We start from the raw sequence: 54,642 nt of genomic DNA on the forward strand, positions 1-54,642 counted from the left end.
CCGGACGCGCGCGCCTCGAGCGTCGCGCCAGCAAAAGTCAAAGGCATCCCGTTCATGATGTGTTCTTTGCGCTTCGTGCGCCGGATTGCAAGCCTCACATCTTGAGCCCGGCCGCCGCCATCAGCCGCTCGGCCTCCGCAGCGACGAGCCGCTCGCGGCCCTCGCCGAGAACCGGCACCTTGCCGACCTCGAGCAGCAGCGGCGCGGCGAAAGGAGAGACGCGGTCGAGCCGGACATGGTCGATCCGCCCGCTGACCCGGTCGAGCATTTCCTCGATGCGGCCGAAATCGACAAGCCCGCGCAACGCCTCCTCTCGGGTGATCTCCATGAGCAGGTGGTCAGGGTCGTATTTCAGCAGCGTGTCGTACAGGATGTCGGAGGAAAATGTTGCCTGCCGCCCGTTTTTGCGTGCGCCGATAGTGTTGCGCTCGATCAGCCCGGCGATCGTGGCCGAGGCGCGGAAGGTGCGTTTCATCACCGCGTTGGATGCCAGCCAGCCCGCGAGCCCGTCGCGAAGGCCGCCGCGGTCGAAGAGCGGCGTGGCGTCCCGGAGCGGTTCGAGGCCCCAGATCAGCGTCGCATAGTCGGTCGAGACAAAGCCGAGCGGTGCAAGGCCGGCCGTCTCCATGCGGCGGGTGAGCAGCAGGCCGAGAGTCTGCTGGGCGTTGCGGCCGGCGAAGCCGTAGACGCAGACATGTGCGCGCCCGTCGAAAGGAAAGCTCTCGACCAGCAGCCGGTCGCGTTCCGGGAGGCGGGAAACGTCGCGCTGAAGGCGCAGCCAGTCGCGCGTGTGATCGGGCAGGTCTGGCCAGTCCTCCTGCCGGAGCATCTCCAGGATGCGGTCCATGAGCTTGGTCGTGGCGGCGAACTTCGTGCCGTTGAAAACGGCGACCTTCGGGCGATCGGCGGCGTGGCGGGTGACTTCGACGGTCATCTCGCGCAACCCCTCGTAACGGACGATCTGGCCGCCGATAAGGAAACTGTCGCCGGGCGTGAGCGAGGCGGCAAAGCCCTCCTCGACCTCGCCGAGCGGTTTGCCGCCGCGGCCCTTCATGCGGACCTTGAGCGTGTCCGTGTCCTGGATCGTGCCGATGTTCATGCGGATCCGCTGCGCCGCCCGCGGATCGCGGAGCTGCCAGAGGCCGTCGGGGCGTTGCTTCAGGCGCTGCCAGCGGTCGTAGGCCCGGAACGCATATCCGCCCGTGGCGCAAAACTCGAGACATGCGTCGAAATCCGCGCGGGCGAGATCGGCGAAAGCGCCGGCGCTTGTCATCTCGGCGAAGAGGGAGTCGGCGGAGAAGGGGCCGGCGCAGGCGGCGATCAGGATATGCTGGCAAAGCACGTCGCGCGGGCCGGGGCCGCGGGGAGCACCGTCGAGGTCGCGCGCGCGCACCGCGTCGAGCGCGGCCTGGCATTCGATGATCTCGAAGCGGTTGGCCGGCACCAGCAGCGCCTTGGACGGCGCGTTGTAGCGGTGGTTGGCCCGCCCGATCCGCTGGACCAGACGCTTGACGTTCTTCGGCCCGCCGACCTGGATGACGAGATCCACGTCGCCCCAGTCGATGCCGAGATCGAGCGAACCGGTGCAGACGATGGCACGCAACTCGCCCGCAACCATCGCCGCCTCGACCCGCTCGCGCTGCTCGCGGGAGAGCGAGCCGTGGTGGATGCCAATCGGCAGCCCCTCGTCATTGGCCAGCCACAGGTGGTGGAAGAAGATTTCGGCCTGGGCGCGGGTGTTATGGAAAATGAGCGTCGTGCGGTGCTTTCGGACCTCGCAGAGCACCGCCGGGATCGCGTATCGGCCACCGCCGCCGGACCAGGGCGGCGGTTCCTCCGTCTCGAGCATCCGGATATCCGGGGCGGGGCCGGGATCGGCCTCGAGGATCTCGACCGGGTCGGGGTGGCGGGCCATGAGACGGCCGATGGCGGGCGGGTCGTCGACGGTGGCCGAAAGGCCGACGCGGCGGAGGCCGGGGGCGAGGGTCTCGAGCCGGGCGAGGGCGAGCATGAGCTGGTCGCCCCGCTTGCTCTCGGCCAGCGCGTGGATCTCGTCGATGATGACGCGGGAAAGGCCGGCAAAGATGCGAGGGGCGTCTTCATAGGAGGTAAGAAGAGCGAGGGATTCCGGCGTGGTCAGCAGGATCTGCGGCGGATCGGCGCGCTGACGGCGCTTGGAGGTGTAGGACGTGTCGCCGGTGCGGTCCTCGATGCGGATCGGCAGGGCCATCTCGGCGACGGGGGTGGCGAGGTTGCGACGGATGTCTGCGGCCAGCGCCTTGAGAGGGGAGATGTAGAGTGTGTGGAGGCCCGTCCGCGTGCCATCGGCGAGCTCGACGAGGCTGGGAAGGAAGCCCGCGAGAGTCTTGCCGCCGCCGGTGGGCGCGGTGAGCAGCAGCGCGGGCGCGGCGGCGCGGTCGAGCATCGCCTGCTGATGCGGATGGAGGTCCCAGCCACGGGTGGCGAACCAGTCTTGAAAAGCGGGAGGGAGGGGCGCAGACATGCGGCGAGTCTAGCGCTGGGCGGAGGGGGCAACCAGAGCGATGGGCGCCGCATGGACAACCGCGCTGCGCCATTCGGGTCGCGACATTGGGGGCCCGGGCGCAGGTGGAGGCGTGGGGCTATCTGAGAATGCCGCTGGCTGCGTTGCCGATGCCCTTGATGGCGCTTCCGGAGGATTTGGCATAGCTCTTGATGCCCCCGCCGCCCTTCGCGCCGAAACCGCTGCCGCCAAGATTTCCCGATATCCCGCCTGACATACCCAGGAAAAAGAGCCCCCCGATCACGATCATCCCACCGATCAGCAGTTTGTTCATATCCGATGTCCCGCCTGGTCGTTTTGGTTAACGTGACGGGGAAATGTGGCGATTCTCGGGGTGAAATCGGACTTTCCGGCCGATACGTGACGGCGCCGGCCCCGTCACGTGCGCGCGATCGGGCCCGCTCCGTGTGGCGTGAGCGGCGCGAGCAGCGGGCGCCGGACGGTGGCGCGGCCTGGCCGGACCTCCTGCACCTGCCTGGCTCTTTAGCTGGCTTGGCGCGGCTTCAAGCCTCGAATCACCCGGCGAACCTCTTCCGGAAGCGCCGTCTCCGATCCCTCTGGCGCGGCGTCGAGCGCGGCGCTCACGTCCTTGACGAGGATGCCGATGGAATTGTCTTCCGAGAACCCGTCGCGGGCGAATTCGATGCTGTCCATGCCGGAAGCGAGCCAGTTTTGGCCCGAGGAGGTCTCGATGAGGGCGAGCAGGCGGCGCTCGTCGAGGCCGGCCGCGTCTGCCCAGTCGAGAACGAGGCGGGTCATCGCGGTGTGGGAGGCTGCGAGCAGGTTGTTGAGGACCTTGGATTGCGACCCGGCACCGAACGGACCCATCCGGTGAAAATGCGCACCCATGGCGGAAAAGAGCGGCTGGAGGCGGTCGAGCTCTGCCGCCTCGCCGCCGAGCATGAAGCTGAGGCGGCGTTCCTGCGCGGCTATGCGGGCGCCGGACATCGGCGCGTCGCTGAGGCGGATATGGGACGGGAGGCGGTCGGCAAGGGCGCGAACGTAGCGCGGCGAGAGGGTCGAGGAGACGACGAGGCTGTGCAGATCGCGGGCACGCCGGGCGAGGTCGCCACGACCGAAGAGGACATCGTCGGTCTGGTCGGAATCCCGGACCACGGTGATGAGAACACGGAGCCCGTCAGCGAAGCGGACGGGATCGTCGGTGACCGGTACATCATCGGCGAGGTGGCCAGCCGCGATATCGTAGCCCTGAGCGTCGAATCCGGCCGCGACCAGCGCGGCCAGCATCGGGCCGCCCATGCGACCGCATCCTGCCACGCCAATCCTGCCGATGTCGCTCAATGCTCGATATGCTCCTCCTTCACGAACATATTCTCCCAGGCGCGATCGATCAATTCCGGTGTCATCTGGTTCGGGATGCCCTCGAAGCGGCAGATCGAGATCATCTGGTCGATCAGGAAGATCGGCTGGTAGTTGGCATAGACGTTGTCGATGGTCGGATATTTGTTCTTCAGCAGGTGGATCAGCGTGTCCTGGTCGAGCGGCATCTTTCGCTTCTTGGCGACCATGGCGAAGATCTTGAGGAAATCCTCCTGCTCGGGACCGTCGATCTTGATCTTGAAGAAGATCCGGCGGAGCGCGGCCTTGTCGAAGATCTCGTTGGGGTGGAAGTTGGTCGAGAAGATCACCAGCGTGTCGAATGGCACTTCGAATTTCTCGCCCGATTGCAGGGCGAGGATATCCTTGCCCTCCTCCAGCGGGAGGATCCAGCGGTTGATCAGCGCCTGCGGTGGATCGGCCTGACGGCCGAGGTCGTCGACGATGAAGATACCCCCGGTCGACTTGAGCTGCATGGAAGCCTGGTACGTGCGCGCGGTCGGGTTGTAGACGAGGTCCAGCATGGAGAGCGACAATTCGCCACCGGTCACCACGGTCGGCCGCTCGCAGCGGACATAGCGGGTGTCGAAGCGGTTTCCGGTGCGGCGCAGCGAATTGGGGTCGTCCACCTGTTCCTCGGCGGCGGAGTGGACGATCGGGTCATAGACGGTGATGACCTGGCCAGCATATTCGACGGCGCGCGGGACATAGATCTTGTCACCCATCGCGTCGCGGATGCCGTTGGAAATAGAGGATTTGCCGTTGCCCGGGGGACCATACATCAGGATCGATCGCCCGGCCGAGACCGCAGGGCCGAGCTGGTCCAGCAACGCCCTCGGCAGGACAAGATGGCCCATGGCGGCCGTGAGTTGATCGCGGGTGATCTGGATGTTGCGGATAGACTGGCGTTTGACCTGTTCGCCGTAGACTTCGAGCGGCACCGGCATGGCGCCGAAATATTCCGACTGGCTGAGCGCGTCGAGGGCGCGTGCCTTGCCGGCGTCGGTGAGCTGGTAGCCCATTTCGCCGCCGGAATTGGCCAGCAGCGTGCCGGTCGCCTCGAGGAGCTTCTGGCTCCGGGCGAGGTCGACCAGTTCCTGGGTCACCGGGACCGGCAGGCAGATCGCGCGGGACAGGTCGGACACCAGGTCGAGATTCTTGCGGAACATGGTCTTGAGCAGGATATCCCGCATCATCACCATCGGCAGCTGCATCTCCTCGAGCCGCCGCGGCGCCGGCGGTGCCATAACATTCCCGACTTCCATGTTCATCGCGTCACCCGCTCGTCGTTGCCATCCGAAGGTGCCGAAACTCTTGCTGTTTTCGTCAAGGATTCGACATGAATGCCTGCGACATCGCAGACAGTCGGGAAGGTGCCGCGCCATTGTGGCCAAAAATTGGAGAAACGAGAGCAGCTATGCAGCGACGGGGTCAAATCGCCTTTGGAGGCTTCCTAATCGTCGTCTGGGCGGGGCTGAGCTGGGTGCTTCTGGCCAAGGGCGGGCTCTATATCGCCAAGCACGAAGGCGACACGATGCACCTGATCGACATGGTGCTCCGACAGGCGGACGGCGAATGGGCGCATCTCGACTACATGTCGCCCATCGGGTTTCTCGCCACCGCGCCGATCGCGCTTTTCGTGGAGCTGGGATTCGGTGTCGGCATGGCGATCCTCGCCGCGCAGGCGCTGGTCGGCGGCCTGCTGCTGCTGCCGATCTTCTGGGTCGGGATCTCGCGCCTTAAGACAGCCTGGGCAATGGTCTTCGGCGCGCTCTGCCTAGTGCTCTGCATGGCGCTGGTGCACGGCGAGGCGCAGCCTTCGATCTCTGTCTCGATGCACTACAATCGCTGGGCCTGGGCGCTGGCCTTCCTCGCCATCAGCATCGCGATCCTGCCGCCAGTGCAGCGGGAGAACCGGACTCTCGACGGCTTGATCCTCGGGCTTGCCGTCGCCGGGATGGCTCTGATCAAGGTGACCTATGTCGCCGCCTTCCTGCCCGGCGTGTTGCTGGCGCTTGTGCTGCGCCGCCAATTCCGCGCAATGCGCGTTGCGGTGCTGGCAGGGCTTGCCGTTGCGGTGCTGGTCACGCTCTTCGCCGGTCCGGCGTTCTGGTTTGCCTATCTCGGCGATGTGCTGACCGTCACAGGTTCCGAGACGCGGCCACAGCCGGGGCTCAGCCTCAACGGCGTGATCGCTGCGCCGGCCTATCTCGGCGGCTCCATCGCCGCGCTCGTCGCCGTGGTGCTGTTGCGGCAGGCCGGGCGAGCGACCGAAGGGCTTATCCTGCTGGTCCTTGTGCCGGGCTTCTTCTTTGTCACCTACCAGAATTTCGGCAACGATCCGCAATGGCTCTACCTGCTGGGCGTCCTGCTCTTCGCGCTCCGCCCCGCGCCGGGAACAACCAACGCCCATGGCTGGGACATGCGGCAGGCGCTGGCTCTGGCGGGCTGTGCGATCTTCATGCTGGGCCTGCCATCGGCGATCAACCTCGCCTTCAGCCCGTTCCGGCACCTGGCGTCGTCGGAGGACGAGTTCGTACCGATGTTCGCCCGGTCCGAGCAGCATGGCGACATCTTCGCCATGCCCGCGCGCAACGCCACACCGACGGGAACGATCAAGCTGCCGGTGCTCGTCGAGGCCGCCCGCGCCGGCGAGAGCGAGGAAGATGACGGGCCGACGCTTCTCCTCGGCGAGGAGTTGCCCGAATGCGGCCTCGCGGGAGGGACGGTGACGGTCTATGACGGGATCGTGCGTGATCTGGAGACGAGCGGTTTCGCTGGAATCACGCCGCTCGGGGCCGACCTGCTGGCGAGCTACTGGCTCTTCGGGGATCTCGGTCGGCTCGAGGGCGGCGCGCCCTGGCGCTATGCCGGCCTGCCGGGGGTCGAGAGCGCGAGCCACCTCCTCGTGCCGCTCTGCCCGCTCGACCGCAAGGCACGTAAGAGCATGATCGAGGCGATGGCGGCGGGGGGATACGGGCTCAAGGAGGTCCACCGCAACGAGGTCTACGTGCTGCTGGAGATCGAGGCGCCCTGAACGGGAGAAATCGCCGCGGGGGAATTCAACCCTTTGGCGTCCGCAGGGGGCTGTAGGCCGATGTTCTGTCGTCGCGGCACGCCCTCCCGGACATCGTCACGACCCGTAAATCGCTCCGAGCAAAAGATAGGTGATAAGCAGCCAGCCAAGAACCGTGCCCTTCGGGAATGTGCTCTTCAGCCAGGACTCCGCACCCTCCTGCCGCTTCCAGCTCTCCCATTCGCCGGCGATCTTCCAACTCGCCGGGATCGCCAGCGCGATCCGGTGGACCGCCACCGCGGCCAGCGCCACGGCGATGTAGAGTCGCAGGAACAGCGGCGCGTCGGCGCGGGTGAAGAAGGGGGCCATCACGGCGATGAACTTGGCATCTCCCGCCCCCATTGCGCCGGCATACCAGAGCAGGAAACCCGCCAGTAGCAGGATGACGAAGTTCATCCATTGCGAGAGGTAGAGATCGAAGGGAAGCGCGATCGGCCCGACGAGCGCGTAGGTCGCGAAGAGCGCGGCGACCGCGGCGTTGGGGATCTTCATCCGGGTCAGGTCGGTCCAGATCACGTAGAGACAGATCGGCGCGGCGAAGGGGAGGAACCAGAGCGCCGCGCCGGCGGGGATTGCCAGAGTCATTCCCCGGTCACTTGCCTTCGAGAGCGTTCAGGCTGTGGACGGCCTCTTCGAAATGCTGCGGATGCGTGTCGATGGCATCCTCGAGCAGCGAGCGGCCCATGGCGACGTCGCCCTGCTTGATCGCGGCGAGGGCGGCGGTGTGCAGGAGCTGTGCCCGCTCGACCTGGTTCATCTCGACGATCGGCATCGCGTAATTGCGTTGCGCGCCGCGCGCGAGCACGAGGTTATTCTTGGCGGTAAATAGCTTCGGGTCGTATTGCAGCGCCTCGCCGAAGAGCCGCTCGGCCTCGCGATACTGGCCGCGGGTGAGCTTCGAATACCCCCAGTTGTTGAGCGTCGAGGCGGGCTTCGTCGTGAGCCCGACGGCGGTTTCGTAGAAACTGTCGGCCTTCTTCCACTCCTTGTTGCCGTCGGCCACCATCGCCTCGAGTTTGTAGCGTTTGAAGGTCTCGTGCGTCGGCGGGATGGTGTCGAGCACCTGCTCGGCAGCTGTCCATTCGTTGGCGCGGATCAGCGCGTCGGCATAGTCGACGCTGTCCGCGCTGGTCGCGCCCGGCATGCTCACGGTCTTCTTCCAGGCGGCAACCGCTTCGGTGTTATGATTGGCGCGGACCAGGGACTTGGCAAGGTTGCGCTGGAGGTCGACCCGGTCGGGAAACTCCGCCGTGGTGCGCTTGAAATAGGCCACCGCCTCGTTGGCATCGGCCACGGTCAGCATCAGGTCGGAGAGATTGTTGTCGTCGATCGCGTTCACGCTCTGGAGGGCCCGGTCGACTTCGCTTTCGCCAGATTTCTGACAGGCCGAAAGCGCCAAGGCTGCGCCCAGGCACAGCGTGACAAGGGTAGTGTGGCGCATTTTTGCGTCCTTTTCCTGCTCGTACTGCCTCAAGGTGTTGCAAGGATACGGTAGGTACCGCTGTCCCCGCGCACCAGTTCGAATTCGTATTGTTGCTCGGAAGTGTAGGCGGGATTTTCGATTTTTGCGAGCGCGAGCTGCAAGTTTTCCTTGATTTCGACAGATTCGCCACTGTCGAGGGCAAAGGCAATGCGGAAGGTGCGCGCCGCTTCGCCGACCTCGCCCTGCTCCATGAGCACCACGCCCAGGTTGTTCCAGGCGGCGGCGAATTCCTCGTCTTCCTCGGTGGCGCGGCGCAACATGGTTTCAGCCTGGCCGAGCCGGCCGAGCTTGAGATTGGCCGAGCCGATGGCGGTGAGGACATCGGCGGTCAGCCCGTGTTCGGCGGCGGCGCGATAATAAGCCTTGAGTGCCAGCTCGTATTCGCCGGCCTCCATCAGCCGGTGGCCGACGATGAGCCCGTCGACGGCCTCGCCGCTGGCCTCGACCCCCGGCGGCAGGGGCTCGCCCTTGTTGAGCGCCTTGAGCCGTCCGTCGCTGCCGCAGGCGGAGAGCGCCAGCATGAGGGCGAGGAGCAATGGGACAGGGCGGAGCATGGATCTCCTCAGAGAGAGCGCGGGATTCGGGGGCGAGGATATCGCAGGCCGGGGTTCGGCCAAGGGTGCGGATGCGGTCCGAACGGCGAAGGCGGGGAGGTGTGGCAAAAGCGACTCGCGTCCCGGGGAGTGCTGGTGGAATAGCAACTGTCGTGTCCGGTTCCGCCACTCGGAGCGCTGGTCCACCCATCCCCGATGTTTCGACCGGGCGCGTCGGGGGTTTTGAGATGAACCGATGTCCATGAGCCATGCCGTGCAGCCCGCTCAGGGGAGGGCGCGGCCCTTTGCGCTTCGTCCTAAGCGTGCTTTCGCTTCACTTACGGCGCTTGTGCTCTTCGAGCCGCGGAAACATCTCGACGAAGTTGCAGGGCGCGTGGCGATAGTCGAGCTGCGGCGCCAGAATCTCGTCCCAGCCGTCCTTGCAGGCGCCGGTCGAGCCGGGCAGGGCAAAGAGATAGGTGCCCTGGGCGACGCCGGCACAGGCGCGCGACTGCACCGCCGAGGTTCCGACCTTCTTCATCGAGACGATGGTGAAGATCGTGCCGAACGCGTCGATCTCCTTTTCGTAGACGTCGCGATGCGCCTCCACGGTCACGTCGCGCCCGGTGAGGCCGGTGCCGCCGGTCGAGATCACCACGTCGACCTCCGGGTCGGCGCACCATGTGCGGAGCTGTGCGGCGATCTCGGTCTGCTCGTCCTTGAGGATTTTCCGGTCGGCAAGGATATGGCCCGCAGCCTCGATCCGCGCGGCCAGCGTGTCGCCAGAGCGGTCATCGGCCAGCGTCCGCGTGTCGGAGACGGTCAGCACGGCGATGCGGACAGGGAGGAACGCGCGGGGCGTGTCGGGTGAATGGGCGTGCATGTCTCAGCTCCGTTGCATGAGGGCGAGCCGCGCCGCGAGCGCGGTGAAGACGCCGGCTGTGGCCCAGCCGAGCGCGCGGGCGACGCGGGGAGAATTGGCGAGCCTGCGCCCCAGCCCGCCGGCGAAGACGCCCACGAGGCCGTTCACCACCAGCCCGCCGGTCGCGAGGATCGCGCCGAAGACAAGGAATTGCGGCAGGATCGCGCCGTGGCCGGGATCGACGAATTGCGGCAAGAAGGCGAGAACGAAGAGGATCACCTTGGGGTTGGTGAGGTTGACGATCAGCGCCTGACGAAAGGCGCGGGCTGGGGAGAGCGCCGGCGCGCGGGTGTCGGGCACCGGACCGGACCTCATGGCATTCCAGGCCAACCAGAGCAGATAGGCGACGCCGACCCAGCGGATGACATCGAGCAGCAGCGGCTCGGCGGCGACGAGCGCGGAGAGGCCGATTCCGGCCGCCGCCGTATGCGCAAAGGCGCCGAGCGCGATGCCGGCATCAGCTGCGAGCGCGGCGCGCGGGCCGCCACGCAACCCCTGCGCGAGGCAGAACATCATGTCGGCCCCCGGCGTCAGGTTGAGCGCGAGGCCGGCGGGGATGAACGCAAGGAGCGTCAGCGGGTCGACGGGGATCATGGGCGTGCACTTTGCCGAAGCCGTGCCTTGAGCGAGAGCAGGTCGGCCCAGGCCTCGCGTTTGGCGGCGGGGTTGCGCAGGAGATAAGCGGGATGGAACATGGGCAAAGCCGGGCGGACAAGCGTCTCGGTCCAGGAACCGCGCAGCCTCGTGATGCCACGCCGGCCGAGCATCGCCTGGCAGGAGATGTTGCCCATGAGCACAAGGAGGTCGGGGCCGACAAGCTCGACATGGCGCTCCACGAAGGGTTTCATCATGGCGATCTCTTCGGGCTTCGGGTCGCGGTTCTGCGGCGGGCGCCAGGGCAGGATGTTGGTGATGTAGACGGCGCGCTCGGCGTCCGTCGCGCTCCGTCCGAGGTCGATCGCGCCCAGCATCCGGTCGAGCAGCTTGCCAGCGCGGCCGACGAAGGGACGCCCCTCGATATCCTCGTCACGGCCCGGCGCTTCGCCGATGATCATCACCCGCGCCTCGGGCCGGCCGTCGCAAAAGACGAGGCTGCGTGCGCCGCGCTTGAGGTCGCAATGCTCGAACGCGGCGAGCGCCGCCTCCAGTTCCTCGAGAGTCGTGGCCGCGCCGGAGAGCGCCCGCGCCGCGCCGATAGCGTCCTCGGCTGCGGTTTCCTCGGTGGGTCTCGGCACCGGGCCCGGCGCGACCCGTGGTGGGGCGGCTTTCTGCGCCACGAGTGCCGCACTCTGGGCGTAGCGGTTCACCGGGGTTTCGGAGATCGCCTCGTCCGCGCCCATCGCGACCTGATAGGCGAGGGCCTCGAGATCTCCCAAAGAGTGCATTCCGGCGGACATGGGATCGTTGCTAGCCGATCGTCGTGGCTTCGGGAAGAGCTGGCGCCGTCGGGGCGGTTTCCCGCGACGGAAATCGGCTGCCGACACGTAAAGGCGGTGTGACTTTGCGAATGCGGCAATTCGGTCTAGGTAGAGGAAGGATCCCGATCACGGGGTCGGATTTCGGAAAGGTCCGGTAGATGCGCTTTCTGCGCCGATCCCTCGTGGGATTGTTCCTGCTCTCGGTGACGATCGGCCTTCTCGGCTATGCCGGCATGATCTTCCGGGACGCCGTGGAGGTGCGGATGTCGCGCGAATCGGAGGCGCGGCCGGCGCGTGAGCGGATCATGGCGATCAATTCGGTCGACGTGAAAGCGCAATCCGCGGTGCCGGTGATTACCGCCTTCGGGCAAGTGCAGAGCCGCCGCACGCTGGAGCTCCGAGCGGGCGCGTCGGGGCGGATCGTGTGGCTTGCCGAGAGATTCGATGCGGGCGCCAGCGTCGCAGCAGGCGAGTTGCTGGTGCAGATTGACCCGACGGATGCGCAATCGGCGCTCGACGTGGCGCGGACCGATCTGGCCGATGCCGAGGTCGAACTGCGGGATGCCGAGCGCAACCTTGAGCTTGTCCGGGACGAACTGACCGCGTCCGAGGCCCAGGCGGAGCTGCGCCGGCAGGCGCTCCGACGGCAGCGCGACCTTGCCGCGCGCGGCGTTGGCACCGAGGCGGCGATCGAGACCGCGGCGCTGGCCGAGGCCTCTGCCAACCAGGCAGTGGTTGCCCAGCGGATGGCCGAGGCTGCGGCCGAAAACAGGGTCGACCAGGCGCGCAACACGCTGGCGCGGATGAAGATCGCGCTTGCGGATGCCGAGCGCGGGCTCGTTGATACCGAGGTGCGGGCGGCCTTCGCCGGCACGCTGGCCGATGTCGACGTGGTCGAGGGCGGGCTGGTGTCGCAGAACGAGCGGCTGGCCACGCTGATCGACTCCGATGCGCTGGAGGTCGCCTTCCGGATCTCGACCGCGCAATATGCCCGCCTGCTCGACGGCGACGGCAGGCTGACTCTCGCGCCGGTCCGGGCATCGCTCGACGTGATGGGGCTCGATCTCGTGGCGGAAGGCCGGATCAGCCGCGTCGACGCATCGGTCGGCGAGGGCCAGACCGGGCGGCTCCTCTTCGCCCGGCTCGACAGGTTCGCGGGCTTCCGGCCCGGCGATTTCGTGACAGTCCATGTCCAGGAACCTCCGTTGCAGGATGTGGCCATTCTGCCGGCGACCGCGCTCGACGCGGCCGGCAGCGTGCTCGTGGTCGGACCGGACGACCGGTTGACCGTGGCCGAAACGACGCTGCTGCGGCGGCAGGGAGACGACGTGATCGTCGCGGCCGCGGGGCTCGAGGGCAGGCGCATCGTGGCCGAACGCAGCCCGTTGTTGGGCCCCGGCGTGCTGGTGCGCGACCTGACGGCGGAGCGTGCCGAACGGGTCGCCGGCACTGAGCCGGGGGCAATCCAGGCCGACGAGGAGATGATCTCCCTCACGCCGGAACGCCGCGCCGCGCTGATCGCGGCGGTGGAGGCAAACACGAGGATGCCGGCGGACGCCCGCGAGCGCGTGCTTTCGCAGCTCCAGCAGGAGTTAGTGCCCGCCGCGATGGTGGCGCGGATCGAATCCCGGATGGGAGGCTGAGCGGTGCCGCGGGCGGAGTCGAGCCAGAGTCGTTCGCGGGGGCCGATCTTCGGATGCGAGCCCGTTCGGAGCGGCCTACCCTGCGCTCTGCCGAGCACTTCCCCCGGGGTATTTGCCGAACGGAAGAAGCCCGGGCGCTCGGAATGTCTTCTTCTCCCCGAAAATCATCCCTGCCGGAGGCAAGGTCCTAAGGACCGTTTGACGCGGGCGATGCCGGTTCCGTCGGCCAGGCGCTCTTCGGGCCGCATTAGCCGGTCTGTCTCCGTCTCAGTCCGGGGAGGACGGCCCAGATGATGACGCCTCCCGAGGACGGCCGCGGCATCCTCGCCTACTTCGCCCGCCACGGCACCGTGGCGAATCTGCTGCTCGTGGTGCTGATCGTTGCCGGTCTCGTGGCGATGCCGCGAATGCGGGCGCAGTTCTTCCCCGATGTGGTGCTCGACGAAGTAAGCGTCAGTGTGACCTGGGAGGGCGCAGGGGCGGAGGATGTCGACAGCGCCATCGTCGCATTGCTCGAGCCGGCGCTGCTAGCGGTGGACGGCGTGACCGAAAGCTCGTCGGTTTCGAGCGAGGGCAGGGCGCGGATCGAGCTCGAATTCGAGCCGGGCCTCGACATGACGCAGGTGGCCGAGGACGTGCAGCAGGCGGTGGACGCGATCACCACGCTGCCGGAGGATGCCGAGGACCCGGTGGTCCGGCGAAGCGCCTGGCGCGACCGGGTTTCCGACGTGATCATCGCCGGGCCGGTGGGCGTCGACCTTCTGGCGCAGTTCACCGACGAGTTCATTGCCCGGCTCTTTGCCGAGGGCGTGACGCGGACGACGATTCGGGGGATGGCTGCGCCGCGGGTGCTGGTCGAAGTGCCAACGCGCTCGCTTGTGCTGCACAACGTGACTATGGCCGAGATCGCCGCTGCGATCGCTGCCGAGGTCGCGACCGATCCGGCGGGCGACGTGGCGGGCGCCAATGCCCGCGTGCGCACGGGCCGCGAGAAACGCTCGGCCGAGGAGATCACCGGGATCACGCTGCGCACCCGCTCGGATGGCTCGCAACTCACTATCGGCGACGTGGCGCAGGTCTTCGTCGAGGGACCTGCGCGCGAGCGCAGCTATTTCCGCGGGCCGGACCCGGCGATCTCGGTGCGCGTCGATCGCTCGGCGCAGGGCGACGCGCTGGAGATCCAGAGCAAGATCGAGAAAGTGGCCGAGGAGATGATGCTCGGCCTGCCGGAGGGGGTGACGATCGAGCTCATCCGAACCCGGTCGGAGGATATCTCGAACCGCATTGGCGTGCTGCTCGACAATGCGATGACCGGTCTCGTGCTCGTCGTCGGTCTGCTCTTTCTGTTCCTCAACGCCCGCACGGCGATCTGGGTCGCCGCCGGCATCCCGGTGGCGATGCTAACGGCCATTGCGCTGATGTATGCCGCAGGGTTGACGATCAACATGATGTCGCTCTTCGCCCTGCTGATCACACTGGGCATCATCGTCGACGACGCGATCGTGGTCGGGGAGCATGCCGATTTCCGGGTGCGGCGGCTGGGCGAGCCGCCGATGCTGGCGGCCGAGCGGGCGGCGCGGCGGATGACCGGACCGGTCTTCGCCGCCACGATCACCACGGTGATCGCGTTCGGCGGACTCATGGTGATCGGCGGCCGCTTCGGCGACCTGATTTCCGACATTCCCTTCACGGTGATCGCCGTGTTGATGGCGTCGCTGGTGGAATGCTTCCTGATCCTGCCGAACCATCTCGCGCATTCGCTCCATGCCGCGAACGCGCGGGAGGCCTGGTACGACTGGCCGTCGCGCCAGGTGAACCGTGCGTTCTCGTGGTTCCGCGCCGGGATCTTCCGGCGCATCATCGCCTTCGCGCTCTGGGCGCGCTATCCGGTGCTGGCGGCGATGGTTCTGCTGCTTCTGAGCCAGGTCTCGCTGCTCGTGCGCGGAGATGTGCAGTGGCGTTTTTTCAGTGCGCCCGAGGAGGGTTCTGTCTCTGGTAATTTCGCCATGGCACCGGGGGCGACGCGGGCGGAGTCGCTGGAACAGATGCGCCTCTTCCAGGCCGCAGTCGAGGCGCTGAACGCGGAATATGCCGAGACATACGGGCGGCCGCCGGTGACCTATGCGCTGGCCGAGGTGGGCGGCAACACCGGGCGCGGGCTCGCCGGGTCCGAGACCAAGGATGCCGACCAACTGGGTTCGATCGCGGTCGAGCTGATCGATCCGGACCTGCGCCCCTATTCGAGCTTCCAGTTCGTCTCGGACCTGCAGGACCGTGTCGAACATCATCCGCTCGTCGAGACCATCTCGTTCCGGGGATGGCGCTACGGGCCGGGCGGCGATTCCCTGCATGTGCAATTCTTCGGCGCGGATACCGAAACGCTCAAGAGCGCCGCCGAGGCGCTGAAGGGAGAGGTGGGACGGTTTGGCGAAGTCTCGGCGGTGGAGGACGACCTTTCCTACGACAAGGAGGAGCTGATCCTCGACCTGACGCCGCAGGGCGCTGCGCTCGGCTTCACCATCGACGAGTTGGGGCGCGTGCTGCGGCATCGTCTGAACGGCATCGAAGCGGCGACCTACCCGCTGGGCCCGCGCAGCGCGGAGATCCGGGTCGAGTTACCTGAGACCGAACTCACCGCCGATTTCCTGTCGCGTACCCAGCTGCGGACGCCGGACGGCGCGTATGTGCCGCTGGCCGACCTGGTGCGGGTCGATCGCCGCACCGGCTTCTCTGTGGTCAAGCGGGAGAACGGCATCCGCCTTGTCTCTGTCACCGGCGATATCTCGGAGGACGATCCGGCGCGGGCGCAGGAGATCATGGATGCGCTTCAAACCGACATCCTGCCGCGGATCGAGCAGGAATACGGCGTGCAGGCACGCCTGTCCGGACTCGCCGAGCAAGAGCGCGAATTCATGAACGACGCGCTGGTGGGCTACGGATTGTGCCTGATGGGGATCTTCCTGACGCTGGCCTGGATCTTCTCGAGCTGGACGCGCCCCCTGCTGATCATGGCCGTCATCCCCTTCGGCCTGATCGGCGCGATCTGGGGGCATGTGCACTGGGACATTCCGCTGACCATGTTCACGGTCGTCGGGCTCATCGGCATGTCCGGAATCATCATCAACGATTCCATCGTGCTGGTGACCACGGTGGACGAGTATTCCCGCGATCGCGGGCTCGTGCCGGCGGTGATCGACGCGGCTGCCGACCGGCTGCGCCCGGTGTTGCTGACCACGCTCACCACAGTCATCGGCCTCACACCGCTGCTCTACGAGCCCTCGCGCCAGGCGCAGTTCCTCAAGCCGACGGTGATCACGCTGATCTATGGGCTCGGCTTTGGCGTGGTGCTGGTGCTGCTGATGGTGCCAGCGCTGTTGGCGGTGCAGAAGGACGTGCATCGGCAGTTCGAGTCCTTCCGCCGCGCGCTGACCCATTCCGGCCGGGCGCGGCCTGTGACGCTGCTCACCTGGTCGGCGGTGGCGGCGGTCGCGGCATTGGCGGCAGCAACGCTCGGGCATGTTGCGGCGACCGGTACGCTCTGGCCGCCGCTGGCGGGCCTCCTCCCCGTCGAGGTGGCGACACCGTTCCGGGCGCTTCTGCTCTTCCTCGCCGGCGCCTGGGCGATAACCGCCGTGACCTTCGGAGTCGGGATGCTCTGGATCCTGTTGGCCGGACCGCGGCACCGGAGCTCCGAAAGCTGAGGACGCGCGGTGCGTGTTGTCCGCCCGATCGCCGGTTTCAGGTTGTGCAGGGCGCGCTGGCAGGCTGGCATGGTGCGGCGTTAACAATTGTCGACGGTGAGTTTCTGAATCGTGGACGATTTGCGGCTGGCGGTGCCGCCCAGATTTTGCCTGGATGTACGACCTAGACGGAAACAGTTATCTGGATTTCGTCGAATCATTGCGAAGGCTCGATCAATCAATCCGGCGCGTCTTTGTTTCGTCACATGCGAGACGAAGCGGGCAAAAAGGGCGCCGGTTCTGCCTGCATTGGCTCGAACTGAGGCAAAGGCGTCTCAAACCTGCCCTACCGCAAGGTCATGTTTAAAGAAACCAGAGGTCGTTCGCGTTGGAACTGGCCTTGTTTCGAATCGAGTGTTGATGCGTGAGATGACGCACGCGCAGCGCGCATCCCAAGGAGGCCCGTCATGAAGACGCCCGGAGACATGGAAAGCACTGCGACGATCGCTGAACAGGCGATGGCTATTCTGAAACCATTGCCGGCGATCGATCTGGAAACGAAGCGGGTCATGGCACTGACCAGGGCTGCCATTCAGGTTCAGGAGCGCCTGCACATTGAGCCCTATGCATTGCCGACGCTGTCCGACCTCCTCATCGTTGCCAAATACGCACAGATGAATGCGCATCTCGAGCTTGGCCTGCAACGGGACGCCTCGTCATTCGCCTGGGCCGGCATCGCGCTGACGCTTTGGGACGACGCAGTCGACCAGTCGCTTTCAGGAACGGCCGTGCTCGCTCTTCTCAGTGAGCCGCAGCGGAGCTAGGCGGGGCCGCTTCCTCCGCCCAAGCGGTGCTGCATCGTCCAACGTGGCGTGCAAATTTCCTTGGCTGTGGCTGTGGCTGTGGCTGTGGCGGTTAGCGTCGGCGTCGCCGATCCCGTCGCAAAGGAGACCGGAAAACAAGAAGGCCGGCCCCAGGCGCAAGAGGCACTTCTTCGAACCGGGAAATATGTGGAGACACACAGAATTGCTGATCCGAACTGCACGCACTCCTGTGAGTGCTGCAGCGGAGGGCTGATGCCTTCCGGCAGGTCTGCCTATCGGCAATTCGACAGTTTGTAGTGGATCATCGTGGACGTTGCCGGGGCATTGATGATCGTGACCGACCGCACCAGCGTCGTTGTGTCCAGAAGGCCGACCATGTCGACCGCCTCCTGTGCGTCGGCGTCCTTGTTGAAGCAACCGTCCGTATCTCCGGGGCATTCGTAGTGGACCGGCATTGCCCCAACCAGTTGCAGAACGGCCCAGTCTCTGTCTCCCGCCGCGGACAGGGAGTAGGTGAACTCTCCGGTTAGCTGCTTCTTGGCGTTCTGAATGCTGCAGGTGGTCGGTGCGCCGACAGCCGAAGACGCCGGGGCGAGCAGGCCAGCGGTGACGAAGACGGCGAGTGCAATTCTTGCGCGGAGCATCAGTGCCCGGCGATTTCCGACACTGCTATTCTCTCTGCTGCGGCCACTGAACCGCCTACTGTTGTCCCGGAAAGCCCCGCAAGAGAGACGGTTGTCCCGCGGTGTCGCTGCCTGTTCCAATGTTGCCCGTGCCATCGTCGCCGTTTCCGAATGGGTGACATCGCGTCACCAGGGTTGAAGGTGCTTCACTCCCCGACAGGACCGCGGACAGGCAAAGCGCCGCCTTGGAAACCATCGGGATGTTCCGGACAGGAATGCAGCCCAGTTATGTGACGTGCAGGATTTCCCTCGTGCGTTTACCAAAACATCAAAGAGGGGCAATTCGAAGGCGATGATCTCACGTTTTTGCCACGATTATTAACACATTCGCTGAGACCCGATCGTGGCTGCAAGGACGCTGGTCGGAGGCGGCAACCGGTCCGGGCGCCGTCTCCCTGAGTGTCGTTTCGAGGGGATCAGTGTCGGCTGGACGTTGGAGGCGTCGGCTTCGGAGACTCGCCTCCGAACGCAAAGGTCAGTTCGCGGCGCAGCCTCGGATGTCCACGGCGTCTTGGCCTGCGATCACGGTGAACCGGAGCTCCGACCGGTCGAGCGCCATCGGCTGCCCCGCCGGCGGCACTAGGTCGGCGGTGACTCCCAGCCCGCCGGCGGTCCGCCGGACCATCGGTTCGGAGACCCAGATCCTCGGATCGCCTGCCTCGACCATGGCGAACTCCTCGCCGGCGAGTCGCGGCATGTCGATCTCCGCCTCGAGCCTGAGCCCGTCGCGAATCGGCGCGAGGTTGCAATGGACGCCGCGCACGCCGGCGCGCTTGGCGCTGCGCGGCTGGCTGGCAAGGGCGGCCTGAATCGTCGGGTCGGACAGGCCGGCACCGGCGAGGTCCGCATCGAACTCAAGGCGGGCCGGCATGCAGATCGTCTCGCAGATGCCGAGCGCCACCTCGCCGCGCAATGCGATCGGCGCGCCCTTCTCGTGCGGAAAAAGCTCGATCGGCAGCACCAACTCGCCTATGTAGCCCACCGAGCGCAAGCCGTAGCTCTCGAAGACCTGCGGGCTCGGCCAGTGATAGGCCACGCTCTTGAGGTTTTTCGACCCCGACCAGTCAAAGCTCGGCGGGATGCCTGCCTCTCCCGGAGCGCGCCAGTAGGTCTTCCAACCCGGCGCGAGCGTCAGATGCAGCGCCGCCATGCGGGTGCCGCGCTCGGTGATCCAGCCGGGGCGGATCTCGGCCTGGAGGACGTCGCCGGACGGGCCTCCGGCATGCGCGGTGCCGCGCGGGAGCGCGAGCAGCACGAGTGCGGCAAGCAAGGCAAGTCGGATCGCGGCATTCATCTTCATGGCGCAGAGCATATTCGGCTGGACGGATCTGGGAAATCACATATTGGCGACGGATCGCCCCCGTCCGGTCACGAAGCCTTGTGCCTCCGTCGCGTCGCGCTCATCCTCGGAGGGATGACCGAATCTGCGAACCCGATGGATCTTTCCGGAAAATTGCTGATCGCCATGCCGGGCATGGGCGATCCACGCTTCGCGCATTCCGTGGTGTTTATCTGCGCCCATTCCGAGGACGGGGCGATGGGTTTGATCGTGAATCAGCCCGCGCCGGATCTCGAATTCGAAGACCTGCTTGAACAGCTCGAGATCGATGCCGGAGACGAGAGCCTGCCGACGACGATCCATGTCGGCGGCCCGGTCGAACATGGTCGTGGGTTCGTGCTGCATTCGAGTGACTACGCCGTCACCGAGTCGACCCTGAAAGTCGATGCGGAGTTCGCGATGACCGCGACGCTGGAGATCCTCGAGGACATGGCGCTTCGCCGCGGGCCGCGCCGGGCGCTGCTCGCGCTTGGCTATTCCGGCTGGGCGCCCGGCCAGCTCGAGGCCGAGATCGCGCAGAACGGCTGGCTGACCTGCGACGCCGACCCGGACCTGGTGTTCTCGCCGGAGAATGCGCGGAAATGGGAGCGGGCCCTGGCGATGCTCGGGGTGGATCCGCTGACACTGTCGGCAAGCGCCGGGCGCGCCTGATGCGGCGCCGGGCTCAGGAGCCGCGGGCGTAGCGGAAGGCGGCCGAGGCGGCCCAACCGGCCGCAATGGCGATGGCAAGCGACAACAGGCCGTAAAGCAGCGCTTGTTCCTGCGCGAGCGTAAAGATCCAGCGCTCGATCCCGACCTTGCGGACGCGCAGGACGCGTGTGTAATCGGCCACGACGGCCTGTTCCCGCGTCAGGAAGATCCGGACAGTGTATTCGCCCTCCACGAGGTTGGCCGGAAGGTTGAACTCGGCCCGGAACAGCGTCTGGTCGGTCAGGTGCACGGTATGTGGTTTTTCCCTGTAGAGACCGTCCGCCTCACGGATCCGGATCAATGCCTCGACGAAGGCCTCCGCGTCCTCGCTTTGTTCGGCGGCATCCGGCGCGCGGATGGCGAGCGGGACGGAGATTCTGTTGCGCTGGATTTCCGCCTCGGTCAGAATCTCTTCCAGCGGGCCGGTGGAGGCGATCTTGTAGAGCGTCGGCGCTGCCTCGATTTCGACCGCCTCTGTATTGATCCAGATACCGGCGCGGCGGTCTTTCTTGCGGATCGTGACCGGCTGGAGCGGCCCCGAAACGGTGATGACGACGTCGAGCGGGTTGATGACCGGGTAGCTCTTGGGCTGGCTCTCGGGCGTGTGCTTGACCGCGCCGAAGACGAGGATATGCGACCCCGAGAAGCTCGCGGTGATCGACACCCGCCGCTGGCTCAGATCGGCCACGACCTCCTGCGAGGCCGCTGGCAGGGCGAGGCCGAGGAACGTGACGAGAAGGGCCGCGAGGCGGATCATGAATGCCCCCCGACGGTGCCGATGGAATAAAGCTCCGCAGGTTGCAGCAGCAGGTCGGCGGCGAGCTTGCCGCAGACCAGCAGCACCAGGGCGGCGAGCAGGACGCGGAGTTGCTCGGCTTTGAGCTTCGTGCCGATCTGGGTGCCGATCTGCGCCCCGATCACGCCGCCGATCAGCAGCAGGACCGCAAGCGCCATGTCGACGGTGTGGTTGGTGGTGGCGTGCAGCAGCGTTGTGAAGGCGGTGACGAGGATGATCTGGAAGAGCGAGGTGCCGACGACGACCTTGGTCGGCATGCCGAGAATGTAGATCATCGCGGGCACCATGATGAAGCCGCCGCCGACGCCCATGATGGCGGCGAGGATGCCGACGCAGATGCCGACAAGGATCGGTGGGATGACCGAGATGTAGAGGCCCGATGCGCGGAACCGCATCTTCAGCGGCCAGGTGTGGACCCAGCCGCGTTGCCGCCGCTTGGGCCGTGCGGCGGCGGCCGGATTGCGCGAGCGGCGTAGCGCGCCGATTGATTCATAAAACATCAGCCCGCCGACGACCCCGAGGAAAAGAACGTAGCTGAGCTTGATGAGCAGATCGACCTGACCCTGCGATTTCAGGAAGTTGAAGACCAGCACCCCGAGGCCGGCGCCGATCAGGCCGCCGATCTGGAGCACGATCCCCATGCGTATGTCGACCGTCTTCTTTCGCAGATGCGCCAGCACGCCGGAGAAGGAGGAGGCGACGATCTGGTTGGCCTCGGTGGCGACGGCCACGGCCGGGGGGATGCCGATGAAGAACAGCAGCGGCGTCATCAGGAACCCGCCGCCGACGCCAAACATGCCCGAGAGAATGCCCACCAGCCCGCCCAGGCCGAGCAGGAGAAAGGCGCTGACCGAAACCTCGGCGATGGGAAGGTAGATCTGCATGGATCGAACCTAGTCTCTCCGGGCGCAGGCGAGCAACGGGGAAGCTTCAAACATGCATAAAAACTGATGCGACCTGTGGCCGGAGTGCTCATTGTGGCAGCGCGATGGAGTAGAGTTCGGCGGGCGGGATGGCGAGATCGACCGCCAGCTTGAGGCAGACGGCGAGGACGAGGGCGGCAAGCAGGACGCGAAGCTGCTCGGCCCTGAGCTTCGCGCCGATCACGGTGCCGAACTGGGCGCCGATAACGCCGCCGATGAGCAGCACGACCGCGAGCACGGCGTCGACCGAGTGGTTGGTGACGGCATGCATCAGCGCGGTGGCGCCTGACACCAGGATGATCTGGAAGAGCGAGGTGCCGACCACGACCTTGGTCGGCATGCCGAGAACGTAGATCATCGCCGGCACCATGATGAAACCGCCGCCCACCCCCATGATCGCCGACAGCACGCCGACGCTGGCGCCGACGAGGAGCGGCGGGATGACCGAGATGTAAAGCCCGGATGTGCGGAAACGCCGCTTGATGGGCCAGGTGTGGACCCAGTTGCGTTGCCGGCGCCGCGTTACCGGCGGTCCGCCGTGCTTCGCGCGCCGCAGGGCGGCGAGGGATTCGACGAACATCAGCCCGCCGACGATGCCGAGGAAGACGACGTAGAAGAGCGTGATGAGGAGATCGACCTGTCCGAGCGTCTCAAGGAAGTTGAAGATCGCGATGCCGAGCGCCGCGCCGACGAGTCCGCCCATCTGGAGCACAATGCCCATCCGCAGGTCGACGGTCTTGCGCCGCAGATGCGCCAACACCCCGGAGACCGAGGACGCCATGATCTGGTTTGCGCCCGTCGCCACGGCCACCGCGGGCGGAATGCCGGTGAAGAACAGGAGCGGCGTCAGCAGGAAGCCGCCGCCGACACCGAAGATTCCGGACAATAGCCCGACCGCCCCCCCCAGTCCGAGGAGGAGGAACAGATTGACTGAAATCTCGGCAATCGGCAGGTAGATCTGCATGCCGCCCTGCTAGCGCGCAGGCGAACGCGGCGCAACGATCAAGCCGCAGCCGGAATGGCGTTTCGGGCGAATTGCCGCGTCCGATTGAACAGACTCCAGCAAGTGAATCGGCCAACCGAGACCGGGGCGAAACCGCCCGGAGTCCGGTCAACGGATGAACCCGCTCCGGCTCAGCGTTCCTTCACATAGGGTTCGCCGCCGGCCCGCGGCGGGATCGCCTTGCCGACGAAGCCAGCGAGGATCACGACCGTGAGGATATAAGGCAGGCTGTCGAGGAACTGCACCGGCAGTTTGAAGCGGAAGAGCGCCTCGACGACGTCGGTTCGGAGGGCGAGCGCCTGCAGCAGGCCGAAGAGAAGGCAGGCGCCGAGCGCGTGCCATGGCCGCCACTTGGCGAAGATCAGGGCCGCCAGAGCGATATAGCCACGTCCCGCCGTCATGTCCTTGACGAAACCCGCCTGGAGGCCTGTGGCAAGATAGGCGCCGGCCAGCCCGCAGAGCAAGCCGACGATCACCATGGCCGAGTAGCGCAGGCCGATGACCGAGATGCCGGCGGTGTCCACCGCCGCCGGGTTCTCGCCCACGGCGCGCAGGCGCAGGCCGAACCGGGTGCGGAAGAGAACCCACCAGCTCGCGGGAACCGCCAGAAGCGCGACGTAGACAAGCACGGAATGGCCCGAGACCAGTTCGGAATAGAAAAGCTGCAGCGGGCCCGCCTCGGCGAGCAGCTCGCTCAGCGGCCGCCCGGCCGCCTCTGCGTCGGAGGGGCCGATGGCAAAGGGCAGCTCGATGCCTTCGAACCGGGCCCTGCCGATCAGCGACGGTGTGCGGCCGCCCTGCTGGAACCAGTCCTGCGCGATCAGGACGGTCATGCCGGAGGCAAGGAAGTTCAGCGCCACGCCCGAGATCAGCTGGTTGCCGCGGAAGGTGATCGAGGCGAGGCCGTGAATCCCGGCGAAGACCATCGAGGCGAGGATCCCGGCGAGCAGGCCGAGCCAGACCGAGCCGGTCGTGTAGGCGAAGGCGGCCGAGAAGAAGGCGGAGATCAGCATCTTCGCCTCGAGCCCGATGTCGAAGATGCCGGAGCGCTCGGAGAAGAGCCCGGCAAGACAGGCCAGAAGCAGTGGCGTCGCCAGCCGCAGGGACGAATCGAGGATCTGGATGAGTGTCGCGAAATCCATATCGCTATTCCCCCGCGGTCTGTCTGCTGCGGCGGCGCCACAGGAAGAGGCGTTCGATCGGCATGCGGACCATGTTGTCCAGCGCACCGGTGAAGAGGATGACAAGGCCCTGGATGACCACGATCAGCTCGCGCGGGATCGTGGTCCACAGAGCCAGTTCCGCGCCGCCCTGGTAGAGGAAGCCGAAGAGGATGGCCGAGATCAGGATACCGAGCGGATGGTTGCGCCCCATCAGCGCCACGGCGATGCCGATGAAGCCCGCGCCCTCGACCGAGTTCAGCACCAGCCGCTCGGCCTCGCCCATGACGTTGTTGACCGCCATCAGCCCGGAGAGCCCGCCGGAGATCAGCATCGCGACGATGATGATCTTGGTCGGCGAGATGCCGGCATAGATCGCCCCGCTCTCGGATTTGCCATAGGCGCGCAGCTCGAAGCCGAAGCGGGTGCGCCAGAGCAGGAGCCAGACGAGGAAACAGGCAAGCAGCGCGATCAGCAGGGCGACGTTGGCCGGGGCCGACTTGGCGAAGGGAATGCCGACGACCGCAAGCATTTCATGCAGCGTCGGAAGGTTGGTGCCGTCCGGGAATTTCGCCGAGGCGGGGTCCATCGAGCCTTCGGGGCGCATCGCGTTGACCAGCATGTAGTTCAGCACGGCGGCGCCGATGAAGTTGAACATGATGGTGGTGATGACGATGTGGCTGCCGCGCTTCGCCGCGAGCCAGGCCGGCAGGAACGCCCAGGCGGCGCCGAACAGCGCACCGCCGGCCATCGCAGCCGGCAGTGCCAGCGTCCAGTGTGGCCAGGGCAGCGCCAGGCAGACCAGCGCGACGCCGAGCCCGCCGAGCGTCGCCTGACCCTCCGCGCCGATGTTGAACATCGCGGCATGGGAGGCGACCGCAAAGGCGAGCCCGGTGAAGATGAAGTTCGTGGCATAGAACAGCGTGTAGCCCCAGCCATAGGTCGAGCCGAACGAGCCCTGTACCATCAGCTTGAGCGCCGCCCAGGGATCCTCGCCGATTCCGAGGATCACCAGTGCCGAGATCACCATCGCGAGGATCAACGAGATCACCGGCACAAGGAGCACGTCGGCCCATTTCGGCATCACGTCCATCAGCCTGCCTCCTGCGCATTGGTCACGCCGGCCATCAGCAGGCCAAGCTCGCCCTCACTGGTCTCGCCGGGCAGGCGCTCGCCCATGATCCTGCCGTCGAACATGACCGCGATGCGGTCCGAGAGGCCCATGATCTCGTCGAGCTCCACCGAGACCAGAAGGATCGCCTTGCCGGCATCGCGCAGATCGACGATCCGCTGGTGGATGAACTCAATGGCGCCGATATCGACGCCGCGGGTCGGCTGGCCCACCAGCAGCAGGTCCGGGTTGCGCTCGATCTCTCGCGCCAGGACGATCTTCTGCTGGTTGCCGCCGGAGAAATTCTTCGCGGCCAGATGCGGATCCGGAGGGCGGACGTCGAAGCGCTCCATCTTGCCCGCCGTCTCCGCGCGGATGCCGGCATTGTCCATCAACCAGCCGTTATTGTGGCCAGGGTCCCATTGATAGCCGAAGACCATGTTTTCCCAGGCGGTGAAATCCATGATCAGGCCCTCGCGCTGGCGATCTTCGGGCACGTGCGCAATGCCGCGCTTGCGCCGCGAGCGGCCGTTCGAGCGCTTGCCGGTCAGGTCGATAGACTGGCCGTTGATCTCAACGAGCCCAGTGCCCGCCATCATGCCGCCGAGCACCTCCAGGAGCTCGGACTGGCCGTTGCCGGCCACCCCGGCGATGCCGAGGATCTCGCCCGCCCGGACCTCGAAGGACACGCCCTTGAGCCGCTCCACCTTGTCGTCGTCGACCACGCGGAGATTGTCGACCTTGAGAACCGTCGCGCCCGGCGTAGCGGGTTTCTTGTCCACCCGGAGCAGGACCTTGCGGCCGACCATCAGCTCGGCCAGCGCTTCGGGCGAGGTCTCGGCTGTCCGGACCGTCGCCGTCATCTCGCCGCGGCGCATGACCGACACGGTGTCGGTCACTTCCATGATTTCGCGCAGCTTGTGGGTGATCAGGATGATCGTCTTTCCCTCGTCGCGCAGGCCGCGGAGGATACGGAAGAGGTGATCGGCCTCCGCCGGCGTCAGCACGCCGGTTGGCTCGTCGAGGATCAGGATCTCGGCATTGCGGTAGAGCGATTTCAGGATCTCGACGCGCTGCTGCTGGCCGACGCCGATCTCCTCGATCTTCGCGTCCGGATCGACGTTCATCTCGTAGTCTTCAGCGATCTTCGTCAGATGCGCGCGCGCCTTGGACATGGTGGTCCGGAGCAGTGCGCCTTCCTCTGCGCCGAGCACGACGTTTTCCAGAACGGTGAAGTTCTCGACCAGCTTGAAATGCTGGAAGACCATGCCGATTCCGGCGGCGATGGCGGCCTGACTGTCGGGGATTTCCGTCTGTGCGCCGTTGATGAGGATCTCGCCCTTGTCGGCCTTGTAGAAGCCGAAGAGGATCGACATCAGCGTCGACTTGCCGGCGCCATTCTCGCCGATGATGCCGTGGATCGCGCCCCTGGCGACAGAGAGCGAGATGTCCTTGTTTGCCTGGACCGGTCCGAAAGCCTTTGAAATACCACGCAACTCGATGGCGGGCGGCGCTCCGGACGATTGGCCGGCGGCCTCGGCGAGATCCTTCATCGGGAACCCCCTGATGGTGTCACGGAGAGGCCGCGCGACATCATGTGACGCGGCCTCCCCTGATCTTTCATCGACCCTAAAGGATCAGAACTCGAGCGCCGGGCAGGTGTTGTCCGCCATGTAGTCGTGCACGACGAGCTCGCCCGAGGCGATCTTCTCGGCGGCCATGTCGGCGGCTTCTTTCGCGTTCATGTCGACGATCGGGCTATTGTTCTCGTCCATGGCGAAGCCCACGCCCTCATTGGAAACGCCCATGACCACGATGCCGGTCTCAAAGCCGGGGCCGTCATCGAACGCCTTTTCCACGGCGTTGTCGACGCGCTTGACCATCGAGGTGAGGACCTTGCCCGGGTGGAGGTGGTTCTGGTTGCTGTCGACGCCGATGGACAGGATGCCCTCGTCGGCCGCGGTTTGCAGCACGCCCACGCCGGTGCCGCCGGCGGCGGCATAGATCACGTCGGCACCCTGGCTGATCTGCGCCTTGGCGAGTTCCGAGCCTTTGACAGGATCGTTCCATGCCGCCGGCGTGGTGCCGGTCATGTTGGAGATGATCTTGGCATCGGGGTTCACCGCAAGGACGCCCTGGGCATAGCCGCAAGCGAACTTGCGGATCAGCGGGATGTCCATGCCGCCGATGAAGCCGACGGTGCCGGACTTCGAGGTCTCGCCGGCCAGCATCCCGACGAGGTAGGAGCCTTCATGCTCCGAGAAGACCACCGAGCGAACGTTCGGCTGGTCGACGACCATGTCGATGATCGCGAAGGAAGTGTCCGGATAATCGGGGGCGACTTCGTTCAGGACGTTGCCGAAGGCGAAGCCGGTCATGACGATCGGGTTGGAGCCCGACTCGGCCAGTCGGCGCAGCGCCTGTTCGCGCTGGGCTTCCGACTGCATCTCGATCTCCTTGAAGGAGCCGCCGGTCTTGTCGGCCCACCGCTTGGCGCCGGTGAAGGCGGATTCGTTGAACGACTTGTCGAACTTTCCGCCGAGGTCGAAGATGATGGCCGGCTCGGCGAGCGCAGCGCCGGCGGTGAGCGCGAGGGCGGCGGCCGCGCCGAGGAAGCTCCGCATGATGGTCATGAATTATCTCCCGGTTGGGTCTGTTATGGCTGCGGGCCTGTGCGGCCCGGATCGCTTTGGCGATCGGATCTCTGTCTGGATCACGAAGGGAATAAGGCCGCAGGCTGCGAGGGGGGTCAAGGCGGTTTTTGCGGCCGCTGCGTCAGGCGAGCGGGCGGGTGAGGACAAGCGCGTCGATCCGCGTGCCGGTGGGGGTCCGGTAATAGTCCTTGCGGCGGCCGGCCTCGGAATAACCCTGTGAGAGATAGAGCGCGATGGCCGGCCCGTTCGCGGCGCTCACCTCCAGGAACGCGCGGTCCGCGCCTTGCTCCCGCGCCGCCGTTTCGAAGGTGCCGAGCAGGCGACGGCCCTGGCCGCTGCGGCGGGCCTGCGGAGCGACGGCGAGGGTCAGCAATTCGGCCTCCCCGGCGAGGACGCGGCCAAGGGCGAATCCATCGGGAACTGTGCAGAGAAAGCAGCCGGGCGATGCGAGGAGGGCTGCAAACTCGACCTCCGACCAGGGGCGCGGGGTCTCGAAACAGCCGGCATGAAGCGCCGCGAGATCGCCCGGAGTCACGGCAGGATGACCGGCGGCGGGTCGGCCGGCGGGGCGGCATCTGCCGGGCGGACATAGAACGGCGCGGGGCGGTCGGGCGTCTCGCCGTCGACGACGAGGCGTCGCTCGGCGATCCGGGCGATCCGGCTGGCAATGTCGTCGAGCTTGCCGGGTAAAGGGGGGGCGCCGAGATGCCGGCCGATCTCGCTTGCGAGATGGCCGATGACGCAGGTTTCGGACCCGTTTCCGAGATCGGCGGGCGGCGCGGATGGGTCGATCAGCCGCGCCTTGCCGCTCGGACGACCGCGGCGGAATGGCTGGACATGCGCCATGTCGCGCGGCGCCGGCAGGCTGACCAGCAGGTGCTCGCGCGCGTCGCCATTGGCCATGACCTCAAAGAGGGAAACGCCGATGGCCGGGATCGAGAGCGCCAGCGCGAGGCCGCGCGCGGCAGAGACCGAGATCCGGATACCGGTGAAATTGCCCGGCCCGGTGCCGACCGCGATGGCGTCGAGATCTCGCCAGTCGCGCGCCGCGCCCGCGAGCACGTCCTCGAGCATCGGCATGAGCGCCTCGGCCTGGCCGCGCTTCATCGGTTCCGTCAGTGCGCCGTGAACCTGCCCCCCACAGAGCAAAGCGGCCGCGCAATGCGCGGCCGATGTGTCGAAGGCGAGGATCGTCGGCTCAGACCGCAACGGGCCGGACCTCCACCACCTCTGGTATGTAATGCCGGAGCAGGTTCTCGATGCCCATTTTCAGCGTCAGCGTGGAGGAGGGGCATCCGGCGCAGGCGCCCTGCATGTGCAGGTAGACGACGCCGCGGTCGAACCCGTGGAAGGTGATGTCGCCGCCGTCCTGGGCCACGGCCGGACGCACGCGCGTGTCGAGCAGCTCCTTGATCTGGCTGACGATGTCTCCGTCCTCGCCGTCATGCGCCGCGTGGCCGCCCGCGGCCGGGCCGCTGCCATCCGCGAGCGCCGGCTCGCCTGACTGGAAGTGCTCCATGATCGCCCCGAGGATCGCCGGCTTCACATGCTCCCATTCCACCGAGTCGCCCTTGGTGACGGTCACGAAATCAGTGCCGAAAAAGACCCCGGTCACACCCCTCACGGCGAAGATCCGGCTTGCGAGCGGCGAGCGTCCGCCGGCCTCGGCGTTGGGGAAATCGGCGGTGCCGGACTCGAGCACGGTCTGGCCGGGGAGGAACTTGAGCGTCGCCGGGTTCGGCGTGGATTCGGTCTGAATGAACATTGGGCGTGCCTCTTTGGGATCCCTCGGTATATGCGCCCTCAGAGCGAAAGAGTCAATTGCTTGGAATGGTTCTAAACTTTTGCCGACCCGGCGCCGCCGCGGCTCAGGTGATCGACTCGAGCTGCTCCTTGGACAGCCCGCCCGGCACAATTGTGATCGGAATCGGCAGCGTTCCGGCCGACTTGCAGAGTTGGGTGACGAGCGGGCCGGGGCCTTTCTTGTCGGTGGCCGCGCCGAGCACCAGGACGCCGATTTCGGGATCCTCGCGGATCTGGGAGATGAGTTCCGGCACCGGTTCGCCCTCGCGGATGACCAGATGCGGGTCGATGCCCTGCCGGTCGCGCATCCACTTGGCAAAGACTTCGAAATGCGCCTCGATGCGTTCGCGGGCCTCCGCGCGCATGATGTCGCCGACGCCGATCCAGTGGTTGAACTCCTCCGGCGCGATGATCGACAGGATCTCCACGCCTCCGCCGGTATTGGCCGCCCGCATCGCGGCGAACCGCATCGCATTGAGGCATTCGCGGCTGTCGTCGAGAACCACCAGAAACTTGCGCATTGCCATCCTCCTCGGACCACCAGATTGCGGCCACGCCGCCCAGACCTTGCCCGGCACGGCGGCGCAGGGCAAGCGAAAGCGCGTGCCTCACGCGGCCGAAAGCGCCCAGTCCCAGTAGAGTTCGCGCGCCCGGCGCGTTACCCGGCCGACTTCGTAGGAGATGTCGTCGAAGGCGGTGACCGGTGTGACCTTGGTCATGTTGCCCGACAGGAAGATCTCGTCGGCCTCCTCGACCTCTTCGAATGTCAGCACTTTCTCGACCACCTCGAATCCGTCCGCACGCAGGTTCGCGATGTGGCGGGCGCGGGTGATGCCGGACAGGAAGGTGCCATTGGCGATCGGCGTGAAGACCACACCGTCCTTGACCATGAAAACATTGGCCGTTGCGGTTTCGGCCACGTTGCCCATCGCATCGGCCACCAGCGCGTTGCCGTAGCCCTTGGCATGCGCCTCGCCCAGCATCCGCGCGTTGTTGGGATAGAGGCATCCGGCCTTCGCGTTGCAGACCGTGGAGTCGAGCGTCGGGCGGCGGAAGCTGGTTCGGGTCAGGGTCGTCGTGGCCGTGGCCGACGCCATCGGGATCTGTTCGAGGCAGATGCAGAAACCTGTGGCACCCTCCTTCGGCAGAACCCCCGACGGGCCGCCGTCGATGCCCCAGTACATTGGCCGGATATAGACGGCTTCGGCCGGCGAATAGGCACCGAGACCCTCCCGGATGATCTCCACCATGTCCTCGGTCGCGACGGTCGGGGTGATCATCAATGCCCTGGCCGAGCGGTTGATCCGGGCGCAATGGGCCTCGAGATCCGGCGACACGCCCTCGAACCAGCGTGCGCCGTCGAAGACGGTCGTTCCGAGCCAGGCGCCGTGATCCGCGGCGCGCATGACCGGCACGTCGCCGACATGCCAGGATCCGTCGAAATAGGTTCGGATATTGGTGCCGACGACCATTGCTGCCTCCATGTCTCCCTCAGCCGGCGCGACACTAGGACCATGGTCGGGACGCGTCCAGTCCTGCCGGTGCGGAATTGCCTCCGCTTCCGCGAACGGTCGGACAGGGTCCGGAAAAGCGTTTCCGCCTTGATCACGCAATGCGGACGAACGCATCGCGGCGAGGCTGCGCCTGCGATGAGACCGGCAAGATGGCAGACAGGGCTCCGCGCGGTGGAACCTGTCTCTTGAGCTCAGGCGAGTTTGCTGGCGACCAGGTAGGAAATCGGAACCGCCAAAGCGAAGCCCAGGGCGGAGGCGATGATGATCGGGGTTTGCGTGTCGAGGCCGGCGACCAGAGCGGCGACGATCAGGATACCCGCAGTGGATGCGCCGATGATGACGAACAACAACAAGGCAAGGCGGAACATGAGCATCCTCCGGCAAATGGTGTTTTTGCTATATGGGAGATGCTTGATTTGGCGTCCTTGATTTGGGTCAAGTCGCTCTGGCGGGGGGGTGCTTCCCGGCGGCCGACCGGGACGCGCAGGAGGAAGGCGGCAGCGGCCGAACCGCCGCGCCGGCGGCTCCACGGCAACGGTCGGAAACGCCAAAGGCCGCCGATATACGGCGGCCTTCTGAATCTCGAGTGGCCCTCGGAAGGGCGGTCGCGCTTAAAGCGCGGTCAGATTGACCGCAGACTCGCGGCCATCACGGCCGGCTTCGATGTCGAAGGACACCTTCTGACCGTCAGCTAGGCCGGTGAGGCCAGAGCGCTCAACGGCGCTGATATGAACGAACACGTCTTTCTTGCCGCCATCGGGCGCAATGAAGCCGTAGCCTTTGGTGGTGTTGAACCATTTCACGGTGCCAGTGGCCATCCGTAGTCTCCTTGTTCAGGTTCGCTGCCCGCAGGATTGCAGCAACGTCGGCGTCAGTTGTCGCGGTCGAGACTGAAGCCGGTGACGGAGACAGTTGGTCGAAATGCGTGAACGCTCGCAGGCCGCATATGGCTTCGTTGCGGGATTCGCGCAAGGGAAATCTCTCTTCCGCGCGCGATTCCGGCGAACTCAGCGGTCCTTTGCCGGGCCGGGACGCAGCCATCCGAACGGACACGCAATTCAAATTCTTCTTCTTGAATATTTCCGCCGGGCAGGGCATTCTGCGGCGAAAGCGGACGGTGCGTCCGCACAGACAAGGAGACGGGACATGACTCTCGACCGCGCGGTGCTGGCCTTTGCCGGCGTGATGATCCTTCTGAGCGTTCTGCTCACCCTCTTCGTTCACCCCCTCTGGATGTGGTTCACCGTGTTCATCGGCGTGAACATGCTGCAATCGGCCTTCACCGGCTTCTGCCCGGCGGCGATGATCTTCAAGGCAATGGGGATCAAGGGCGGCTGCGCGTTCGAGTGAATTGCGCGGCGGGCCGCCTCGCGATCATTCGCCGCCGCTCGCCTCCTCCCGGATCCAGGTGAGGTATTCCGACGAAGCCTCCGTCACGACCCGGGTGATCGGCGGGATTTCGTAGGGATGCATGCGCCGGATCTCGGCCTCGATCAGATCGGCATGCTCCTGACGCGTCTTGAGCGTGAGCGGATACTGGTCGGCGTGCCGGATCCGCCCCTTCCAGCGGAAGGTCGACTGAGTCGGCGGATGGCGAGTGGCGACAGCCACGAGGCGTCGGGCGACCAGTTCGTCCGCGATCCGGTCGGCGGTCTCGGCGTCGGGGCAGTTGATTTGAAAGGTCAGGAACGGCATTGCGGGCTCCTCTGTCCGGGAGATCGAGCCTACGCCTTTGCGGTGACAGATCAAGGGGATGTGAGGGTGGCGCGTAACAGAGTCGACTCGAGCTTCCGACATTCGAAGAACGTCTCAACTCTGAATCAAAAGGGGAGCGAGTCGGCCTCCCGCTCCCCTTCACCAGCGCAGCGGTGCGCCGCGGCGTCCCGACGGGCGCGTCAGTCGCGCGTTCCCTTGCCGTTGCTCAGACGGTTACCAGCGCCGGGCTTGGTATAGGTCTCGCCCGAGTGAACCGACGTGTAGCTGCCGGTGGTGCGGATCGACTCGTTGATGGCCTTGTTGACCGAACCGTAGCTCTGTCCGTGCGCCGAGTTCGGTCCCCCCTTAAACGTGTCGGAAATGACCTTGCCGGGGCCTTCGGCCGAAGCTGCGGTTGCGAAAGCCGCGAAGGCGGCGGTGATGATCAGCGTCTTCATGCGTGTGTCCTCCTGTTGCGCATTGTCCTCGGGATACGCGGCCGCAGGGCAATCGGATTAGTTTCGTCCCGATTGCGGGGAAAGACTGGTGGTCGTCCGTGAGTCCGGTGCCTGATTCCGGCGCTCGTCGGTCAACGCGATGATCGAGGGATCCATGCCGCGCCTCAGGGTCACTTCTCCAAGCAGCAGTGCCCGTCCCATTCTGGCGACCTGCCCCGCGCCCTCCCGGACGGAAAGGCGGTCAGAAGATCTCGAATAGGCCAGCCGCGCCCTGTCCGCCGCCGACGCACATCGAGACCACGCCCCACCGCGCGGCGCGGCGTCGGCCCTCGAGCAGGATATGCCCCGCCATCCTCGCGCCCGACATTCCGTAGGGATGGCCGATGGAAATCGCGCCGCCGTTGACATTGAGCGTCTCGGCCGGGATCCCGAGCCGGTCGCGGCAATGGACAAGCTGTGCGGCGAAAGCTTCGTTGATCTCCCAGAGGTCAATGTCGTCCATACCAAGGCCGGCGCGCTCGAGCAGGCGCGGGACGGCCACGACGGGGCCGATGCCCATCTCTTCGGGTGCGACCCCGACCACCGTGAAGCCGCGAAGCGCTCCCAGCGGATCGAGCCCACGTCGGGACGCTTCGGCCGCCTCCATCACCACGAGCGCGGCGGCGCCGTCGGAGAGCTGGCTCGCATTGCCGGCCGTGACGGTCTTGCCTGCGCCCATGACCGGCGCCAGTGCCGCAAGGCCCTCCGCCGTGGTCGACGGGCGGTTGCATTCGTCCGCCTCAAGGCGCACCGCCTCTTCCCGCGTCTCGCCCGTGGCCTTGTCCCGGACCAACTTAACTGCGTCGACGGGAACGATCTCGTCGGCGAAAAGCCGGTCCGCCTGTGCCCGTGCCGTGCGGCGCTGGCTTTCGAGCGCATAGTCGTCCTGCGCCTCGCGGCCCACGCCATAACGCTCGGCTACCACTTCGGCGGTTTCCAGCATCGGCATGTAATAGCCGTCATGCACGGCCGGGTCGCGATAGCGATAGTCGTTCCAATGGCCCTCCTGAACGAGCGAGATGCTCTCGAGCCCACCGGCCAGCGCCACGTCAACGCCCTCCGAGACCACCATATGCCCGGCTGCCGCCAGCGCGTTCAGTCCCGAGGCGCATTGCCGGTCCAGCGTCACGCCCGCAACGCGGTCGGGCAGGCCCGCTGCCAACGCGATGTGGCGGGCGACGTTCACGCCGGTGGAGCCCTGTGTCAGGGCCGAGCCGAAGACGACATCCTCGATCTCGCCGCCCTCCAGCCCGGCGCGGGCAAGTGCCGGGCGCACCGCGTGGGCGGCAAGGCTCGGCCCCTCGAGGTTGTTAAAGGCGCCGCGATAGGCCTTGCCGATAGGCGTGCGGGCGGTGGAGACGATGACGGCTTCGCGCATGACGTGTCCCGTTCAGATTTCTTCGACGCCGCACCAGTCGGCGATGAACAGCGCGGTGGTCTTTGTGACCCGTCGCATGCTTTCGAGGTCGACCCGCTCGTTGAACCCGTGGATCGCCTCGGAATGGGGGCCATAGACGAGCGCCGGCGTGTCGGCATAGAGGCCGAAAAAGCGGGCATCCGTGGTCGCCGTGATCGGCGCCTGTTCCAGGGCTTCGCCCGTCACCGTGCCATGGGCCGTGTCGAGCGCGCCGATCGCCTGCGCGGCGGCGGAACTCCTGTCGGCCGAGAGCGCATAGCCCTCGGCGTGGAAGCCGTGATAGACGATCTCCGGCAAGGCATTCTTCAGGAAGGCGTTTTCGCGGGCCGCGTCCATGAGGACCGCCTCGATCTCCTCCTTGGCCGCGGCGATGCTCTGGCCGGGAAAGATCGCCATACGCACATCGAACACGCACCAGGCGGGCACCGAACTGGTCCAGTCGCCGCCCTGGATCTTGCCGACATTGAGGTTCAGCGCGTGATCCATGTGCGCGAAGTCCGCGTGTCGGTTCTCGGGCAGGTTCCAGCGCGTCTCCATCGCGTGCAGCGCCGAGATGAGCGGGATCGCTGCCTCGATCGCATTGGATCCGCTTCCGGCATAGGCGACATGGGTCGGCAATCCCCGGAGATGGACCTGGAACCAGATCACGCCAAGCTGGGCGGAGACCAGGTTTTCGGAGAATGGTTCCGGGATCAGCGCCGCATCCGCCCTGTAGCCGCGCGCAAGGCAGGCTAGCGCGCCGTTGCCCGTGCATTCCTCCTCCACCACCGACTGGTAGAAGACATCCGCCGCCGGCGCCACGCCGCAGGCGCGCAGCGCGTCGAGCGCGAAAAGGTTGGAAGCGAGCCCCGCCTTCATGTCCCCCGCACCGCGTCCATACATCCAGCCATCGGCCACGCGCGGCGCATAGGGCGGGCTGTCCCACATGTCGCGCGGGCCTTCGGGCACCACGTCGACATGGCCGTTGAGGATCAGCGAGCGCCCCTGTCGGGTGCGGCTGCGATGGCTGCCCACCACGTTCATGGCGTCGTCATAAGGGCCGAGCACCGGGGAGAAGCCGGGCAGGCCCCGGATTTCGTCGACGTCGATCTGCCACCGGTCGACCTCATGGCCGCGTGCAGACAGCTCTCGTGCCATGAAATCCTGCGCACTCTGCTCGTTGCCGCGGGTCGAGGGATACGAAACGAGTTCGGACAGAAAGGCGCATTCGTCGTCGAAGGCCGCATCCACGGCATCGAGCAGGCGGGTCTGCAATTGCTGGTCCATCGGAGTCCTCAGAAGGTCGGAATCTCGCCGGCCGGCACCGTGAGCGGCGCCGCGGTTGCGTCGGCGATCTCGGCCACGCTCACACCCTCGGCGCGTTCGCGCAGGGCGAAGCCCTCGGGCGTGACGTCGACCACTGCCAGTTCGGTGAAGATGCGCGAGACGCATCGGCGTGCTGTCACCGGCAGCACGCACGCCTCCTTGAGCTTGGGGTTGCCTTCGCGATCAGTGTGGGTGGTGAGCACGACGACGCGGCGCGCCTTCTGGGCAAGCTCGATCCCGCCGCCTGCGCCGGGGGAGAATTTTCCGGGGATCTTCCAGTTGGCGAGATCGCCCGACTGCGAGACTTCGAACGCTCCCAGCATGGTCAGGTCGAGCCGGCCCGAGCGCACAAGGGCAAAGCTCACCGCGCTGTCAAAGAACGCCGAGCCGGGCACCGTCGAGACATAGGCCCCGCCCGCGTCGATCAGGTTCCGGTCGGCCCTGTCCGGCGGCAGGGTCGGGCCGATCCCCGACAGGCCGTTCTCGGTGTGAAGGCAGACCGGGAAATCCCCGGGGAGGTGGTCGATCACCTTGGTCGGCAGGCCGATGCCGAGATTGACCACCATGCCGGGCTCGATCTCGGACGCCGCGCGCGCGACCATCCTTTTCCTAGCGTCGGACAACGGCGTATTCCTTGCTGAGTTCCCCGAGTTCGACCACGCAATCCACGAAGGGGCCGGGGGTGTGGACGTCATCGGCGGCCAGCGCGCCGAGCGGCACCACACGCTCCGCTTCCGCAATCACCCGCGTCGCCGCCATCGCCATCAGCGGGTTGAAGTTGCGCGCGGTGGCCACGTAGTCGAGATTGCCGAAGGGATCGGCGCTGTTGGCGTGGATCAGCGCGGCATCGGCGCGCAGGGCGTTCTCCACGACATAGGATTTCCCGTCGATCTCGACGCGTTGCTTCTGCGCGGCCAGTTCGGTGTCCGCGGCGATATCGGTCAGGATCGCGCCAAGCCCGGCGCCGCCGGCGCGGATGCGCTCGGCGAGGATGCCCTGGGCGCAGAACTCGACCTCGATCTCGCCGGCGTTCATCAGCGCGATCGCGTGGGCGTTGAGGCCGAGATGCGTCGTGATCAGCCGTGCCACCTGGCCGTTCGCCAGCAGGTGGTCGATACCCATGCCGGCCTCGTTGGCGTCGTTCTTGATGACCGTCAGCCCGCGCTGACCCTGGCGGACCAGTTCGTGGATGAGCGTGAAGGGCGTGCCGGGCACGCCGAAGCCGCCCACCATGACGGTCGCCCCGTCGGCAATGCCGGCAATAGCCTCTTTGAGCGTCGTCGTCTTGTCGGGCAGTCTCATGCGGCGGCCTCCGACACCTTGCCGGATGCGAGGGCGGAAAAGCCGGAATCCTGGAGCACCATCGGCACGTCATCCTCCTGCGCGACGAAGCCGAGCCGGGCATAGAATGCCCCGGCCGCGTCGTTGTGGCCGTGACGGGTCAGTGCAAGATAGGCGGCGCCCCAGCTTTCGCGAGCGTGGCGCGCGACGGCGGCCAGCAACTCCGCACCGAGCCCGCCGCCCCGTTCCTCGGGGGAAACCCAGAGATCCTGCACATAGACGCCGGGCTGGCCGCGCGTGGTGGAAAAGTGGCGGAAGAAAAGCGCCATCCCGATCGCGTTGCCCTGCCGTTCGGCAATCAGCGTCTCGAACAGGGCGCTCTCGCCGAAGCCATGGGTGCGGATCGCCGCGGCCGTGGACGAGAACCGCGGCCCGTCGCCGGTTTCCTCGGCAAGCCGGAGGAGCATCGCGGCAATGACCTCGGCATCGCCATCCGTTGCGCGTCGGATCGTCATGCTGCCGAATCCGTTTCCAGCCCGGCCTCGGCGGCGAAGGCGTCGAGGCTGTCGGCCAGGATCGCCATCATCTCGTCGATCTGTGCCTCGGTGATGATCAGCGGAGGCGCGACAAGGAAATGATCCCCCGCCACCCCGCCGCGGGTGCGGCGCGAATAGGTGATGAGGCCGCGTTCATAGGCCAGTTCGACCAGCCGGCTGTGCGCGTTCAGCCCGACGGGCAGCGGCTCCATCGTCTCGCGGTCGGCGACGAACTCGAAGGCGGTGAGCAGGCCCTTGCCCCGGACATCGCCGATGAAGGGATAGCGCGCCATCAGCCCGGCGAGCCGCGCCATCACGACTTCGCCCATGGCGGCCGCGTTGGCGACGAGACCCTGGGTCTCTATCTCCTCGAGCACCGCGAGGCCGGCCGAACAGGCCAGCGGGTTTCCGGCATAGGTGAAACCGTGCAGGAAGCCGCCGGCATCGAGGATCGGCTCGACGAGGCGCGCGGGCGCAACCGTCGCGCCGAGCGGCGCGTAGCCGGCGCCGAACCCTTTCGAGAGCGCCACGATATCGGGCACGATCCCCCAATGCTCGGCGGCCAGGAACCGCCCCGTCCGCCCGGCGCCAGTCATCACCTCGTCATAGATCAGCAGGATGCCGAACTCGTCACAGATCTCGCGGATCCGCCCGTAATAGCTGGCGGGGGCGACCAGCGCGCCGGTCGAGGCGCCGCCGACGGGTTCCATGATGAAGGCGAGCACCGACTCCGGACCCTCCGCCAGGATCCTCTCGCGCAGCATCTCGGCGTATTTCAGCCCGCGGTCGTGCTCGGTCAGGTTGTCCCGGTCGAGATAGGTCGCCGGCGCCGGGATCTTTGGCATGCCACGCATCATCGGGTCGAAGGGGCGGGCCAGCGGGTCGTAGCCCGTCAGGTCGAGCGCCCCGAGCGTGCAGCCGTGGTAGGACGGGAAGCGCGAGATCACCTTCCAGCGGCTATGCTGGCCCTGGGTGATCGCGTATTGCCGGGCGAGCTTGACGGCGCTTTCCACCGCCTCCGATCCGCCGGAGACGAAGAACACCCGGTCGAGATCGCCGGGCATCATCTGCGCGGTCTTGGTGGCCAGCGCCTCCGAGGCCTCGGTGCGGAAATGCAGCCGGTAGCCGAAGGTCGAACGGTCCATCTGCGCCTTCATCGCCGCGAGGACCCGCGGGTTCGAATGGCCGATATTGGAGACCATCGCGCCGGAAGAGCCGTCGATATACCGCTTGCCGGATGTGTCGAAGAGATAGATCCCTTCGCCCCGGTCAAGAAACGGGCGCGGGTTGCGCGACTGGTAGAAGAGGTTCGAAGGCGCGTCGTTCACTTGTTGGCTCCGAGGTGTTTCCTGAGGAACGCCCGGGTCCGCTCCTCCTTTGGGTTCTTGAAGACCACCTCGGGCGGCCCTTCCTCGACCACATATCCCTGGTCCATGAACAGCACCCGGTCACAGACCGAGGCCGCGAAATCCATCTCATGGGTGACGATGATCATCGTCATGTGTTCCTCGGCGAGCTTCTTCATCACGAGGTTGACCTCTTCGACGAGTTCGGGGTCGAGCGCCGAGGTTGCTTCGTCGAACAGCATCAGCTTGGGCTTCATCGCCAGCGCACGCGCAATCGCGCAGCGCTGTTTCTGCCCGCCCGAGAGCCGCGACGGGTAGTAGTCGATCCGGTCGAGCAGGCCGACATGGCGGAGCTGCTCTTCGGCGAGCTGGTCGGCTTCCTCCTTCGAGATGCCTTTCAGGAGCCGCGGCGCCATCGTCACGTTCTCGCGCACCGTGAGATGCGGGAACAGGTTGAAATGCTGGAACACCATGCCGACATGTTCGCGCATCTGGTTGATATGCTTCTCGTATTGCCGGTGCGGCAGGGTCTTGTTGACCTGCACCCCGTCGAGCCAGACTTCGCCGCCGGTGAGCGGGTCGAGATCGTTGATGGCGCGCAGGAGCGTCGACTTGCCCGACCCGGACGGGCCGATGATTGCGACGATCTGCCCGCGCTCGACGTTGAGGCTGATGTCTTTCAGGACCTCGATATAGCCGTAGGATTTCCGGGCGTTCCGGATCTCGACAAAATTCTGAGTGTCACTCATGGGAGCCTCGCAGGGTTAGCGGGAGAGCGCGATGCGACGCTCGATGCGGCGCAGGACGGCCTCCATCCCGAGGTTGATGATGTAGTAGCACACGGCGGCCACGAGGTAGAATTCGAACGGCCGGTAGGTGCGGCCAATTGCAAGCTGGGCCGACAGCGTCAGTTCGGTGACGCCGATCACCGACACCAGGGCCGAATCCTTGAGCAATGCGATCATGTTGTTGCCGATGGGCGGGATCACGTCGCGGACCGCCTGCGGCACGACCACCTTGCGCAGTGCCTGGCTGTGCGAAAGTCCGAGCGTGCGCGCGGCCTCCATCTGGCCCCTGTCGACGGCGATGATGGCGGTCTGGATCAGCTCGGAATTGTAGACCGCGAAATGCAGGCCGAGGCCGATGACGCCGGCGACGAAGGCCGGCAGGTCGATGCCGATCTGGATCAGCCCGAAATAGATCAGGAACAGCTGCAACAGCAGCGGCGTGCCCATGAAGAGCCAAGTGAAGAGGCGGAAGGGCTGGCGGACGAGCCAGGGCGCGTAGAGCGCGATCACCGCGAACAGGATACCGCCGACGAAACTCAGCACCGCGGCGGCGACGGTAATGGCGATGGTCCAGACCACACCAAGCAGGATCGTGTCGATCCAGGCCGGAACAACGGTGAAATCAAGCCCCATGGCGGGATCCCTTCAGGCGGTCCGGGTTCATGTCAGGCGCACCTTGCGGTCGAGATAGGAGATGCCCTTGCCGGTCACGTAGATGATGACCATGTAGAGGAGCCCCGAGAGCAGGAACATTTCGAACGGCTTGTACGTCGAGCCGATATAGCGTTGCGCCGTGTAGGTGAGCTCGACCACCGAGATCGCGGCAACCAGGGCCGTCCCCTTGATGAGCGCATTGATGTTCACCCCGAGCGGCCGGATCATCAGCCGCAACGCCTGCGGCAGGACGACCTTGCGGAAGGCCTGGAAGCGCGACAACCCGAGCGTGCGGGCGGCCTCGGTCTGGCCCTTGTCGATGGCGATGATCGAGCCGCGCATTGTCTCGGTCATGTAGGCGCCGATATTGACGCCGAGACCGATCACGCCCGCTTCGAACGCGTCGAGCTGGATTCCGATCTGCGGGCCGCCGAAATAGAGAAGGAACAGCTGGATGAGCGCCGGGGTGCCCCGGATGACGCTGACATAGGCGGCGCCGATCGCGCGGAGATACCAGTGACGCGACAGGCGCGCCGCCGTGCCGAGCGCGCCGCAGACCAGTCCCAGGATCGTCGTCAGGACCGAAAGCTCGATGGTCACCACCGCCGCCTTCAGGAAGAACGGATAGATCCGTAGCATCAGCTCGAAATCCATCGCGACGCCCCCTAGTGATGATCTTTGCGTTCGAGGATCGGCAGTGCACGGATCTCGCGCACCAGTGCCAGCGTCTCCTCGATGGCGGATTTCAGGAACTTCGCGCCGGTTTCGGGGTCGGCCACGGTCGGGTCGCCCATCGTTCCGTCCGGCGAGACCTCGGACCACCAGCGCATCAGCATCGCCTTGCCGCCGCCGCGGGCAAGGTCGAGGTTGAAGAAGCGGCTGTCCGGATCGTGCAGGTTCTGCTCGGTCGCCTTATCGAGATGCACATGCTCGGGGTGCAAATGGGCATACATCGCGGCCTCGAACTCTCCGGCATGGGCGATACCGCCGATCCGGGACTTGCGGTCCGCGTTGATTCGGTCGGCACAGAGGTTCCAGTAGGAGGCCGAGACGCAGATTATGCCAGCCTCGATCACCGTCTTGCGCGCGGCGAGGTCGAGCACCGGATGGTTGGATCCGTGCGAGTTGAGCAGCAGGATGCGCCGGAAACCGTGGTGGGCGAGTGATTTGGTGATGTCGGTTACGAAGGCGATCAGCGTCTCGGGCTGAATCCAGATGACGCCGGGAAAGTCCTTGTGGTGCTCGTTGAAGCCGTAGGCGACCGGCGGCATCACGAAGACCTCGTCGGGCGCCGCCGCGGCCACGCCATTGGCCACGGCCATTCCCAGCACAGTGTCGGTGTCAAGCGGCATGTGGGGGCCGTGGTCCTCGGTGGCCGACACGTTGAGGATCACCACGCGATCCTTGTCCGCATCGCGCACCTCCTCCCATGTCAGCTTGCCGTATTCGGGCGTCATGACGAGCCTCGTTCAAACAGGGGGAATGGTCCGCCGGGCAGTGCCGGCGGACCGGACGCGGTCAACGGATGTCGGCGCCGATCCACTCCATGGCGATATCGACATAGGTGCCGTCTTCCATCATGGAATCGAGCGCCTCCTGCATCGCCGCGGCAAGCTCCGGGTTGCCTTCGCGGATCGCGATGCCGGCACCGAATTCATCGGTCTCGAAATCCTCGATCATCGCGAATTCCTGGCCCTTCTCGGTCATCGCCAGGATCGCCGCGATCGAGTCGTTCACGATCACGTCGACCCGGCCGTTCTCGAGCTCGAGCAGCAGTTCGGGCAGGCCCTTGTAGGTGTTGATGTCATAGCCCTGCGCACTGGCCCACTCCTCGTGGGTCTCGCCAAGCGTCACGCCGACCTTGGCGTCGCCGAGCTGGCTGACGGAGGTGAATTCGGAGCCGGGCTTGGTGAAGATCGCGCGCTTGGTGGTGTAGTAGGGGCCGACGAAATCGACGACCTTGTCGCGCTCTTCGGTGATCGTCATCGAGCCGACGATGGCGTCATACTTGTTGGCCAGCAGGCCGCCGATGATGCCGTCCCAGGCGGTGGTGACGATCTCGGCCTCGAGCCCCATCCGCTTGGCGATCTCGGTGCCGATGGCCGGGTCGAACCCGACGACCTCGTTCTGGTCGTTGACGAAGTTGAACGGCGGGTAGGCGCCGGACATGGCGATCCGGATCACACCCTTTTCCTTGAGCGTCTCAAGCTCGTCGGCAACAGCAGGCGATCCTGCCACGAGGCCGGTGAGTGCAAGGCTGCCGGCTGCGGCAGCGGCTTTCAAAAACATTCTGCGCTTGGTCATCTGTCTCTCCTGTTGGATCTTTGGCACTGGTTCTCCCGCGTACTGCGCGGCCAATGGCGAAACGACGGTTCAAACCGCCTTGACAAAAAGCTTGCACGGCCGGAGGCATCGAGCAAATAAATAATACGAATTATCATCATAGAAGAGATCGATAGTGAGGCCCTACGAACAGCGTTTCCCCTGGCAGCTCGACTGGAATCTCCTGCGGACATTCATGGTCGTTGTCGAACAGCGCGGCATCTCCCGCGCCGCCAGCTTCCTCGGTCTGAAACAGCCGACCGTCTCGGCAGCGCTCAAGCGGCTCGAAGACGCCACGGGGAAGACGCTGATCGTCCGGAAGCCACATGAATTCAAGGTGACGCAGGCTGGACGGATGCTCTACACGGAATGCAGCTCGATCTTCGGAACGGTCTCGCAGCTTCCTTCCCTGCTCGAAGTGGGCGGCGAGGTCCTGCGCGGCCACATCTCCGTGGCGATCGCCAGCCATGTCATCTCGACCCATTTCGACGATGTGTTGCACGCCTTTTCCCAGCAGAACCCGCAGGTCACCTTTTCCTTTGCCGTGGCCGAGAGCGAGGAAATCCGTGCCCGTATCAGCCAGAACCGCGCCAGCCTCGGGATATGCCTGCTTCAGGAGATCCCGTCGGGTCTTGAGGCATCGATCCTCTACAGGGAATATTTCGGCCTGTTCTGCGGCCCGCGCCACAGGCTCTTCGACGCCGAGTCGATTGCGCTTTCCGATATCGAGGGCGAACCCTCCGTGTCGTTTCAGACAGAGACGGAGGACGGACCGCTGGACCCCGTTGCACGCCTGCGGGCGCGGGCGAAGATCGAAACCGGCTGGAGTGGCGTCTCGGCCAATCTTCACGAACTCCGCCGGATGATCGTCGCGGATATAGGGATCGGAGCGCTGCCGCTGCACGTTGCCCGACACGATGTGGATTTCGGCAAGTTGCGGCAACTTCCGCCCTATGACGAACTCCCGCTGATCAACATCTACCTTCTGACCAACCCGAACCGCAGGCTGTCCGCTCCTGAAGCGGCGTTCCTGTCGTCCTGCCGCCAGATGATTACAAAGACGCCGCTTGAGGAAAGGACCTACCAATAACCCGGGACATCGGCTCTCCTTCGGCGCCACACAGTGCGTGACGGCCGCCTGGGCGACAAGTATTCCGGGAAATTGGTGCGGTCGAGAAGACTCGAACTTCCACGGGAGTTACCCCACAGCGACCTCAACGCTGCGCGTCTACCAATTCCGCCACGACCGCACGTGATCAGGTAGGCCGCGCGTAGATAGCGAAGCGCGGGGAAGATGAAAAGAGGGAACGTGAAGTTTTTTCGTCCCCTCCGCGCACTCCGTCAGACGCGGCGCTAGCGGGTTAGTGCCCAGGGCCCTTCCGAGCCCACGACGAGTTGCATTGCGTCCCGGTAGGCCGTCTCGCGGGAGGTCGGAACCGGTGCCGGCCAGCGGCCGTCCGGACCGGGGGCGCCGGTGAGTTCGGGGATGTCGTCGCGGCTTGTGCCCGTCCCGAGCTGCGCTGAGCGTTCCGCGGAAGCGCTTATCCGCCGCGTGGTGTCCGGCAGGATGGCTTCGCCGGAGGGATTCGGCCCGAACGGTTCGCAGCCCGCCAGCACCAGCCCGGCCAACATGAGCCCGGCCGCTGTCCGGGCGGCCGCCAAATTGCATGTCCTGCTCCGCATCGTCACACCTCCTGACCGCGGCCGACGAAAAGGCGCCGGCGTCCCCAAACAGACTAGCGCCAAGGATGCCGCCGGGACAGCGCCAATATCTGCGCCAATCGCCGAAACCTCGGCTTGCGCCCGCGGGCCAGCTATGTCCTTGTCCGGCCGAATAAGAATGGAGAATGCGATGCGACTCTTGCGGATTGGCCCGGCGGGCCGGGAACGGCCGGCGATGCTGGCGGCAGACGGGACGCTGCGGGATATCTCGGCAGTGCTGCCGGAGCTCGACGGCGCAGCACTCGCACCGGATCGGCTCGCGGACCTTCGCGCGCGCGACCCGGCTGACTTTCCGGTCGTCGAGGGCGCGCCGCGCATCGGCCCCTGCGTCGGCGGTGTTGGCAAGATCATCTGTATCGGGCGCAATTATGCCGAGCATGCCGCAGAGACCGGCTCCGAGCTCCCCAGCGAGCCGATGCTCTTTTCCAAGGCGGTCAGCGCGATCACGGGGCCGATGGACCCGGTGCTGATCCCGCGCGGCGCCGAGCGCGTCGACTGGGAAGTGGAGCTCGCCGCGGTGATCGGTACCGAGGCGCGCTATGTTCCGGAGGCCGAGGCGATGGCGCTTGTCGCGGGCTTCTGCATTCTCAACGACGTCAGCGAGCGCGACTGGCAGAAGAACCGCGGCGGCCAGTTCGTGAAGGGCAAGTCGGCCGACAGCTTCGCGCCGTTCGGTCCCTGGCTCGTCACTGCGGACGAGGTCCCGGATTGCCAGGCGTTGCGCCTTACCCTGACGGTCGATGGCGAGAGCCGGCAGGATGGCACCACGTCCGACATGGTCTTTCCGGTCGCGCATCTGGTGAGCTACATTAGCCATTTCATGTCGCTCCAGCCGGGCGACGTCATCGCCACCGGCACGCCCGCGGGCGTTGGCCTTGGAATGGACCCTCCGACTTTCCTCCGCGAGGGGCAGGTGATGGAAGCCACGGTCGAAGGGCTCGGGCGGCAACGGAACGTGATCGGGCGCGCCTAGGCGCAGCCAGTCGGGTCTGAGAACCGTCCGCAACCAATTTCCATGGAATGCGCCGGGATTCCGGTTAGCATTCCGGGACATGGAAATGGGGGGCAACATGGAAAGACCGATTCCGCCGGGCGGTGGCCTCGACGAGGCGCAGGCACGTGCCCTGGATACCGCCGCGCGCGCCGCGTCGCGCTATCGCGCGGAACTGCCCGGATACCCCGCGCGTCCGACCCTGTCGCTCGACGACGCGGCTGGACGGTTCCTCGACGCGCTTCCGGACGAGGGACTTCCCGGCGATGAGGTCATCGAGGACATTCTGCGCAAGGCCGAGGGGGGCGTGCACAAGATGGCCGGCCCGACCTTCTTCGGCTACGTGCTGGGCGGGTCGCACCCGGTTGGTGTCGCGGCCGACTTCCTGGTATCGGCGTGGGGGCAGAACGCCGGGTCGGCCTACGAGACCCCCGCGATCACCGGCATGGAAAGGGCGGTCTGCGACTGGGTCATCGACCTTCTGACCCTGCCTGCCGGCAGCGGTGCCGGCCTGGTGACCGGGGGCACGGTCGCGAACATGGTCGGGGTCATGTCGGCCAGGAATGCGCTGCTGGCTGCCCGTGGCTGGGACGTGGAGGCCGACGGGCTTTTCGGAGCGCCCGAGATTCCGGTCCTGATCGGCCGGCACGCGCATTCGGCGCCGTTCGCCGCCTTGCGCTACGCCGGCCTCGGTGCAAGCCGCGTCCACCTCGTCGATACAGACGAGGAAGGCAGGATCAGGCCGGATGCCTTCCGCGCCGCTCTGGAACGGGCTCCGGCGCCGCCGCTGGTCGTCCTGCAGGCCGGCCAGATCAACACCGGCGCCTTCGATCCTTTCGCCGAGCTGATCCCCCTCGTGCGCGATGTCGGCGGCTGGGTGCATGTCGACGGGGCCTTCGGCCTGTGGCTGGCGGCGGTGCCGGAGCTGGCCGACAGGCTGGCCGGAGTCGCCGAGGCGGACAGCTGGGCGGTCGATCTGCACAAATGGCTCAACGCGCCTTTCGACGCCGGCATGGTGATCGTGAAGGACCGTGCCCCGCTCGTCGCCTCGATGTCCGCGCGCGGCGCCTATCTGCCCGACACCACGGCGCATTGGGAACCGAGCGACTCGACGCCGGAGCTCTCGCGGCGCGCGCGCGGCGTTCCCAGCTATGCCATCCTGCGGACTCTCGGCCGGACCGGCCTGCGCGAGATGGTAGCGCGCCATTGCCGCCTCGCGGAGCGGATCGCCAGGACCGTGGCGGCGGAGCCCGGCCTGCATGTGCTGAACCGGATCCACAGCAACCAGGTTGCCATGACCTGTGGCGAGGGCGCGGAGGGTGACGCTCTCACGATGCGGGTTCTGCAGCGGGTCCAGGCGCGCGGCCGGGTCTATCCGACGCATGGCGAATGGGCCGGCCGCAAGATCATCCGGGCCTCGGTAATCGGCTACGCCATGCAGGACGCCGATGCCGATCTTCTGGCGTCCGAGATCATCGACGCGCACCGGTGGTGCGTCAGCAATCCGGACTGACGCGCAAGGCTGCCTCGTCGCGCCGGCCGGACCTGTGGGTACGAGAGGATGTCCTAACGCCAGTCGCCGCGCGCCCGGATTGCGCTGGAGGAGACCTCCAGCATCGGCATGTTGCAGAAGCACCATGCCGGTGCCTGCACGAACGGCAGGCGCCGGCTCTCAGAGGCGGGGAGGCGCCAGTGTCGGCCGAACCTTGCCGCAGGCGCGTTGAGCGCCGCCATCCGCCCGCCGGGCCTCGCCAGTACGCCGACCGGGACATTGGCGAGGATCCACGTCCAGTTGTCCCAGCGGTGGAACTGCGCAAGATTGTCCGCTCCCATGAGCCAGACGAAACGCCTGTCCGGGAAGACCTTCATCAGGGTCATCAGGGTCGCGGCCGTGTAGCGCGTGCCCAACCGCGCCTCCAGATCGGTTATTGTAACGGCCGGATGCGCCATCATTGACCGCGCCGCCGCCAACCGACGCGCCAGCGGCGCCGGCCCGTGCGGCTTGAGCGGGTTGCCGGGGCTGACCAGCCACCAGACCCGGTCGAGCCCGAAGCGCTTGAGCGCCTCGCGAGTGATGTGGACATGTCCTTCGTGCGGCGGATCGAACGACCCGCCCAAAAGGCCGATCGCCTGGCCCGGAGCCGCGTGGGGAAGGTCGTATCTCAAGGGGGGCAAGGGCACCTTCCTGCTCGGGTCACATCCGCCGACTTGTGATTCCGTTAACGGCAGGTGTCAATCTCGGGCTATCCTCCATCCAGCCGCCCATTGCACGAGGCGGATATCTTCAGGGAGGACATGATGAAAAGACGACAGTTCCTGATCGCTGTTCCGGCGACGCTCCTCACAGCCGCAGGGGGCGCGTTCATCCCGCTCAGGGTTATCGCGGCCGACGGAGGCGTCCAGGTGACCGCGGCGCAGCGGTTCAAGGTGGGCGACATGCTCGTTACCGCGCTGTCGGACGGCTTCCTGCCGCTCGATCCGGCGTTGATGAGTGGCGTCGACGCAGACGGCGTGAAAAGCCTGGTCGAGCGCGCGCACCAGGACCCGGCGGACCTTCACGGCTCGGTCAACGCCTACCTGGTCGAGACCGGCGGCGAGACCTGGCTGATCGACGCCGGCGCCGATGGTGTCTTCGGCCCGACGCTCGGCGGGGTGGTCGGTGTGCTGAACGCGCTCGGCAAGGATCCGGCCTCCGTCACCAAGCTGCTGATCACCCACATGCACGGCGATCACATCGGCGGTGCCCTGACCGATGGCGCGCCCACTTTTCCCAACGCCGAGATGGTCGTGACTGAGGCCGACGTTGCCTTCTGGACGTCCGACGAGATCCAGGCCCAGGCGCCCGAAGCATTCCGCGGTGCCTTCGATCTCGCCAAGGGCGTGATCGCCGCCTATGGGGACCGCGTGAGCCAAATCTCCGGCGAGGCCGAGGCCGCACCCGGCATCACCGCCCGCCCGCTGCCGGGCCACACCGTCGGCCATACCGGCTACGTGCTTGAATCAGGCGATGACAGCCTGCTGGTCTGGGGCGACATGGTCGTCGTTCCGCCCGTTCAACTGGTCAAGCCGGATGTGACGACGATCTTCGACACCGATCCGGAGCAGTCCGTCGCCACCCGCACTGAGACGCTGGCCGCAGTCGCGGAGTCCGGCCAGATGGTGGCCGGGATGCACATGCCCTTCCCCGGAATAGGCTATATCGACACCGCCGACAACGGATACGCTTTCACTCCGGCGCTCTGGCAGTATCTCTGACGCCGGTCCGGCCTGACCGACGCGATTGAACTGCCGCGCGGCACCCGCTAGATCAGGCCGGACCCAGAGATTCGTCGCGGAGATTGAACATGGCCTCCTACCAGTATGTCTACCACATGGATGGCGTCTCCAAGACCTATCCCGGTGGCAAGAAATGCTTCGAAAACATCCGTTTGAGCTTCCTGCCCGGGGTGAAGATCGGCGTCGTGGGCGTCAACGGCGCCGGCAAGTCGACGCTGATGAAGATCATGGCCGGTCTCGACAAGGATTTCACGGGCGAGGCCTGGGCCGCCGAGGGGGCCCGCGTCGGGTATCTCTCCCAGGAGCCGCAGCTCGACGAGACTCTCACCGTCCGCGAGAACGTCATGAAGGGCGTGCAGGCCAAGAAGGACATCCTCGACCGCTACAACGAGCTTGCGATGAACTACTCGGACGAGACGGCCGAGGAGATGGCGCAGCTTCAGGACGTGATCGACAGCCAGAACCTCTGGGATCTCGACTCCCAGGTCGACGTGTCCATGGAAGCGCTCCGCTGCCCGCCCGACGACGCCATGCCCGCCAACCTCTCCGGCGGCGAGCGTCGCCGCGTCGCGCTCTGCCAGCTCCTGCTCGACGCGCCCGACATGCTGTTGCTCGACGAGCCGACCAACCACCTCGACGCCGAAACCGTCGCCTGGCTCCAGCAGCACCTTATCGACTACAAGGGAACGATCCTGATCGTCACCCACGACCGCTACTTCCTCGACGAGATCACCGGCTGGATTCTGGAACTCGACCGCGGCCGCGGGATCCCCTACGAGGGCAACTATTCCGCCTGGCTCGAACAGAAAGCGAAGCGCCTCGAACAGGAGGCGCGCGAGGACAAGGCCAAGCAGAAGACGCTGGAGCGCGAACTCGCCTGGATCCGGCAGGGCGCCAAGGCGCGCCAGGCCAAGTCCAAGCACCGGATCGCGGCTTACGAGGAAATGGCCAACCAGAGCGAACGCGAGAAGGTCGGCCGCGCCCAGATCATCATCCCGCACGGTCCGCGCCTCGGCGGCAAGGTCATCGAGGTCGAGGGCCTCTCGAAACACTACGGCGACAAGCAGCTCATCGAGAACCTCTCCTTCTCGCTGCCCCCGGGCGGCATCGTGGGCGTGATCGGGCCCAACGGTGCCGGCAAATCCACGCTCTTCCGCATGCTGACCGGGCAGGAAGAGCCCGATTCCGGTTCCATCACGCTCGGCGACACGGTTCAGCTCGCCTATGTCGACCAGTCCCGCGACTCGCTCGATGCCGGCAAGACGGTCTGGGAAGAGATCTCCGGCGGCGGCGAGGTGATCGAGCTCGGCGACGCCCAGATCAACTCCCGCGCCTATTGCGGCGCCTTCAACTTCAAGGGCGGCGACCAGCAGAAGAAGGTGGGCCTCCTCTCGGGCGGTGAACGCAACCGCGTCCACATGGCCAAGCTCCTCAAGGAGGGCGGCAACGTCCTGCTGCTCGATGAGCCCACCAACGACCTCGACGTCGAGACCCTCCGGGCGCTGGAAGACGCGCTGGAAGATTTCGCCGGCTGCGCCGTCATCATCTCCCACGACCGCTTCTTCCTCGACCGCCTCTGCACCCATATCCTGGCCTTCGAGGGCGAGGCGCATGTGGAATGGTTCGAGGGGAATTTCGAAGCCTATGAGGAAGATAAGGTGCGGCGTCTTGGGCCGGAAAGCGTGGAGCCGAAGCGGGTGAAGTATAAGAAGTTTACGAGGTAGAGTTGGTGAGACTTCCAATCTACAATCCAAGACCAGTTGCTGACCGCCAACGCGAGCGACTTATTAAATTGCTTTCAAATCTACTCAATGAGAGGCTCACTCGGCTTAATCAAAATGTTCCACCGGACAACATCGTTCTTTCCAATGCAGAAGTGAAAGAGTTGAACGCCCTGATCGGCGAAATATCCACTGACCGATCATTCTTCACGGCATTGAGCTTTGTCGACGGCCTTGCTGGCCGTATTAAAATTGGAGAGGAACAGCTGCGAGAGCTATATTTATCCGAACGACGAAGGAGGGGATATTCGCGAGCCGTCTCATCGAACCAATGGCATCAGTTCATTACAAGATTAGGAATGCACTCGGGCGATCTTTCCACTTTGATTAGGGCTGCAGCGCCCATGCCTTTTGAGCATTTCCTTCGTATGGAGCGGCGGGTACTTTCACACTTCAAAATTTCAGAAGACGTTCAAGAGTACTTGCTCGAATTGATGGCGAGAAAGCGCCAGGCCATAGAGGCGCTCCGAGAGCAGGCATCCAATTTCCGGGACTTGGTGACGGATACAGGCGTAACCGATCTTACCAAAGCGATCCTCAAGCAGCTTGGCGAAAAGCGCGACAACCTTTCCTCGAAGCAGGTTGCAGGATTAACGATTGTGATCGTTGACTCGACTACGCTATTTACAACACGCGACTGGAGCGTTTCCGGAACATTGTCGACTATGGCTGGCGGCCTAACTATGATCGTCGAAGATTAAATTTTACATCCGATTCAAGTTTCAATTTTGGAATCACCGAAAATTAGTACGGATTCGTCCGGGCAACCAGCCCGGGCCGCGCCCGACGCTCCCCCCGGGAGGGCGCATTGGCGATGTCCCACACTGCACATCCCGAGTCCGGGGCTTTAGGGATAAACTGCTCCCCACAGCCATTCCAAAGCGCCCACCCAGGGTCGGGCGCGTCCCTCTGCGCTCCGCTCGCCCTTGAGCGGCGTCCGGAGTGATCCACTTCCCCAGCTGCCGCGTGCCCCCTGTTGCGTCGCGCAACAGCTGGACACTGGCGACTCTGTGCCCAGCGGCGCGCTCCGAATTGCAGGGGAAAATTTCGATCCGTTCCCGAAGAGGCGTAGGCTCGTTTTCCCGACAAAGGAGCACGCCATGCCCTTCCTGTCCTTCCACATCAACGGTGTCGGCGTCGAGACCGCCGACCGCACTACCGGGGGTCTGATCGCCCGCCGGCTCGTTGCCGCGTTAGCGCCGCGCGGCCGCCGCCGTCAGTGACAGCACGAACAGCACCGCCGCGACGCAGACGATCGACGGGCCGGTTGGCGTGTCGAGCTGGTAGGAGAGGGCGAGGCCGCCGAGCGTGGTGAGGCTGCCGAGGCCGGCTGCCAGCATCGCCATGCTCTCGGGGCTGCGGGCGAGCGAGCGGGCGGTGGCGGCCGGGATCACCAGGAGCGCGGAGATCAGGAGCGCCCCCACGACCTTGATGGCGATGGCGATGGTGAGTGCCAGTGCCAGCGTCAGGACATATTGCGCGCGCCTCGGGTCGATGCCGCTGGCGATGGCGAGGTCCGGGCTGACGGTGGAGGTCAGAAGCGCGGACCAGCGGCGCGAGATCAGGATGAGGATCGCCGCCGCGCCGCCCCAGATCACCGCGAGATCGGCCACCGAGACGGCGAGGATGTCACCGAAGAGGTAGCCCATCAGGTCGACCCGCACGCCGCTCAGGAAGGAGACCGCGACGAGGCCGAAGGCGAGCGCGGAATGGGCGAGCACGCCGAGCAGCGTATCGGTGGCGAAACCATGGCCCGATAGCGCCGAGACGGTGAGCCCCATGGCCAGTGCCGCGACGAGGACACCACCGAAGATCGGCATCTCGAGCGCCAGCGCCAGCGCCACGCCGAGGATCGCGGCATGCGCCGTCGCGTCGCCGAAATAGGCCATCCGGCGCCAGACGACGAAACAGCCCAGCGGGGCGGCCGCGAGCGCCGTGCCGATCCCGGCCAGCGCGGCGCGGATCATGAAATCGTCCAGCATCAGATCGCGTGATCCTCGTGGTGGTGGTCGGGTTGCGGGTGGTCGTGATCATGCGCGTGGTCGTGGGTATGGCGATAGAGCGCCAGCGCGCCCTTGGTGCCGGTGCCGAAGAGCGCCCGGTATTCCGGCGCCGTGGCCACCACGTCCGGCGCGCCCGAGCAGCAGACATGGCCATTGAGGCAGATCACCCGGTCGGAAGCGCTCATCACCACATGCAGCTCGTGGCTGACCATCACGACAGCGCAGCCAAGTTCGCTCCGGACCTCCTCGATCTGGCGGTAGAAATCGGCCGAGCCGCGCTGGTCGAGCCCCTGTGTCGGCTCGTCGAGCATCAGAATATCGGGCCGCTCGAGCAGGGCGCGGGCCAGCAACACGCGCTGGAACTGGCCGCCGGAGAGCTCCGTCATCCGGCGGTCATGCAGATCCGGCAGGCCGGCGCGGTTCAGCGCCTCGGCGATCCGGTCGGCGGGCTGCGGTCGTGGCAGGGCGAGGAAGCGAGCGACCGAGAGCGGCAGGCCCGGCTCGATATGCAGGCTCTGCGGCACGTAGCCGATCCGGAGCCCCGGGGCACGGCGAATATGGCCCGCCGAGGGCCGGATCGCGCCGATCAGGGTGCGCAACAGGGTGGACTTGCCGGAGCCGTTCGGCCCCACGATGGTGACGATCTCGCCGCGGGAGATGGTGAAATCCACCTCCTGAAGCGCGACATTGCCGCCGCGGCGGACCACGAGGCCGGTTGCCTCGATCAGGGGGGACGTATCGGTCATCGTCATCGGCCGGCCTCGGTCACGCAGTCGGCGCAGAGCCCTTCCGCCTCGACAAGCACCCGCTCAATGCGGAACCCGGTCGCGCCGGCGGCGGCCTCGATCACGCCCTTGCCCGGCATTGCGACGGTCTCGGCCACTCTGCCGCAGGTCCGGCAGATCAGAAATGCCGGGACATGGTCCTCTCCCGGCTGTGTGCAGGCGATGAAAGCGTTGAGCCGTTCGATCCGATGCGCGAATCCGTTGGCGACGAGGAAGTCGAGCGCCCGGTAGGCCGCGGGCGGCTGCGCGCCGAGCCCTTCCTCCTGTAGCCGCTCGAGCACGTCATAGGCGCCGAGCGCGCGGTGCTCCTCGAGCAGGATCTCCAGCGCTCGCCGCCGCACCGGCGTGAATCGCAGGCCGGCATCGGCACAGCGCTCCTCGGCCGCTTCAAGCGCTTCGGACACGCAGTGGTTGTGATCGTGACGGGCAAAGCCCAGGGTCTCGGCAGATGGGGCAGCGAGCGGCATCGTGACTCCGATTTCGCTTGTGATGTTACACTATACCATTTATGACGGCCGAGCTGAAAAGGAAAGGACGCCGGCATGAAAACACCTAGCCCGACTGCGCTGGTCGCAGCAATCGCCTTCTGTGGCACCGCCGGGGCGGAGGTGCCGCGGGTCGCGGTGGATGTTGCGCCTGTCCAGTCGCTTGTCGCGCAGGTGATGGGGGATCTCGGGGTGCCTGACCTCGTGCTGCCGCCGGGCGCCTCGCCGCATGGCTACGCGCTACGTCCCTCCGAGGCGCGGGCGCTTGCCGAGGCGGATCTCGTCTTCTGGGTCGGAGAGGAGCTGACACCTTGGCTCGGCGACACGCTCGATACGCTCGCCGGAGAGGCCCGGCGGATCGCGCTGCTCGACACGCCGGGAACGTTGCGCCTGGCCTTCCGGAACGAGGCCGTTTTCGAAATCTTCGAAGCGGATTCGGAAGAGGGCGACTTCCATGACCATGCGGATGAAGACGACCATGACCACGCGCATGAGGGCGTCGATCCGCATGCCTGGCTCGCACCGGAGAACGCGGCGAACTGGATCGGGGTCATTGCTGCGGCGCTCATGGAAGCGGATCCGGAGAATGCCACGTTATATGCCGCAAACGCCGTGACGGCGCG

General features: G+C 66.0%; 58 protein-coding genes and 1 tRNA gene (2 of these 59 cut by a window edge). 13 read left to right on the forward strand and 46 right to left on the reverse strand.

All coding sequences use genetic code 11. The features are described from left to right. The 5 genes from pdeM to EU800_RS12315 all read right to left on the reverse strand — a co-directional run. Positions 1-56, reverse strand: partial view of a ligase-associated DNA damage response endonuclease PdeM gene (gene pdeM / locus EU800_RS12295; RefSeq protein WP_129632632.1) — the beginning only. It extends 601 nt beyond the left edge of the window; the window shows 56 of its 657 coding nt (coding positions 1-56); its start codon is at positions 54-56; its stop codon lies beyond the left edge, outside the window. 38 nt (positions 57-94) lie between these two features. After that, entirely contained in the window at positions 95-2,503 is a 2,409-nt protein-coding gene (locus EU800_RS12300) for a ligase-associated DNA damage response DEXH box helicase (RefSeq protein WP_129632635.1), read from the reverse strand. Positions 2,504-2,621: 118 nt separating this feature from the next. Next, the gene (locus tag EU800_RS12305; protein ID WP_129632637.1) at positions 2,622-2,816 is read right to left on the reverse strand and encodes a hypothetical protein; all 195 of its coding nucleotides are present in this window, start codon (positions 2,814-2,816) and stop codon (positions 2,622-2,624) included. A gap of 209 nt (positions 2,817-3,025) precedes the next feature. After that, complete coding sequence (locus EU800_RS12310; RefSeq protein WP_256369767.1) at positions 3,026-3,820, reverse strand: NAD(P)-dependent oxidoreductase; 795 nt, start codon at positions 3,818-3,820, stop codon at positions 3,026-3,028. 20 nt (positions 3,821-3,840) lie between these two features. Then, the gene (locus tag EU800_RS12315; RefSeq protein WP_129632642.1) at positions 3,841-5,151 is read right to left on the reverse strand and encodes an ATPase; all 1,311 of its coding nucleotides are present in this window, start codon (positions 5,149-5,151) and stop codon (positions 3,841-3,843) included. Between the two features lie 146 nt (positions 5,152-5,297). Here EU800_RS12315 and EU800_RS12320 point away from each other — a divergent pair, with 146 nt between their 5' ends. After that, on the forward strand, positions 5,298-6,917 hold the full coding sequence (locus EU800_RS12320; protein ID WP_129632644.1) for a glycosyltransferase family 87 protein: 1,620 nt from the start codon (positions 5,298-5,300) through the stop codon (positions 6,915-6,917). A gap of 96 nt (positions 6,918-7,013) precedes the next feature. Here the strand turns inward: EU800_RS12320 and EU800_RS12325 are convergent, their stop codons facing one another. From EU800_RS12325 to EU800_RS12350, 6 genes are all read right to left on the reverse strand, one after another. After that, positions 7,014-7,541: a prepilin peptidase gene (locus EU800_RS12325; RefSeq protein WP_129632647.1), complete on the reverse strand. Its 528-nt coding sequence runs from the start codon at positions 7,539-7,541 to the stop codon at positions 7,014-7,016. 7 nt (positions 7,542-7,548) lie between these two features. Then, positions 7,549-8,397 (reverse strand): lipopolysaccharide assembly protein LapB, encoded by an 849-nt coding sequence (locus tag EU800_RS12330; protein ID WP_129632650.1) that lies wholly within the window; start codon positions 8,395-8,397, stop codon positions 7,549-7,551. A 29-nt stretch (positions 8,398-8,426) separates the two neighbouring features. Further along, entirely contained in the window at positions 8,427-8,993 is a 567-nt protein-coding gene (locus EU800_RS12335) for a tetratricopeptide repeat protein (RefSeq protein ID WP_129632653.1), read from the reverse strand. A 313-nt stretch (positions 8,994-9,306) separates the two neighbouring features. Further along, positions 9,307-9,855 carry a molybdenum cofactor biosynthesis protein B gene (moaB, locus tag EU800_RS12340; RefSeq protein ID WP_129632656.1) on the reverse strand — a complete coding sequence of 183 codons (549 nt, stop codon included), beginning with the start codon at positions 9,853-9,855 and terminating at the stop codon, positions 9,307-9,309. Positions 9,856-9,858: 3 nt separating this feature from the next. Then, on the reverse strand, positions 9,859-10,488 hold the full coding sequence (locus EU800_RS12345; protein ID WP_207209899.1) for a LysE family translocator: 630 nt from the start codon (positions 10,486-10,488) through the stop codon (positions 9,859-9,861). After that, positions 10,485-11,291, reverse strand: coding sequence for a uracil-DNA glycosylase (locus tag EU800_RS12350; RefSeq protein WP_129632659.1), 807 nt, complete (start codon positions 11,289-11,291; stop codon positions 10,485-10,487). The genes EU800_RS12345 and EU800_RS12350 overlap by 4 nt, the downstream gene beginning before the upstream one ends. A gap of 179 nt (positions 11,292-11,470) precedes the next feature. Here EU800_RS12350 and EU800_RS12355 point away from each other — a divergent pair, with 179 nt between their 5' ends. The 3 genes from EU800_RS12355 to EU800_RS12365 all read left to right on the forward strand — a co-directional run bounded on the left by EU800_RS12355 (position 11,471) and on the right by EU800_RS12365 (position 17,459). Then, positions 11,471-12,955, forward strand: coding sequence for an efflux RND transporter periplasmic adaptor subunit (locus EU800_RS12355; protein WP_129632663.1), 1,485 nt, complete (start codon positions 11,471-11,473; stop codon positions 12,953-12,955). A gap of 290 nt (positions 12,956-13,245) precedes the next feature. Then, a complete protein-coding gene (locus tag EU800_RS12360) occupies positions 13,246-16,656 on the forward strand; it encodes an efflux RND transporter permease subunit (RefSeq protein WP_242500547.1) in 3,411 nt (1,136 codons plus the stop codon). 446 nt (positions 16,657-17,102) lie between these two features. Further along, positions 17,103-17,459 (forward strand): hypothetical protein, encoded by a 357-nt coding sequence (locus tag EU800_RS12365; RefSeq protein ID WP_129632666.1) that lies wholly within the window; start codon positions 17,103-17,105, stop codon positions 17,457-17,459. A gap of 272 nt (positions 17,460-17,731) precedes the next feature. Here EU800_RS12365 and EU800_RS12370 read toward each other — a convergent pair whose 3' ends face one another. Both EU800_RS12370 and EU800_RS12375 read right to left on the reverse strand, forming a co-directional pair. Further along, positions 17,732-18,103 carry a hypothetical protein gene (locus tag EU800_RS12370; protein WP_129632669.1) on the reverse strand — a complete coding sequence of 124 codons (372 nt, stop codon included), beginning with the start codon at positions 18,101-18,103 and terminating at the stop codon, positions 17,732-17,734. A gap of 514 nt (positions 18,104-18,617) precedes the next feature. Then, positions 18,618-19,442: a protein-disulfide reductase DsbD domain-containing protein gene (locus EU800_RS12375; RefSeq protein ID WP_242500549.1), complete on the reverse strand. Its 825-nt coding sequence runs from the start codon at positions 19,440-19,442 to the stop codon at positions 18,618-18,620. Positions 19,443-19,556: 114 nt separating this feature from the next. Between EU800_RS12375 and EU800_RS12380 the strand changes: the two genes are divergently transcribed. Then, the gene (locus tag EU800_RS12380; RefSeq protein ID WP_129632672.1) at positions 19,557-20,132 is read left to right on the forward strand and encodes a YqgE/AlgH family protein; all 576 of its coding nucleotides are present in this window, start codon (positions 19,557-19,559) and stop codon (positions 20,130-20,132) included. Between the two features lie 13 nt (positions 20,133-20,145). Here the strand turns inward: EU800_RS12380 and EU800_RS12385 are convergent, their stop codons facing one another. The 14 genes from EU800_RS12385 to EU800_RS12450 all read right to left on the reverse strand — a co-directional run bounded on the left by EU800_RS12385 (position 20,146) and on the right by EU800_RS12450 (position 31,953). Further along, the gene (locus tag EU800_RS12385; RefSeq protein WP_129632675.1) at positions 20,146-20,928 is read right to left on the reverse strand and encodes a TIGR02186 family protein; all 783 of its coding nucleotides are present in this window, start codon (positions 20,926-20,928) and stop codon (positions 20,146-20,148) included. Continuing rightward, positions 20,925-21,851 (reverse strand): sulfite exporter TauE/SafE family protein, encoded by a 927-nt coding sequence (locus EU800_RS12390; RefSeq protein ID WP_129632678.1) that lies wholly within the window; start codon positions 21,849-21,851, stop codon positions 20,925-20,927. Before EU800_RS12390 ends, EU800_RS12385 begins: the two co-directional genes overlap by 4 nt. 88 nt (positions 21,852-21,939) lie before the next feature. Next, complete coding sequence (locus EU800_RS12395; RefSeq protein WP_129632681.1) at positions 21,940-22,854, reverse strand: sulfite exporter TauE/SafE family protein; 915 nt, start codon at positions 22,852-22,854, stop codon at positions 21,940-21,942. 170 nt (positions 22,855-23,024) lie between these two features. Continuing rightward, positions 23,025-24,035: an ABC transporter permease gene (locus tag EU800_RS12400; RefSeq protein ID WP_129632684.1), complete on the reverse strand. Its 1,011-nt coding sequence runs from the start codon at positions 24,033-24,035 to the stop codon at positions 23,025-23,027. Positions 24,036-24,039: 4 nt separating this feature from the next. Beyond that, positions 24,040-25,146 (reverse strand): ABC transporter permease, encoded by a 1,107-nt coding sequence (locus EU800_RS12405; protein ID WP_129632687.1) that lies wholly within the window; start codon positions 25,144-25,146, stop codon positions 24,040-24,042. Next, positions 25,146-26,717, reverse strand: a complete 1,572-nt coding sequence (locus tag EU800_RS12410) for an ABC transporter ATP-binding protein (RefSeq protein WP_129632692.1) — start codon at positions 26,715-26,717, stop codon at positions 25,146-25,148. Before EU800_RS12410 ends, EU800_RS12405 begins: the two co-directional genes overlap by 1 nt. An 84-nt stretch (positions 26,718-26,801) precedes the next feature. After that, positions 26,802-27,797, reverse strand: a complete 996-nt coding sequence (locus EU800_RS12415) for a BMP family protein (RefSeq protein ID WP_129632695.1) — start codon at positions 27,795-27,797, stop codon at positions 26,802-26,804. A gap of 142 nt (positions 27,798-27,939) precedes the next feature. After that, complete coding sequence (locus EU800_RS12420; RefSeq protein WP_129632698.1) at positions 27,940-28,353, reverse strand: GNAT family N-acetyltransferase; 414 nt, start codon at positions 28,351-28,353, stop codon at positions 27,940-27,942. Further along, positions 28,350-29,027, reverse strand: coding sequence for a tRNA (adenosine(37)-N6)-threonylcarbamoyltransferase complex dimerization subunit type 1 TsaB (gene tsaB, locus EU800_RS12425; protein ID WP_129632701.1), 678 nt, complete (start codon positions 29,025-29,027; stop codon positions 28,350-28,352). Before tsaB ends, EU800_RS12420 begins: the two co-directional genes overlap by 4 nt. After that, a complete protein-coding gene (locus tag EU800_RS12430; RefSeq protein ID WP_129632704.1) occupies positions 29,017-29,583 on the reverse strand; it encodes a NifU family protein in 567 nt (188 codons plus the stop codon). Before EU800_RS12430 ends, tsaB begins: the two co-directional genes overlap by 11 nt. Before the next feature lie 103 nt (positions 29,584-29,686). Next, positions 29,687-30,142, reverse strand: a complete 456-nt coding sequence (locus EU800_RS12435; RefSeq protein WP_129632707.1) for a universal stress protein — start codon at positions 30,140-30,142, stop codon at positions 29,687-29,689. Between the two features lie 87 nt (positions 30,143-30,229). Next, positions 30,230-31,093 (reverse strand): branched-chain amino acid aminotransferase, encoded by an 864-nt coding sequence (locus tag EU800_RS12440; RefSeq protein ID WP_129632831.1) that lies wholly within the window; start codon positions 31,091-31,093, stop codon positions 30,230-30,232. 233 nt (positions 31,094-31,326) lie between these two features. After that, on the reverse strand, positions 31,327-31,503 hold the full coding sequence (locus EU800_RS12445; protein WP_129632710.1) for a CTP synthetase: 177 nt from the start codon (positions 31,501-31,503) through the stop codon (positions 31,327-31,329). Between the two features lie 243 nt (positions 31,504-31,746). Further along, the gene (locus tag EU800_RS12450) at positions 31,747-31,953 is read right to left on the reverse strand and encodes a cold-shock protein (protein ID WP_129632713.1); all 207 of its coding nucleotides are present in this window, start codon (positions 31,951-31,953) and stop codon (positions 31,747-31,749) included. 328 nt (positions 31,954-32,281) lie between these two features. Here EU800_RS12450 and EU800_RS12455 point away from each other — a divergent pair, with 328 nt between their 5' ends. Further along, positions 32,282-32,485, forward strand: coding sequence for a DUF2892 domain-containing protein (locus EU800_RS12455; RefSeq protein ID WP_129632716.1), 204 nt, complete (start codon positions 32,282-32,284; stop codon positions 32,483-32,485). 24 nt (positions 32,486-32,509) lie between these two features. Here EU800_RS12455 and cutA read toward each other — a convergent pair whose 3' ends face one another. The 13 genes from cutA to EU800_RS12520 form a co-directional block, all read right to left on the reverse strand. Next, positions 32,510-32,830 carry a divalent-cation tolerance protein CutA gene (cutA, locus tag EU800_RS12460; RefSeq protein ID WP_165354649.1) on the reverse strand — a complete coding sequence of 107 codons (321 nt, stop codon included), beginning with the start codon at positions 32,828-32,830 and terminating at the stop codon, positions 32,510-32,512. 200 nt (positions 32,831-33,030) lie between these two features. Then, positions 33,031-33,288, reverse strand: a complete 258-nt coding sequence (locus EU800_RS12465) for a hypothetical protein (protein ID WP_129632722.1) — start codon at positions 33,286-33,288, stop codon at positions 33,031-33,033. A 241-nt stretch (positions 33,289-33,529) separates the two neighbouring features. After that, complete coding sequence (locus tag EU800_RS12470; RefSeq protein WP_129632725.1) at positions 33,530-34,705, reverse strand: acetyl-CoA C-acyltransferase; 1,176 nt, start codon at positions 34,703-34,705, stop codon at positions 33,530-33,532. Positions 34,706-34,717: 12 nt separating this feature from the next. Then, positions 34,718-36,010, reverse strand: a complete 1,293-nt coding sequence (locus EU800_RS12475; protein ID WP_129632728.1) for an ArgE/DapE family deacylase — start codon at positions 36,008-36,010, stop codon at positions 34,718-34,720. Between the two features lie 8 nt (positions 36,011-36,018). Beyond that, positions 36,019-36,672 carry a 3-oxoacid CoA-transferase subunit B gene (locus EU800_RS12480; protein WP_242500551.1) on the reverse strand — a complete coding sequence of 218 codons (654 nt, stop codon included), beginning with the start codon at positions 36,670-36,672 and terminating at the stop codon, positions 36,019-36,021. Then, a complete protein-coding gene (locus EU800_RS12485) occupies positions 36,659-37,351 on the reverse strand; it encodes a CoA transferase subunit A (protein WP_129632731.1) in 693 nt (230 codons plus the stop codon). The genes EU800_RS12480 and EU800_RS12485 overlap by 14 nt, the downstream gene beginning before the upstream one ends. Next, positions 37,348-37,845 (reverse strand): GNAT family N-acetyltransferase, encoded by a 498-nt coding sequence (locus EU800_RS12490; protein ID WP_129632733.1) that lies wholly within the window; start codon positions 37,843-37,845, stop codon positions 37,348-37,350. The genes EU800_RS12485 and EU800_RS12490 overlap by 4 nt, the downstream gene beginning before the upstream one ends. Beyond that, entirely contained in the window at positions 37,842-39,194 is a 1,353-nt protein-coding gene (locus tag EU800_RS12495; RefSeq protein WP_129632736.1) for an aspartate aminotransferase family protein, read from the reverse strand. Before EU800_RS12495 ends, EU800_RS12490 begins: the two co-directional genes overlap by 4 nt. Beyond that, the gene (locus EU800_RS12500; protein ID WP_129632739.1) at positions 39,191-39,961 is read right to left on the reverse strand and encodes an amino acid ABC transporter ATP-binding protein; all 771 of its coding nucleotides are present in this window, start codon (positions 39,959-39,961) and stop codon (positions 39,191-39,193) included. Before EU800_RS12500 ends, EU800_RS12495 begins: the two co-directional genes overlap by 4 nt. Positions 39,962-39,976: 15 nt before the next feature. Continuing rightward, positions 39,977-40,633: an amino acid ABC transporter permease gene (locus EU800_RS12505; RefSeq protein WP_129632742.1), complete on the reverse strand. Its 657-nt coding sequence runs from the start codon at positions 40,631-40,633 to the stop codon at positions 39,977-39,979. Positions 40,634-40,660: 27 nt separating this feature from the next. Beyond that, complete coding sequence (locus EU800_RS12510; RefSeq protein WP_129632745.1) at positions 40,661-41,308, reverse strand: amino acid ABC transporter permease; 648 nt, start codon at positions 41,306-41,308, stop codon at positions 40,661-40,663. 11 nt (positions 41,309-41,319) lie between these two features. Continuing rightward, positions 41,320-42,111 carry a creatininase family protein gene (locus EU800_RS12515; protein WP_129632748.1) on the reverse strand — a complete coding sequence of 264 codons (792 nt, stop codon included), beginning with the start codon at positions 42,109-42,111 and terminating at the stop codon, positions 41,320-41,322. 61 nt (positions 42,112-42,172) lie between these two features. Further along, on the reverse strand, positions 42,173-42,958 hold the full coding sequence (locus EU800_RS12520; RefSeq protein WP_129632749.1) for a transporter substrate-binding domain-containing protein: 786 nt from the start codon (positions 42,956-42,958) through the stop codon (positions 42,173-42,175). A gap of 154 nt (positions 42,959-43,112) precedes the next feature. On the opposite strand from EU800_RS12520, the gene EU800_RS12525 reads away from it, so the two are divergent. Then, positions 43,113-44,066: a LysR family transcriptional regulator gene (locus EU800_RS12525; protein WP_165354650.1), complete on the forward strand. Its 954-nt coding sequence runs from the start codon at positions 43,113-43,115 to the stop codon at positions 44,064-44,066. 73 nt (positions 44,067-44,139) lie between these two features. On the opposite strand, the gene EU800_RS12530 is transcribed toward EU800_RS12525, so the two are convergent. Both EU800_RS12530 and EU800_RS12535 read right to left on the reverse strand, forming a co-directional pair. Then, positions 44,140-44,226 (reverse strand) — tRNA-Leu (locus tag EU800_RS12530). Between the two features lie 103 nt (positions 44,227-44,329). Beyond that, positions 44,330-44,659, reverse strand: a complete 330-nt coding sequence (locus tag EU800_RS12535) for a hypothetical protein (protein ID WP_129632755.1) — start codon at positions 44,657-44,659, stop codon at positions 44,330-44,332. Positions 44,660-44,828: 169 nt separating this feature from the next. Here EU800_RS12535 and EU800_RS12540 point away from each other — a divergent pair, with 169 nt between their 5' ends. Further along, entirely contained in the window at positions 44,829-45,671 is an 843-nt protein-coding gene (locus EU800_RS12540) for a fumarylacetoacetate hydrolase family protein (protein ID WP_129632758.1), read from the forward strand. A 97-nt stretch (positions 45,672-45,768) separates the two neighbouring features. Next, the gene (locus EU800_RS12545; protein WP_165354651.1) at positions 45,769-47,202 is read left to right on the forward strand and encodes an aminotransferase class V-fold PLP-dependent enzyme; all 1,434 of its coding nucleotides are present in this window, start codon (positions 45,769-45,771) and stop codon (positions 47,200-47,202) included. 53 nt (positions 47,203-47,255) lie between these two features. On the opposite strand, the gene EU800_RS12550 is transcribed toward EU800_RS12545, so the two are convergent. After that, entirely contained in the window at positions 47,256-47,855 is a 600-nt protein-coding gene (locus EU800_RS12550) for a nicotinate-nucleotide adenylyltransferase (protein WP_129632836.1), read from the reverse strand. Positions 47,856-47,987: 132 nt separating this feature from the next. On the opposite strand from EU800_RS12550, the gene EU800_RS12555 reads away from it, so the two are divergent. The 3 genes from EU800_RS12555 (at position 47,988) to EU800_RS12565 (ending at position 51,447) form a co-directional block, all read left to right on the forward strand. Next, positions 47,988-48,944 (forward strand): MBL fold metallo-hydrolase, encoded by a 957-nt coding sequence (locus EU800_RS12555; RefSeq protein WP_165354652.1) that lies wholly within the window; start codon positions 47,988-47,990, stop codon positions 48,942-48,944. 89 nt (positions 48,945-49,033) lie between these two features. Continuing rightward, positions 49,034-50,689: an energy-dependent translational throttle protein EttA gene (gene ettA / locus EU800_RS12560; RefSeq protein WP_129632767.1), complete on the forward strand. Its 1,656-nt coding sequence runs from the start codon at positions 49,034-49,036 to the stop codon at positions 50,687-50,689. A gap of 5 nt (positions 50,690-50,694) precedes the next feature. Continuing rightward, positions 50,695-51,447, forward strand: a complete 753-nt coding sequence (locus tag EU800_RS12565; protein WP_129632770.1) for a hypothetical protein — start codon at positions 50,695-50,697, stop codon at positions 51,445-51,447. A gap of 492 nt (positions 51,448-51,939) precedes the next feature. Here EU800_RS12565 and EU800_RS12570 read toward each other — a convergent pair whose 3' ends face one another. Genes EU800_RS12570 through EU800_RS12580 form a run of 3 tightly spaced genes read right to left on the reverse strand, consistent with a single transcriptional unit; the run spans position 51,940 to position 54,001 of the window. Further along, entirely contained in the window at positions 51,940-52,728 is a 789-nt protein-coding gene (locus tag EU800_RS12570; RefSeq protein ID WP_129632772.1) for a metal ABC transporter permease, read from the reverse strand. Further along, on the reverse strand, positions 52,728-53,501 hold the full coding sequence (locus tag EU800_RS12575; protein ID WP_242500552.1) for a metal ABC transporter ATP-binding protein: 774 nt from the start codon (positions 53,499-53,501) through the stop codon (positions 52,728-52,730). Before EU800_RS12575 ends, EU800_RS12570 begins: the two co-directional genes overlap by 1 nt. Further along, positions 53,498-54,001: a Fur family transcriptional regulator gene (locus EU800_RS12580; RefSeq protein ID WP_129632774.1), complete on the reverse strand. Its 504-nt coding sequence runs from the start codon at positions 53,999-54,001 to the stop codon at positions 53,498-53,500. Before EU800_RS12580 ends, EU800_RS12575 begins: the two co-directional genes overlap by 4 nt. Before the next feature lie 75 nt (positions 54,002-54,076). Between EU800_RS12580 and EU800_RS12585 the strand changes: the two genes are divergently transcribed. After that, positions 54,077-54,642, forward strand: the 5' portion of a protein-coding gene (locus EU800_RS12585) for a zinc ABC transporter substrate-binding protein (RefSeq protein WP_129632777.1). 382 nt of this gene lie beyond the right edge of the window; only the first 566 of its 948 coding nucleotides appear in the window; its start codon is at positions 54,077-54,079; the stop codon falls past the right edge of the window.

The organism is Tropicimonas sp. IMCC6043 (assembly GCF_004146235.1).
Taxonomy (GTDB): domain Bacteria; phylum Pseudomonadota; class Alphaproteobacteria; order Rhodobacterales; family Rhodobacteraceae; genus Tropicimonas.

Bases quoted from the DNA above. Each gene is read 5' to 3' on its own strand.
- EU800_RS12300 (WP_129632635.1), bottom strand. From the start codon at position 2,503: ATGTCTGCGCCCCTCCCTCCCGCTTTTCAAGACTGGTTCGCCACCCGT.
- EU800_RS12305 (WP_129632637.1), bottom strand. From the start codon at position 2,816: ATGAACAAACTGCTGATCGGTGGGATGATCGTGATCGGGGGGCTCTTT.
- EU800_RS12315 (WP_129632642.1), bottom strand. From the start codon at position 5,151: ATGAACATGGAAGTCGGGAATGTTATGGCACCGCCGGCGCCGCGGCGG.
- EU800_RS12320 (WP_129632644.1), top strand. From the start codon at position 5,298: ATGCAGCGACGGGGTCAAATCGCCTTTGGAGGCTTCCTAATCGTCGTC.
- EU800_RS12325 (WP_129632647.1), bottom strand. From the start codon at position 7,541: ATGACTCTGGCAATCCCCGCCGGCGCGGCGCTCTGGTTCCTCCCCTTC.
- EU800_RS12330 (WP_129632650.1), bottom strand. From the start codon at position 8,397: ATGCGCCACACTACCCTTGTCACGCTGTGCCTGGGCGCAGCCTTGGCG.
- EU800_RS12335 (WP_129632653.1), bottom strand. From the start codon at position 8,993: ATGCTCCGCCCTGTCCCATTGCTCCTCGCCCTCATGCTGGCGCTCTCC.
- moaB (WP_129632656.1), bottom strand. From the start codon at position 9,855: ATGCACGCCCATTCACCCGACACGCCCCGCGCGTTCCTCCCTGTCCGC.
- EU800_RS12345 (WP_207209899.1), bottom strand. From the start codon at position 10,488: ATGATCCCCGTCGACCCGCTGACGCTCCTTGCGTTCATCCCCGCCGGC.
- EU800_RS12350 (WP_129632659.1), bottom strand. From the start codon at position 11,291: ATGTCCGCCGGAATGCACTCTTTGGGAGATCTCGAGGCCCTCGCCTAT.
- EU800_RS12355 (WP_129632663.1), top strand. From the start codon at position 11,471: ATGCGCTTTCTGCGCCGATCCCTCGTGGGATTGTTCCTGCTCTCGGTG.
- EU800_RS12360 (WP_242500547.1), top strand. From the start codon at position 13,246: ATGATGACGCCTCCCGAGGACGGCCGCGGCATCCTCGCCTACTTCGCC.
- EU800_RS12365 (WP_129632666.1), top strand. From the start codon at position 17,103: ATGAAGACGCCCGGAGACATGGAAAGCACTGCGACGATCGCTGAACAG.
- EU800_RS12370 (WP_129632669.1), bottom strand. From the start codon at position 18,103: ATGCTCCGCGCAAGAATTGCACTCGCCGTCTTCGTCACCGCTGGCCTG.
- EU800_RS12375 (WP_242500549.1), bottom strand. From the start codon at position 19,442: ATGAAGATGAATGCCGCGATCCGACTTGCCTTGCTTGCCGCACTCGTG.
- EU800_RS12380 (WP_129632672.1), top strand. From the start codon at position 19,557: ATGACCGAATCTGCGAACCCGATGGATCTTTCCGGAAAATTGCTGATC.
- EU800_RS12385 (WP_129632675.1), bottom strand. From the start codon at position 20,928: ATGATCCGCCTCGCGGCCCTTCTCGTCACGTTCCTCGGCCTCGCCCTG.
- EU800_RS12390 (WP_129632678.1), bottom strand. From the start codon at position 21,851: ATGCAGATCTACCTTCCCATCGCCGAGGTTTCGGTCAGCGCCTTTCTC.
- EU800_RS12395 (WP_129632681.1), bottom strand. From the start codon at position 22,854: ATGCAGATCTACCTGCCGATTGCCGAGATTTCAGTCAATCTGTTCCTC.
- EU800_RS12400 (WP_129632684.1), bottom strand. From the start codon at position 24,035: ATGGATTTCGCGACACTCATCCAGATCCTCGATTCGTCCCTGCGGCTG.
- EU800_RS12405 (WP_129632687.1), bottom strand. From the start codon at position 25,146: ATGGACGTGATGCCGAAATGGGCCGACGTGCTCCTTGTGCCGGTGATC.
- EU800_RS12410 (WP_129632692.1), bottom strand. From the start codon at position 26,717: ATGAAGGATCTCGCCGAGGCCGCCGGCCAATCGTCCGGAGCGCCGCCC.
- EU800_RS12415 (WP_129632695.1), bottom strand. From the start codon at position 27,797: ATGACCATCATGCGGAGCTTCCTCGGCGCGGCCGCCGCCCTCGCGCTC.
- EU800_RS12430 (WP_129632704.1), bottom strand. From the start codon at position 29,583: ATGTTCATTCAGACCGAATCCACGCCGAACCCGGCGACGCTCAAGTTC.
- EU800_RS12435 (WP_129632707.1), bottom strand. From the start codon at position 30,142: ATGCGCAAGTTTCTGGTGGTTCTCGACGACAGCCGCGAATGCCTCAAT.
- EU800_RS12440 (WP_129632831.1), bottom strand. From the start codon at position 31,093: ATGGTCGTCGGCACCAATATCCGAACCTATTTCGACGGATCCTGGCAT.
- EU800_RS12445 (WP_129632710.1), bottom strand. From the start codon at position 31,503: ATGTTCCGCCTTGCCTTGTTGTTGTTCGTCATCATCGGCGCATCCACT.
- EU800_RS12450 (WP_129632713.1), bottom strand. From the start codon at position 31,953: ATGGCCACTGGCACCGTGAAATGGTTCAACACCACCAAAGGCTACGGC.
- EU800_RS12455 (WP_129632716.1), top strand. From the start codon at position 32,282: ATGACTCTCGACCGCGCGGTGCTGGCCTTTGCCGGCGTGATGATCCTT.
- cutA (WP_165354649.1), bottom strand. From the start codon at position 32,830: ATGCCGTTCCTGACCTTTCAAATCAACTGCCCCGACGCCGAGACCGCC.
- EU800_RS12465 (WP_129632722.1), bottom strand. From the start codon at position 33,288: ATGAAGACGCTGATCATCACCGCCGCCTTCGCGGCTTTCGCAACCGCA.
- EU800_RS12470 (WP_129632725.1), bottom strand. From the start codon at position 34,705: ATGCGCGAAGCCGTCATCGTCTCCACCGCCCGCACGCCTATCGGCAAG.
- EU800_RS12475 (WP_129632728.1), bottom strand. From the start codon at position 36,010: ATGGACCAGCAATTGCAGACCCGCCTGCTCGATGCCGTGGATGCGGCC.
- EU800_RS12485 (WP_129632731.1), bottom strand. From the start codon at position 37,351: ATGAGACTGCCCGACAAGACGACGACGCTCAAAGAGGCTATTGCCGGC.
- EU800_RS12490 (WP_129632733.1), bottom strand. From the start codon at position 37,845: ATGACGATCCGACGCGCAACGGATGGCGATGCCGAGGTCATTGCCGCG.
- EU800_RS12500 (WP_129632739.1), bottom strand. From the start codon at position 39,961: ATGAGTGACACTCAGAATTTTGTCGAGATCCGGAACGCCCGGAAATCC.
- EU800_RS12505 (WP_129632742.1), bottom strand. From the start codon at position 40,633: ATGGGGCTTGATTTCACCGTTGTTCCGGCCTGGATCGACACGATCCTG.
- EU800_RS12510 (WP_129632745.1), bottom strand. From the start codon at position 41,308: ATGGATTTCGAGCTGATGCTACGGATCTATCCGTTCTTCCTGAAGGCG.
- EU800_RS12515 (WP_129632748.1), bottom strand. From the start codon at position 42,111: ATGACGCCCGAATACGGCAAGCTGACATGGGAGGAGGTGCGCGATGCG.
- EU800_RS12520 (WP_129632749.1), bottom strand. From the start codon at position 42,958: ATGACCAAGCGCAGAATGTTTTTGAAAGCCGCTGCCGCAGCCGGCAGC.
- EU800_RS12535 (WP_129632755.1), bottom strand. From the start codon at position 44,659: ATGCGGAGCAGGACATGCAATTTGGCGGCCGCCCGGACAGCGGCCGGG.
- EU800_RS12540 (WP_129632758.1), top strand. From the start codon at position 44,829: ATGCGACTCTTGCGGATTGGCCCGGCGGGCCGGGAACGGCCGGCGATG.
- EU800_RS12545 (WP_165354651.1), top strand. From the start codon at position 45,769: ATGGAAAGACCGATTCCGCCGGGCGGTGGCCTCGACGAGGCGCAGGCA.
- EU800_RS12555 (WP_165354652.1), top strand. From the start codon at position 47,988: ATGAAAAGACGACAGTTCCTGATCGCTGTTCCGGCGACGCTCCTCACA.
- ettA (WP_129632767.1), top strand. From the start codon at position 49,034: ATGGCCTCCTACCAGTATGTCTACCACATGGATGGCGTCTCCAAGACC.
- EU800_RS12570 (WP_129632772.1), bottom strand. From the start codon at position 52,728: ATGCTGGACGATTTCATGATCCGCGCCGCGCTGGCCGGGATCGGCACG.
- EU800_RS12575 (WP_242500552.1), bottom strand. From the start codon at position 53,501: ATGACGATGACCGATACGTCCCCCCTGATCGAGGCAACCGGCCTCGTG.
- EU800_RS12580 (WP_129632774.1), bottom strand. From the start codon at position 54,001: ATGCCGCTCGCTGCCCCATCTGCCGAGACCCTGGGCTTTGCCCGTCAC.